Source organism: Catenovulum sp. 2E275 (assembly GCF_025515275.1).
Classification (GTDB): domain Bacteria; phylum Pseudomonadota; class Gammaproteobacteria; order Enterobacterales; family Alteromonadaceae; genus Catenovulum.
Map to the genome: position 1 here is coordinate 57672 of NZ_JAOPFU010000007.1, position 57671 is coordinate 115342.

The window sequence follows — 57671 nt, forward strand, 5'->3', positions numbered from 1 at the left end:
GTTTGGCATCTGCTGATTTTTGACTGGCAAGTTGCTTGGTTTGCTGCGCGATTTCACTCAAGTGATGCGCGGCAATATCACCAGTAAAGCTGGCTAAAATATCCTGCCAATAAATTAAGCTGCCTTTTAACCAGTCTGAAAACTGCTGAGCTAAGCTCACGTCGCCATCAATATCAACTTCACCAGCTTTAATGAGCGCTGTAATTTGTTCCGGTTGTTGTAACTTTTGCAGCCCAGCTAAACTGGTTTTAATCGTACAGTCGGCGGAGCCTTCCAGCGGTGAATACACATTTAATAACCCTTGCTCATTTATTTGCATCACTAAAACAAGCGAAAGATCAGTTAGCTCTATTGCAAATATTTTTCCTGTCAGTTTTTTAGGGGCTGAGCTGTTGTGACCACTGGTTTTTAACCAATAGTTAATACTGTGTTCGATCAGTCCACTCACTAGGCTGGCTGTTGGCATTAAAATTTGTATCCTTTGTGCAAAGCAACAATGCCGCCAGTCAGGTTTTGATAAGTCACTTCTTCAAACTCTGCATTTTCCATCATGCTTTTTAAAGTTTCTTGATCTGGATGCATACGAATAGATTCAGCTAAATACTGGTAACTGTCGGCATCATTAGTCACTAGCTTGCCCATAGTTGGCAGCAAGTTAAATGAATACCAGTCATAAATTTTAGATAAGCCTTCAGTGGTCGGTTTTGAAAACTCGAGCACCAATAAACGCCCGCCCGGTTTAAGTACACGATAAATTGAAGCAAGCGCTTTATCTTTGTCGGTGACGTTTCTAAGCCCAAAAGCAATCGTGACGATATCAAAACTATTATCTGCAAAAGGCAGTTCTTCTGCATTGGCTAATACATATTCAACATTGCCAACGATTCCCAAGTCACGTAGTTTATCTCGCCCAACTCTTAACATTGACTCGTTAATATCGGCTAAAACAACCTGCCCGTTTTCACCAACAATACGTGAAAATTTAGCGGTTAAGTCACCCGTTCCACCTGCTAAATCTAATACTTTATTGCCAGGGCGCGCACCTGCACAAGCAATGGTATGACGCTTCCAAATACGGTGAATGCCCATCGACATTAAATCATTCATAATGTCGTATTTGGCTGCTACGGAATGAAAAACTTCAGCGACCTTACCTACTTTTTCTTCTTTATTGACGGTTTGATAACCAAAATGGGTTGTATTTTCTGAATTGTCCGACATATCAGTACGCTCTGTTTGCAAATTAGGCTTAGTGTAACTGATTTAGCAGGCATTTTTGAATCTAGTTTTTGGTGATTGATCAAATAAACAAAATTTTCTGCTATTTGGCTGAAATTGTTGTCAATTGTAACCTGCTATAGAGCTTAAATTTAAGCTGAATTAAAGTACCCCAAAATCATAAGGGGTATCCATTGAAAAATTTAAATTTTAAAGCGGCATTAGCTGGCTTAGCACTTTCTTTATCTGTTATGCCTGCGGCTCAGGCAACCATTGTTTTAATTAAAACCAGTCAGGGCGATTTTGAAGTTAACCTATACGATAAAACCACACCAGAAACCGTCGCAAACTTTTTAAGTTATGTGGAGTCTGGTGAGTTTGAAACCAATATTATTCACCGCTCAGTAAGTGGGTTTATTATTCAGTCTGGCGGATACAAAATTCGGGAAGTTGAAGTAACGGAAGACGGCGAAACAACCACCGAATTACAAATAAAATCAGTTGAAACCAATGCACCAGTTATTAATGAACCCGTTTATTCTAATGTCCGCGGTACAATTGCAATGGCAAAATTAGGCGGTGACGAAAACAGCGCAACCAGTGGTTGGTTTATTAACCTTGCAGATAATTCATCTAATTTAGATAACCAAAATGGTGGATTTACTGTATTTGGAGAAGTCACAGGCTATGGCATGGAAACCGTAGATAGCATTGCTGATTTACCTATTTATAATTTAGGGTCACCATTTTCAGCAGCTCCACTGCAAGATTATACCGAGACAGATGCTGAAAACGAAGTATCAGTTACACTCGATAATTTTGTAAAAGTAGAAAGCATTACCGTAACCGATGTTAATGAAGACACAGCGGCAGATTTAAATCCACCACTTAGCACTTACGAGCCAAGTGAATCTTCTGGCGGTAGTTTCGGCTTTGGCTTGTTAGCAGTTTTATTAAGCTTATTTGGCCTGCGTAAGTTAAAGCGCTAAAGCACATAAAAAAACAAATCAAATTTTAATTCCCGTAAATTGTGCCGATTTGATATGATTCGGCACAATTATATAAACCTATTCTTGCACGGGAATTATTCATGCAAATCACTAAAGATTCAGTTGTTCAATTTAACTATACAATTTCAGACGAACAAGGCCAGCAATTAGAAAGCAATCAGGGCGAAACGCCTATTGCTTATTTACACGGCCACAACAATATGATGCCGGGTGTTGAAAAAGCATTAGAAGGCAAACAAGCCGGTGATTCATTCAGTGTCACTCTACCACCAGAAGAAACTTACGGCCTACGTAACGAAAGTGAAGAAGCGATTCAGCGTATTCCAGCTAAACATTTACAAGGGGCAAAAGTATGGAAACCGGGTATGGTTGCGATTGTAAATACCGAACGCGGCCAACGTCAGGTTACTGTAATTAAAAGTGGAAAATTCATGGTAACGGTAGATACCAATCCACCACTTGCAGGTAAAACTTTAACTTTTGAGCTAACAGTACAAGATGTGCGTCAGGCAACGGCTGATGAAATTTCACATGGCCATGCTCATGGTGTTGGTGGTCATCATCACTAAAAAGTAGTTAATAAAAAACTATCAGCCTGACTTTACCTCCATATATTACAAGCAGGCTGGACTTATTTGAACAACGCGTTAAACCATAAATATGCAGCTACAAAAAATAGATAAAATCACTTATCGAAGTCATTTAAACCGAGTCATTATTGCCTGTATAGCCAGTTTAACTATTGGTAGTTTAGGCATTGCGCAAGGGCTAATTGCGCTATTTCCAGATCCATCCGGCAGCCATTTTCACTGGAATTTAACTGGTGTAATTATTAGCTGTATTGTCATTGCCATTGTATTAAACAAAACTAAACATCACCCTTATATGCGCGAGGTGTATTATGTTTGGCAGCTCAAACATTCATTAAATTTAATCACCCGAAAATTAAAAAAAGTGCGTCAGGCTGCTGATGATAACAATATAAATGCAATGCAAATCCTGCACTATTATTATCAAGGGTGTCGCCAGTTGTGGCAGTTAGACGACAATACCATCACCATTGATGAACTCACCATCTGGCAAGCCAAGTTAGATACCAAAGCCAATGAGCTAAGCCTTGAACTAAACAAAACCGAATTTTCGGCTGATGATCTACATAACTTCTAAATTGAAAATTATTTAATCACTTTGCTTGACCTGTGAGTAACACCCAGCTTTATACTGTCATTATGTTGAACAATTGGAGACACTAATGACAGTTGCTGAGTTAGCCAAAAAATTCAAAGTTAACCCGGATACTATCCGTCACTATGTTAAATTTGGTTTGTTAAGCCCTGAGCGCGATCCAAATAATGGCTACAAGGTGTTTAATAACCAGCATGAACAGCGCCTAAAATTTATCTTGCGAGCTAAATCATTAGGTTTCTCTCTTGCCGACATTAAGCTGATTATTGAGCAGTCAATACACGGCCAATCGCCCTGCCCTCAAGTTCGTGAAATTATGGCAAAACGCTTAGTTGAAACTGAACAACAAATTGCTCAAATGCAGGCGACTTATCAGCAAATGAAAACTGCCATGCAAAGCTGGCAGGCACAACCTAATTGTAATCCGACAGGTGATCACATTTGTCATCTAATTGAAAACTTTGCAGGAGATTTTACCCATGAGTAGTTGCTGCGATCCAACCCCAAAAAAAGAAAAAACCAGCACAAGCTGCTGTGCAAGTGAACCCAAACCAACCACTAGCAGTTGTTGTGCACCAAAACCAACCGATCATCAACATCAGGATGCTTGCTGTCCACCAGAAAAAAAAGGCTCTATCGACTGGATGATGTACAGCTCAATTGCCTTTGTTAGTATCACCTATGCGTTATATTTAATTAATAACCAAGTGACTGAACTTAACTTGCCAAACTGGTTAAATACGATGGCCGATACCTCGTTTGAGATGTTTAATGCCATGTGGTGGGGGTTATTATTAGGTATTGTCTTGGTTGGCTGGTTAAACCGAATACCGCGCGAAGTGATCATTTCAGTATTAGGTAAAGGCCATACTAAACAAGGTATTGTTAGAGCTACTCTTGCTGGTGTGATGCTGGATTTATGTAATCACGGCATCCTAATGGTTGCGATGAAATTATACGAGCGCGGAGCCAGTTTAGGTCAGGTCATGGCATTTTTAATCGCTAGCCCTTGGAACTCATTTACCTTAACTTTAATTTTAATCGGTTTAGTCGGCTTAAAATTAACTTTGTCATTTATTGTATTTTCAATGGTGATAGCTTGGGTGAGCGGTATTATTTTTGACAAGCTAGAAATGAAAGGCATTGTGCCGACTAATCCAAATAAAACCGATTTACCGGACGATTACCATTTAAAAAGTGATGTAAAGCGTTTATTTAAGGAAGCAGACCATTCAGCTAAAGCCTACATCACTATGCTTAAAGATGGTTTAGTGGGCAGCAAAATGGTTATGCGCTGGATATTTTTTGGCGTGGTATTAGTTGCATTTTTACGAGCTTTTGTGCCAATGGATATTTTTGAAACTTGGTTTGGTGCAACTTCTGTCGGTTTATTATTAACCTTATTAGCCGCTACCATTATTGAAGTATGCTCAGAGGGTTCAACTCCAATTGCGGCCGATTTAGTCACCAGAGCAAATGCACCGGGCAATGCATTTACCTTTTTAATGGCTGGGGCATCAACTGACTATACAGAAATTATGGCGATAAAAGACACAATGAAAAGCTGGAAAATAGCGTTATTTTTACCACTTGTTACTGTGCCTCAAATTTTATTTATTGGCTGGCTATTAAATAATTTCGCTTAAAATTTTTAATGCGTTTATCTTAGCTATAACCAATACTAAAAAGGCGATTTATAAATCGCCTTTTATTTTTATGCCAAGCCAAGTTGCACATTAGTTCAATAAATAATTAAATGGGTCTATTAGCCACCTGCTAATTTAACTTTATAACCCTGCTTTTCAAGTTCAGCTTTAATCACGTCACGTTTATCGCCTTGAATTTCGATAATCCCGTCTTTCACTGAACCACCCGTTCCGCATTTCTTTTTTAATACCTGAGCAAGTTTTTTAAGCTCATCACCAACTAATGGTAAACCGGCAACTGTAATCACCCCTTTACCTTTTCGTCCTGCGGTTTCACGACGGATCCGAACAAAGCCATCACTAAAAGTTTGTGCTTCTTCCTGCTCTTTTTCCGGTTTAATCCGACCGCCATCTGTACTGTAAACTAATGACATAATTACCTCGTATAACCAATTTTTTTTGCTAAGTAAAATCGTGGTTTAAAATCCCAACTATAGCCGTTGCGCTAATATCTTTAACGGCATAAATGTCGAGCTAAAATTTGTTTTATCAAATGAGTTAAAAAGGAATCAACCAGAGGTTAGGTTAAAGAAATTTTTTACTCACTAAATTTACACAATCCAGCACATCATCTATGGTTTCAAATTGCTCAGCCTGCATCACTAAAGCCCGACCTAATGCCAGCGCCAAACGCTCTGATTTAGCCCTCACCGCAGTATCTTCAATATTCATAATATCAGCTACATGCGCCAAACCAATTGTCCGGCGAATTAACTCAGTTCCAGCAAAACCAATAGCATCAATAAAAATTTGCTGAATCATTTTGTGCTGAAATTCATCCAGTTTAAATGCAACATCGGTTGTTTCTTCATTTAATAAGCGGGTAAATTCAGTTTCAAATGTCTGCCATAACTGGCTAATTTGGGTACATAAATAAGCCTGAAATGCTTTAGCAGTTGGTAAATCATTTAAACCAATCTGGCCTGCATAGTTAAGCAATAAATTACCAATTGGCGAACCGACATCAAAGCCGATTGGCCCATAATAACCAAACTCAGCATCAATCACTTTGGTGCTGGTTGCAGTGACAAAAATACTGCCGCTGTGTACATCACCATGTAATAACGCTTCAGCATGATTCAAAAATTTATACTTTAATGCCGCCACTTTACTTTGCAACGCAAAGTCTTCACGTAATGCCAACACATCTTTTTCTATCAAAGCGTTAAAGCTATTTCGTTCATGTTCACGATATGGGTCTGTAAAAAATAAATCTTCGGTAATTAAACACAAATCAGGATTAATAAACTGAGCCACTTTAGCTTTTTTAACTTTAGGATCTAAATAAAAATCAGAGGTATAAAATAAAGTTTTAGCTAAATAACGCGCAATATGCTTGCCTGTATTTGGATGCTGTTTGCCGTCAATTAAAGCGGCTCGCCAAATTTGATGATCAGATAAATCTTCCATCGCCATTAAAGACAGCGGCTCATCAAACTTTAAAATTTTAACCGTATGCTCTGGGCAAATCTCACCATGAATTTGTAAAACCTGAGCTTCAATTCTGGCTCTGTCGGTACTTAATGGCCAGCTCTCACCAACACAGCGCGCATAAGGCAGCGCTTGTTTAAGAATAACGGATTGTTTGCTGTTTTGGTCTGTTACTTTAAAAACCAAATTTAAATTACCATCGCCAAATTCGGTTGCTGTTAAATCTGCATCTGCGGGAAAAAAATCAAGCTGATCGCTTGCATAAACTAATGCATCGGCTTCGTTAAAAATACGGTATTGCCCCATTGTTGGCTCCAGAGCTAAATAATATGAATACAAATAAGATGAAAAGGCAGGCTAAATTATATCAATAGCCTCTGTAAAATTGGTAATGATGTTGGCAAAATAGCGCCCTAAATTCAATTTATTTATCGGCTTATATGAAAAACCTAATTGCAACCAGTCTCAAATACCAAAATGCTGAACTTTATATTTTAGATCAACGCCACCTGCCACATCAAAGCCAATGGCATAAAGTAGAGAATGATGACCAACTGATTGCACATATCAAATCATTAGCCATTCGTGGTGCACCTTTAATTGGTATTGCCGCGGCGATTTGGATTGGACACTTAGCCGAGCAAGGTGCCAACCAGCAAACATTATTACACAGTTTAGAAAAACTAAGAGCGTCGCGCCCCACTGCGGTTAATTTAATGAATTATCTGGACAGGTTAAAAGCAGCAATAACAGCCGGCCATTTAGCCGAAAAAGTTAGCCAGATTAGTATTAATATTTTTGAAGAAGATATTCAACTGTGCCGAAAAATGGCACAACATGGTGCCGAGTTAGTTAAACCCAATGCCAAAATTTTAACGCACTGTAATACTGGTAGCTTAGCCACAGCCGGAGTCGGCACAGCTATTGGCGTTATCACAACTGCACATCAGCAAAATAAAAATATTCAAGTTTGGGTAGATGAAACCCGCCCACTACTTCAAGGTGGTCGTTTAACCGCATGGGAAATGGAGCAGGCAGGGGTCGCTTACAAAATTATTTGCGATAGCATGGCGGCCTGTTTAATGGCTCAAGGCGAGGTGGATATGATTTTGGTGGGCGCAGACAGAATCGCAGCCAATGGCGATTTTGCCAATAAAGTAGGTACATACTCGTTAGCTGTGTTAGCGCATTACCATAATGTGCCGTTTTATGTTGTTGCCCCCAGCACAACGGTTGATCCAGCTTGCCCAAATGGTCAATCAATTCCGATTGAACAAAGAGACCCAAACGAAATAAAAGGCATAAATGCAGCATTTGGCAGTGTAAGCTGGTCGCCAGAAAAAGCAGCCGTGTATAATCCGGCATTTGATGTCACCCCAGCAAAATTAGTCACCGGCTGGATTTTAGAAAGCGGTGTTTATAACCAAAATGATATTCAAACTGGCGTGCTTAAAACGTTATAAAAATTAATGAGCTTAAATAAAACCACAACATTTGGTGATGCAGTGATTAATTGGTATCACCAAAACGGCCGTAAAAACTTGCCTTGGCAGCAAAATAAGACGCTTTATACAACTTGGTTGAGCGAGGTTATGCTTCAGCAAACTCAAGTCACCACTGTCATCCCCTATTTTCAGCGCTTTACAGAAAAATTTCCGACGTTGGCTGATTTAGCCAACGCCCACGAAGATGATGTACTGCAACTCTGGACCGGCTTAGGTTATTACGCCAGAGCTCGAAATTTACTCAAAGCAGCAAAAACTATGATGGCTGAGTATGGCGAATTTCCACAAAACTTTGAGCAGGTTTTAGCTTTACCCGGCATTGGCCGCTCAACTGCTGGAGCTATTTTATCGCTCACCTTAGCCAAACCTTATCCAATTTTAGATGGCAATGTTAAACGGGTTTTATGCCGGTATTTTGCCGTTAAAAATTGGTCTGGTGAAAAAAAGACCCAAGATTTATTGTGGCAATATACCGAAGAAGTTAGCCCAGCATCCGGCATTGAATATTTTAATCAGGCGATGATGGATATTGGGGCAACAATTTGTACCCGCTCAAAACCTAAATGCGAGCAATGCCCTTTAATTAAAAGCTGTAAAGCTTATCAACTCGGGCTAACCTCACAATTGCCAGTATCTAAACCCAAAAAAGAAAAACCTGTAAAAAGCACTGTTATGCTGGCACTAAAATATAAACAACAAGTGCTGCTGGCAAAACGCCCATCAACAGGTATTTGGGGCGGTTTATTTACCCTGCCAGAATCAGAGCGTTTGTTAACCGGTGCTGAAATTGAGCAGTTATTTTCAGTAAAAGTGGATAAGTTAGCTAAATTAACGGATTTTAGGCACACATTTACCCATTATCATCTCGATATTACTCCGCTTGTGGCTAACATAAGCCATATTCAGGATTCGATTCGGGATACATCTGAGCGCTGGTTTGAGTTACAATCCGAAGCAGATTTTGGAATGTCAGTTCCAACCAAAAAAATATTAGCCGAATTAACGGAAAATTAAGAGGTCGCTATGTCACGTACAGTTTATTGTCAGTATTTTAAAAAAGATGCCGACGGATTAGATTTTCAGCTTTATCCGGGTGAAATCGGTAAACGCATTTTTGATAATATTTCCAAAGAAGCTTTTGCGCTTTGGCAGAAAAAACAAACCATGCTGATTAACGAGAAAAAAATGAGCATGATGAACCCAGACGACAGAGCTTTTTTAGAGAAAGCCATGATTGAGTTTTTATTTGAAGGCAAAGATGTAGAAATTGAAGGTTATACCCCGCCGGAAAAATAAGTTTATACGATTTTCAACCTATGAGAAAAAATAAAGTTAGGCTAAACTCAAAGCCTGACTTTGTTTTAGGAATCATGTCAAAGGGTATGAGTATATCAATTCCGGTTCATTTTATAGAACGATTAAACGAAGCTAAAAATTTAGATGATACTCTTAACTGTATCACAATTTGGTTACCACAATTATTACCAGCAGAACGTGCTAGTATTACCTTTTCAGCCAAAGATAAAGAACGCCTCAAAGTTTATTCATTTCAAGGGAACTCAGCAATTGCCAAGTCGCTTGATATTCCAGTTGCGACCACATTTGTAGGGAAAGTATTTGAAAGCCAACAGGCTGATATTGCAATTTGCACTGCAGATTCTAAATTTGACGATTGCAAAATGCTTTATGGTAATGGACTAACTACCTGTTTAGATGTCCCTTTAATAAAAGCAGGAGTTTGTTTCGGAACAATAAATATAGCGCACAGCAAAAGCGATATTTATACGCATAATCATTTGTGTTACTTGGTTAACCTAGCCAATTTGTTAGCACCTTTTTTATTTGTTTACCATGAACTCAACTCCCAAACGAAGTTAGCAACTACCGATGAACTAACAGGTATTGCAAATCGAAGAGCTTTTTTTAGTTTTGCAAATAAATTAATGCACGCTTGGTTAGAATCAAATAAAAAGTTTTTTATCCTAATGATAGACCTGGATTATTTTAAAGAAATAAATGACACATTAGGTCATCCTGTTGGGGATGAAGTATTAAAAGCTTTTAGCCAAAATATTATAGATATTATCCCTAAAGATGCTCTATTTTCTCGAGTTGGTGGAGAAGAATTTGCAATTGTTTACCCATGCCAGCAAGCAAGTGATGCTACAAACCTAGCTGATTTGATTAATAAAATAAGTCATCAAACAGCCAAGCCAATATTATCAGAAAATATTTGTCTAACCGTCAGTATTGGTATTACTCAAGTTTCACCTTCTGACTTAAAAATAGATCATACAGTGGCACGTGCAGACAAAGCACTATATATGGCTAAAGCCAATGGTAGAAATCAATACTCTGTCGTATAGGGCTGGAAATAATAAGGAAAACACGATAAATTAACTGTTTTTATATCCAGTTAATTTATCATGAAATTATATATCGCTGAAAAACCCAGTTTAGCCAGAGCTATTGCGGCGGTTTTACCTAAGCCACAAAAAAATCAGCAAGGTTATATTGAACTGGCTAATGGCGATTGTATTTCATGGTGTATTGGTCATTTACTGGAAAATGCTGAGCCTCAAGACTATCAACCAGAATTTAAACAATGGAAAGCAACTGATTTACCGATTATTCCGAGCCAATGGCGGTTAAAAGCCAAACCCAAAACAAAAAGCCAGCTCAGCGTATTATCTCAATTAATTAAACAAGCTGATCAATTAATTCATGCTGGCGATCCAGACCGTGAAGGTCAACTATTAGTAGATGAAGTATTTGCTCATTTTAAAGTTAATCAGCAAAAACTGGCGCAAACCCAAAGGCTGTTAATTAGCGATTTAAACCCTAGCGCGGTAAAAACAGCGCTCAATAAATTACAAAATAATAAACAGTTTGCAGCCCTTTCAACCTCGGCTTTAGCCAGAAGCCGCGCAGACTGGTTATTTGGGCTAAATTTAACCCGAGCTTACACCTTGCAAGCCAAGCAGGTCGGTTATCAAAATGTATTATCGGTTGGCCGTGTGCAAACCCCTGTGTTAGGTTTGGTGGTTAGACGCGATCAAGCCATAGATGAATTTGTTAGCAAGCCTTATTATCAGGTGTTTGCACATGTAAAAATTAATCAAACCACAGGCTTTAGCGCTAAGTGGCAACCAAGCGAAGCTTGCGCCGCTCATTTAGATGAAGAAGGCCGAGTTTTAAACAAAGCGTTAGCCGAGCATGTGGTCAAACAAATTGAAGGTCAGGATGCATTAATAAAAAAAGCAGAGCAAACGAATAAAAAGCAAGCTGCACCACTGCCTTATAATTTATCCGCGCTGCAAATTGATGCAGCCAAAATATTTTCTCTTAGCGCGCAGGATACGCTATCGGTGTGCCAGAGTTTATATGAAAAACATAAACTGATTACTTACCCAAGATCTGATTGCCGTTATTTGCCTAACGAGCATTTTTTTCAGGCCAAACAAGTGAGCGCAGCAATTGCCAACAATGCCAGTGAATTGGCAACAGCTTGCCAGCAGGCTAATTTATCGCAAAAAAGTAAAGCATGGAATGACAGTAAAGTAGATGCGCACCATGCCATTATTCCAACCGCTAAACAAAGCTCAGCCCAGTTAACCCATAACGAGCAAAAAATTTATCAGTTAATCTGTAAACAATATTTAGTGCAATTTTTTCCACCTTGGCAATATCAAGACAATAGTATTGAGTGTTTAATTAAAAATGGTTTATTTATCGCCAAGCATAGGCAAACCACAGATTTAGGCTGGAAAACATTAATTGGCAGCAAAATTGATAAACAAGCAGATAAAAATGAGCCAAGTGCCACTAATCAAAATAAATTACCAAAAGTAAAAGCCGGTGATATTTATTTATGCACCCACGGCGAATTAATTGAAAAAATGACTCAGCCACCACAAGCTTTTACCGATGCCAGTTTATTAGCCGCAATGACAGGTATTTCGCGCTATGTCAGCGATCCTCAGATTCGAAAAATTTTAAAAGAAACCGATGGATTAGGCACAGAAGCAACTCGCGCGGGCATAATAGAACTCCTGTTTAAACGCCAGTTTTTAACTCGCTCCGGCAAACAAATTAAAGCCACCGAAACCGGCAAAGCTTTAGTTTTAAGCCTGCCCGAACAATTAACCCTGCCGGATATGACAGCTCAATGGGAAGCATCGCTGGAAGCCATTTGCCAGCGACAGCTTAATTATCAAAGCTTTATTGAGCCTTTATTGGTTAACCTACAACAACTGGTTGAATTAGCGAAGCAAGCTCCTAATGAGGCATTAAAACAAGCAGCCAAAAACCAACCTGTAATAACAAAAAGAACGACTAAAAAATTCACGTCCAGATATAAAAAACGAACAAAATCGGCCAGCAACAAACCAAAATCATCCTAATAACTAGCGTAATTTTTGCCAACCCGATCACATCCACCCAAGCTAAAGTTTGAAGCTCTACACAGTTTTGTTGCTGCAGTGTTGTTTAATCGTAAATTCCCGTCTTAAATTTATTACGAACTTGATTCGAAACATTAGAAGTATTCGGGAGTATATATGAAACATTTAAAACCAACCTTATCAGCCGTTGCATTAGCATTAGGTCTCGCAGCTTGCGGTGGTAGTTCAGATGATTCTAATAACGAAGGTAGTGAACAAAGCGCCAAGTTTTCATTAGGTGTATCAGATGCAGCAGTTGAAGGTGCATCTGAGGTTAATATTTTTGTAAAACAAATTACCCTGCGTAATGACGCAGGTGAAGATACTGTAATTGAAACAACAGACGAAAATAATCAGCCGGAAAAAATTAACCTACTGGATTTTCAAGGAAGTGCAGCATATCAACTGGTAACGAATTTAGAAGTTGAAGCTGGTGATTATCAATGGATTCGTATGGATATAGTGAATGGCACGGAAGCCGACATCACTCAAACCAGTCATATTGTGTTTGAAGATGCTAGTGTAAGACCATTAGTCGTTAGTCGAAAAGGCAATGATGGTGTAGGTGAAATCCAGCTCAATGATTTTGAGTTGAATCAAGGCGAAAATAGCTTTGTTGTAGAATTTGACTTAAAACGTTCATTGGTTGATCCACAAAATAATCAGGATATTAAATTAAAACCAACAGGTGTTCGTTTAGAAAACTTAATTTCCTCTGGTCATATCTCTGGTTCAATCAGCGCAGAAGTGATAGGCGCATGTGAAGTCGATAATGCCTCTTTTGCCGGAACCGGTGGTGAATTTGGCCATGCTGTTTATTTATACGATGATGATGTAACCGCACAAACTGCACTGGATATTGATGATACAGATTCAGAGCTAACACCGCATGCAACAGCTAGCTTAGTAATGAACAGCGAAACTGGCGATTATGACTTTGAATTTGGTTTTGTTGGTGAGGGCGATTATTCATTAGGTTATACCTGTGTATCGCATTTAGATGATGCTGAAAATATGGATGAAGATTTCAGTTTATATGCATTTAAAGGCGAGCCAGTTAATGTTGAAGCCAATGTGACCAGCTCTACCAGCTTAGCATTGGGCGACATTATTGAAGTAGAGATTAATGTTGAAACTGAGGCTCAGGCTCAATAAATCTCCGTCAGTTTAAGCCGCTTTATAAATTTACGTAACTCCCCGTTATCGTCTCCTAAATAAAGCGCTGCGGCCAGTAATCACTGGCCGCTTTTTTATTTAACTTTTTAACTCTCCGCCTTATTTTTAATCCACTGCACTTTGTATAAGTCCTGACGTCTATCTTTAAAGTTAGTTACTGCGCCTTCGGCTCTGAGTTTTTTCAGCGCAGCTAAATCAACATCGGCAAATAACAGCATTTCGGTATTTGGGGTACTTTCAGATAAAACCGCATCGTGCGGAAATGCAAAATCAGATGGGGTAAATACCGCAGACTGCGCATATTGAACATCTAAACTGTCGACACTCGGTAAATTACCGACACTACCGGCAATTGCGACATAACATTCATTTTCAATCGCTCTAGCCTGAGCACAATGGCGCACCCGTAAGTACGCATTGCGGGTATCCACCCAAAATGGAATAAACAGAATTTCTAACCCTTGTTCATTTAAAATTCGAGCCAGTTCAGGAAACTCAGAATCGTAACAGATTAAAATACCGATTTTTCCGGCATCGGTTTCTAATACTTTTAATTCATCGCCACCTTCAATAACCCAAGCCCATTTTTCGTGTGGAGTAATGTGTAGTTTTCTTTGCTCGTCAATTGTCCCATCTCGACGACATAAATAACTGACGTTATATAAATGTCCATTTTCCAATAAAGGCATTGAACCTGTAATAATATTGATGTTGTAGCTAACTGCCATGCGCGACATTTGATTGCAAAATTCTTCAGTAAAACCAGCCAAATAACGAATCGCGGCGGCTCTGTCTTTATCTGGCGATAATCCCATTAGTGGCGCATTAAAAAACTCAGGGAATAAAGCAAAATCACTTTCATATTCAGATAACGCATCAACAAAATATTCAACTTGTTGTAAAAGCTCTTCAAAACTGGCGACTTCACGCATTTGCCACTGTACAACCCCAATTCTGGCTTGAGTTGCGCGGGTATCGACCACTGCAGCTTCCGGTTCATACATGATATTACTCCACTCCAACAAAGTGGCGTAACCTTCAGACTTTTCATCTTCCGGTAAATATTTGCGTAATAAACGTTTTACCTGAAAATCATTGGATAGCTGAAACGTTAAAATAGGATCGTAAATTTCTTTACGGCTTACCGCTTTAATGTATTCAGTCGGTTTTAATTCATCACTATATTTGTGATAAGCCGTAATTCGGCCACCGGCCAAAATGGCTTTTAAATTATATTGTCGGCATAGCTCTTTACGCGCGTCGTACAAGCGGCGACCTAACCTAAAACCACGATAATCCGGATGAATTAACATATCCAGACCATACACAGCGTCACCATTTGAGTTATTTAAAATTTCACTTTGTGGACCAATTAAATCGTCATAAGTATGTGGGTTACTAAACCTGTCGTAATCGACTAATACAGAAAGCGCAATACCAACTAATTTATCTTCGTCCATTAAGCCAAGCTGACCTTCCGGAAAATCTTCAATTAGCTGAATAATGGTATGTTCAGGCCAGGCTCCGCCAATATCGTTATAAACTCTGTCCATCAAGGTTTTGATTTGCCCATAATGTTCAGGCTCAAGATTAATTAAACTTAAATGGAGATCAGTAAGACTCATATAAGATCCTTTAATGCTTTTAGGGATAGATGATAAATTTTTGACTGTGGTTAAAGTTTGACAGAATCACACTTTATTTACACCGGGTTTCATTCTATTTAGCGCAATAATCCAGCAATTAATATAAAATATTTTAAAATAACAGATTAGATTTGAGGTCGTTATGTCAATTAATAATGTCACCAGCGGTTTAAATGCCAGTATTTTAACCAATACGTTTAATCAGCCTAATAATTTGCTTCAGCAAGTAACAAATCAATCATTAAATAATCAGGCCATCTCAAAAGAAGAATTGCTTGCCGGTGTTGCCAAACAACAAATTGGCCTCACCTCTAACCTATTATCTGGTTTAAACGATGGCAACCAAATAACCGATCAATTAGTGTCGTTTTCAGTTAATGCCAATAATTCGCTGGCAGCCAATAAACTGCCAGACGAATATGCAAATGTTGTGGGTTCATTAATAGATGTGACGATTTAGCGCAAACTAAAAGTAATAATCGACCGAAGCATACAACGCAGAAAAATCGCCTTCGCCAACATCACCATTGGCATCAATATACCCATTTTGAGTTAAATACTCTAAATAAAACCAGCCCGGCCCATAGTTATAACTCACCCCGGGCGAAAATGCAGATACCCCATCGGCATTATTCCCCTGTGTATCTGTTTTAGCCCAGCTTGCATTTAAGTACATAAACCATTTATCTTTTTTATAGCCAAGTTCAATTGCGGCACGATTGTTTTTAATTTCTTTTGCCAGCCCATTAGCTACATAATAATTTTCTGGCAATTCACGGTTAACCGTGAATAACTGAGCTTTGGTATAAAATTGATCAAACTGGCCAATGTAATAAATAGCAGCAGCGCTATGCTCGCCATCGACCGGATCAGGGCTTTGACCTACTGCAGTTTCCAACCCGGTTAAATCCTGCAATTTACCCGCTTGTAAAGACAAACCAATTTTATGCTGCTCAGTTAACTGATAATTAGCATCGGCAACAAAGGTTTGAATTTTACGATACGTATTAGAAGTACCCCAATGGCCATTATCATCAACCGTATCTGTGCTGGTTTCCCCCCAATCATCAGCATGATAATAAGCTAAGTTATATTCCAGCCCAGTTTGTTTACCCGAATATTTTAAACCCACGTCCATTTGGTCGCCGTAACCACCATGCAGCATATCTCCCGGCCAAAAATTAACGGTTTTCCAACCAAATGGCACCTGACTTTTGCCAATATAAACTGCGCTTTGCTCATCAAGCTGATATTTAATCCAGGCTTTATGCAAAGCAAAATTATCACCGCTGGAATTATTGGCCGGACTGGTAAATGAACCCGGTCCAATTCGCAACTCAGCAGATAATGACCAAGGGCGGTTTTCGGCTGTATCGTCAACATAAAGCACTAAAGCTTCATCGGCGACATCACCATAAGTATCTTTGTCTCTTTCATTATCATCGACATAACGGTAATTAAACCAAATACCGCCAGATAAACTGGGGGATGCGATTAAAGGAGGGCTTAATAATAAAGCAGTAGCAAAAAAAGTATTTGAATAAAGTTTAGCTGTGTTGAAGTGTTTCCCTTGAGATTGTCTCATAGCGGCCTCTTTCTCTTGTGGATTAATTGGCTTGTGCTTTCATATTATAGTGAGTTTTCAAAGAATTGTGGTAAAAACATACGGCATACATACTCCTCCTGATACTAATTTAATTCATTCATCTGTTTTTTTAATAAGTTTAATCGAAAAAATACTGTTTTTATTTAAAGTGACAATAACTATCATTTACATGGAGGTATTTATGATTAAAACAATTACTTTTGCTGTTATGCACTTTTCAGTTGCTTTTGGAGTAGCTTGGCTATTAACCGGAGATATGATTATTGGTGGCGCCATCGCCTTAATTGAACCTGCAGTTAATACCATTGCTTATTATTTTCATGAAAAAATTTGGGAGCGTTTTGAATAAATATTTAAAAGATAACGTAGTTCAAAGCTTACTTAATCGCTTTTCTACGCTAATTCATTTATACAACCAGAGATTTTGTCGAATAAAGTTCAGTTCTATTTATTGACTGGCTAACTTTAAGCGTCTAACAGGATGCACCAAGAAAACGCATTGCACCAAAATAACTCTTTAATTTTACATGTTAGTTGAATAAACCTCTTTCCTAACCCTCATCAATAAAAAAGAAAAAAACACAATAAATCATAGCATTATATTTTTTATGTTAGCAAAAATAAAAAGCTGGCCGAGTTTATGCTTACAGTAAAAGTGCAGGGGTTCAAATTAATTGAACCAGCATAGTGCTAAACAGGTGACTAGGGTTCCGGTTTGTTTATATGAGCGGTAAATAAACAAGTGTCTGGTCCGAGAGTTGCCAACCTAGCCACATAAAACTTAATCACATAGGTGTATTATCTTTTATGTTTGCGAAAGCAAAGGTTACACGGCGGGACAAAAGCCCGGGAGGTTCAATTTAATTAGGACCCCTGTGCCCTGAAAACCGTGTCAACTTGGAGAGCGCAACATGAAAAAGATAAAAATATTAACCCTAATTCTCGCTTTAATTAGCACCTCGAACGTTTTTGCAAAAGATAAATTTTCAATTTGTTGGTCAATTTATGTTGGCTGGATGCCTTGGGAGTATGGTGATAGCTCTGGCATCATCAAAAAATGGGCTGACAAATACAATATTGAAATAGATGTCGTTCAAATCAACGATTATATTGAATCAATCAACCAATACACGGCTGGCCAATTCGATGCATGTAGCATGACAAATATGGATGCATTAACCATTCCTGCCGCTAGCTTTGTTGACACCACAGCATTAATTGTAGGTGATTTCTCCAACGGTAATGATGGGGTCATTTTAAAAGACAAATCCAAATTAGCCGATATTAAAGGCCAAAAAATCAACTTGGTTGAGTTAAGCGTATCGCATTATTTATTAGCTCGCGGTTTAGAATCAGTTGGTTTATCTGAGCGTGATGTTGATGTAGTCAATACCGCAGATGCGGATTTAGTTGCAGCTTACTCAACTAAAGATGTGACTTCAGTGGTGACATGGAATCCACTTTTATCTGAAATTGAAAAACAACCAAGCGCCAATAAAGTATTTGATTCGTCAGATATTCCGGGTGAAATCATCGACTTAATGGTTGTTCATACAGATACGTTAAAAGCTAACCCTAATTTTGGTAAAGCATTAGTTGGTGCTTGGTACGAAATAATGCAAAAAATGAGCGACGATAAAGTATTAGATCACATGGCTAAAGCATCCGGTACTGACTTAGCCGGTTATAAAGCTCAGTTAGCCAGCACCAAAATGTTTTATACCGCAAAAGACGCTGTTAGCTTCACTAAAGATCCAAAACTTGCACAAACCATGAAATACGTTGCTGAGTTTTCATTTGACCACGGTTTATTAGGTGAAGGCGCGCCAGATGCAGGCTTTATTGGTATTCAAACCCCATTTACCACCATTGGTAATCCACAAAATATCAAACTTAGATTTGACCCTAGTTATATGCAAATGGCTGTTGAAGGCAAACTATAAATAAGCTTAGAAGTTAATTATGAAAAAGTTAATGAACATAGAGCCATCTCGTTCACTTAAAGGTTTTCTTGCCATTCTGCCATTTGTTGTGATTTTGATGCTGTACTGGACAGCATCAAATGACCGATTGGCTGAAAACCCTTACGACAAATTGCTACCGAGTTTTACCCAAATCTCAGATGCTGTTGATCGTATGGCTTTTACCGAAGATAAGCGCAGTGGTGAGTATTTATTTTGGGTAGATACAGGCGCAAGTTTATACCGAATTTGCATCGGCATTGGCATTAGCGCCGCAGTCGGTTTGCTATTTGGTATGTTATCGGGCTTGTTACCTATCTTCCGCTCAGGGTTTTCACCACTGATTACCATAGTGTCGCTGATACCACCGATGGCCATTTTACCAATTTTATTTATCAGTTTTGGCTTAGGCGAATTAGCTAAAGTAATGCTGATAATTATTGGTACAGCGCCGGTGATTATTCGTGATATTCAGTCGCATGTGCGCCAGTTACCATCCGAGATTTTAATTAAAGCGCAAACCTTGGGTGCATCAACTTGGTTAGTTGCGATTCGTGTTGTGCTACCACAAATTATGCCGCGTTTAATTGCCGCTGTTAGATTGTCATTAGGGACAGCATGGCTGTTTTTAATTGCCGCAGAAGCGATTGCCGCACAAGAAGGGTTAGGTTATCGCATCTTTTTAGTACGTCGTTATATGTCAATGGATGTGATTTTACCTTATGTACTTTGGATTACGGCACTAGCATTTGCAATGGATTTTAGCCTGCGCAAAATGTCTGAGTTGTGTTTCCCTTGGTATCACCATCAGGAGGCAGGCAAATGAGTTTGTTAAAAATTGATAATGTCTGGAAATCCTACGGTGAGGTGCAAATTCTTGAGCGCTTAAATTTAAACGTTGAAGAAGGTGAGTTTGTTTCAATGGTGGGTGCTTCAGGTTGTGGCAAAACCACCTTATTAAAAATGATTTTAGGTAGTGAAGAAGCCACTAAAGGTCAAATTTTATTAAACGACAAACCAATTGCCCCCGAGCCAAACGAAGAGCGCGGCATTGTATTTCAAAAATATTCCGTATTTCCGCATTTAAGCGTTTTACAAAACGTGATGATTGCAGATGAGTTTTCCGCATCTAGCTTTTTAGGCCGTACCTTTGGCAAACAAAAAAAGCAGATAAAACAAAAGGCACTCGAATTTATTCAGGCGGTTGGTTTAGGCCATGCGACTGATAAATACCCACATCAGTTATCCGGCGGTATGCAGCAGCGTCTGGCAATTGCTCAGGCGCTGATGAAATCACCCAAAATTTTATTATTGGATGAACCGTTTGGCGCGCTCGATCCGGGCATTCGTAAAGATATGCACCAGCTTATCCGCAAAGTCTGGAAAGAGAACAAACTGACTATTTTTATGGTAACGCATGATATTCAAGAAGGTTTTGAATTGGGCTCTCGTCTTTGGGTATTTGACAAAGTGCGACACGATCCGCAGGCACCTACAGCGTACGGCGCACAAATCACTTACGACCTAAAGTTGAATGATTCCAAAAAACAGCTTGAAGGTCAGGCAATTGCCGAAAAATTTTCACAAAAGGTAGTAAATTCATGATTTTATACAAAGACACATTGCCATCTGGCAAACACTGGTCAATGAAAATGCGACGCGGCACTAGCCTGCGTTTAATTGACAAAACCGGTGGCGCTAATGTTGGTGTTTTATTTTATAACCCGGAAAGCTTATTAGAGCGTTACAACGCACCGGACACCTTAAAATGTCAGCACACCTTTAAACTCACTAAAGGTCACTGTTTATATTCAGACATGGGACGCATTTTTTGTGCGATCACCGACGATAGCTTTGGCTGGCACGATACGGTTTGTGGTAACAGCAATGCGGCTATGGTTGCAAAAAAATGGGGCAAACGTGATTACCAGAACCACAGAAATAACTGGAAACAAAACGGTAACGATGCGTTTTTAGTTGAGGCCACCAAATACGGTTTAAACAAGCAAGACTTAGCCGCTAATTTAAATTTATTCAGCAAAGTAGAGCCAAATGACGAAGGCGGTTTAACTTATGCAGCTGAGCAATCTAAAGCCGGTGATTTTATCGAGCTAAGATTTGAAATGGACACCTTAGTGTTATTTCACACCTGCCCTCATCCACTAAATGATGCAGCCGAGTATCCGGAGTTTGAGGTTGAGTATCAAATTGTTAAATCTGAGCCAGTTGCAGATGACGATTTATGCAAAAACTCATGCGCCGAAAATCAGCGTGGTTACGAAAACAACCGTTTATATCATTTAGGTCTTTAAGGAATTAATTGCATGATTATCGAAAGTTCATTACAAGCCGAAAAAGCATTTAATCGTGATGTGGTTGATGCCGGTGATTATTATTTAAAAGTTATCAAAAAAGGCCAGACCGTTCGCATTTTAGATTTAGAAGGCAATCAGGCTGCTGACACTTTATTTTATAACGCCAATGACCCAAGTGAGCGTTACAGCGCAACCGACACCATTCGTGAGCAAGGCAATTTATATTTAACCGCTGGCAGCGTATTAATGTCGAACGAATGTAACCCAATGCTGAAAATTGTTGCCGACACTTGTGGCAGACACGATACCGTAGGCGGCGCTTGTGCAACCGAAAGTAATACTGTGCGCTATGCGCTTGAAAAAAAATGCATGCACGCTTGTCGCGATAGCTGGTTATTAGCCATTGCTGAAAACGAAGAGTTGGGCCTGAGCAAAAAAGATATTACCCACAACATTAACTTTTTTATGAATGTACCGGTAACTGCTGACGGCAAATTGAGCTTTGCAGATGGTATTAGTGGTGCAGGCAAATATGTTGAGTTAGAAGCGTTAATGGATATTGTGATTTTAATCTCTAACTGTCCGCAGCTAAATAACCCATGTAATGCTTATAACCCAACCCCAATTGAAGTATTAATTTGGGAATAAGTTTAACTTCATTATTGAACTTAAAATGAAGTAAGAGTTAAGGAATTAGCCGTAAGGCATAGTAACTGGGACGACCCGGGAACTAAAGTTTGATGCGGGACGACCCGCAAAGACGAGTAAAATATTATGTTTAATACAGTCCTAATCGCAAACCGTGGCGCAATCGCCTGTCGTATTATTCGCACTTTAAAACAACTTGGCATTAAAAGTATTGCCGTTTATTCAGAAGCAGATAAAGAATCTTTGCATGTTGCACAAGCCGATGAAGCATATAGCTTAGGTGAAGGTGCAGCAGCGACAACCTACTTGAATCAGGACAAAATAATTGAAATTGCCAAACAAACCGGCGCGCAGGCGATCCATCCGGGTTATGGCTTTTTAAGTGAAAACGCGACCTTTTCTGACAAACTAAAACAACAAAATATCAGTTTTATTGGTCCGCGCGCTCAGCAAATGATTGATTTTGGGTTAAAACATCAGGCACGTGAAATTGCCGAAAAAGCGAATGTACCTTTAGTACCAGGCAGTGGTTTGATTGCTGATTTAGCAGAACTGGTTGAATATGCAGAACAAGTTGGCTTTCCGGTGATGCTAAAAAGCACAGCCGGTGGCGGCGGTATTGGTATGCAAAGATGTGACTCAGTTAGTGAGCTTGAAAAAGCCTTTATTAACGTAAAACATTTAGGCGCACAAAACTTTGCCAACGACGGTGTATTTGTCGAAAAATTTGTTGAAAAAGCCCGCCATATCGAAGTGCAGGTTATTGGTAACGGTTTTGGTCAGGTTGTAACTTTAGGTGAGCGCGACTGTTCTAGCCAACGTCGTAACCAAAAAGTGATTGAAGAAACACCAGCACCTAACTTACCATCCGCTACACGCAGCGCTATGTTAGCGACAGCTAAAAACTTAATGGCTTCAATTGATTATTTAAATGCCGGTACGGTTGAGTTTATTTACGATCACGATCAAGACAAATTCTATTTCCTAGAAGTTAACACCCGCTTACAGGTTGAGCACGGTGTAACCGAGATGTGTTATCAGGTTGATTTAGTTGAGTGGATGTTAAAAGTGGCTTATAGCGAAAGCATTCAAAATCAGCCATTAGATTTATCTGAATTAGATGCAATTAAACCTGTTGGTCACGCAATTCAGGCGCGTATTTATGCTGAAAACCCAGCGAAAAACTTCCAGCCTTCAGCCGGTTTACTTACTCAGGTTGAATGGCCGTCAGCTGACGCCCGAGTGGATCACTGGGTTGAAGCAGGTTTAACGGTGTCGCCATTTTTTGATCCCATGATTGCTAAAGTGATTGTGCATTCAGATAACCGTGATGCTGCAATCGCCAAATTAGATAAAGCGTTAACCGACTCTAAAGTTTATGGTGTTATTACTAACATTGATTATGTTCAGCAAATTTTAGCTGACGACAGCTTTAAGCAAGGCAAAATTTTTACCCGCAGCTTAAATGATTTTCAGGCTAAATTTGCTGGTTTTGAAGTATTAAAAGCCGGAACTATGACAACCATTCAGGATTACCCTGCACGTACCGGTTACTGGGATATTGGTGTACCACCATCAGGTCCATTCGACTTTTATTCATTCCGTTTAGCTAACCGTTTGTTAAACAACCCTGAAGATGCCGCCGGTTTAGAAATTACCCTACAAGGCCCAAGCTTAAAGTTCTATCAGGATTGTCAGGTAGTCATCACGGGTGCGGAAATTGAAATTAGCTTAGATGACGAGCCACAGCAAAATCACCAAGTTATTACTGTTAAAGCCGGTCAAACCTTAAAAACAGGTAAAGTGACGGCTGCTGGTGCGCGTGCTTATTTAGCGGTAAGCGGTGGTATTCAATGTCCGGATTATTTAGGCAGCAAAAGCACCTTTACGTTAGGTCAGTTTGGTGGTCATTGTGGCCGTGCATTGCGTATGGGTGACTTTTTATCGATTCCTAAAGAAACCAGCTTGCAGCCGGTTAAGCAAATCCCGCAGGATGTAATTGCGCCGGTAACCAACAACTGGACATTACGCGTAGTATATGGTCCACATGGTGCGCCAGACTTTTTCACTGAAGACGATATTAAAACCATTCAGTCGCATACTTGGAAAATTCACTACAACTCAAGCCGTACCGGTATTCGTTTAATTGGTCCAAAACCAGAGTGGGCACGTGAAACCGGTGGCGAAGCAGGCTTGCATCCGTCAAACATTCACGATAATGCTTATGCATTCGGTACAGTCGATTTTACCGGTGATATGCCAGTGATTTTAGGCCCGGATGGCCCAAGTTTAGGTGGTTTTGTTTGTCCGTTTACCGTGATTGGTGCGGATTTATGGAAGTTAGGCCAATTAAAAGCCGGTGATAACTTAAATTTTGAAGTGGTTGATTTAGCCACAGCAAAACAAATTGAAGTAGCGCAAAATGCCCAAATCGACAACTTGGCTAAACAAGCTTGTGATTATGTGCCAGCAGCTATCACCACGCCAATTTTAGATACACTAGAAACCGATGATGGTGAGCCGGGCTTAGTCTTCCGCGCTGCGGGTGATAAGTTCTTATTGGTTGAATATGGCGAATTAGTTTTAGATTTAACATTACGTGCCCGTGTACAGGCATTGTTAGAAGGTTTACAAGCTAAAAATATTAATGGTGTTTTAGAGTTAACCCCGGGTATTCGCTCATTACAGGTGCATTACGAAAACCTGATTGTTGACGTAAACGAGTTAATTAAAACCATTAAAGAAATTGATTTAGGTTTAGGCGATACCAGGCAGTTAAGTTTTGAATCGCGTATTGTGCACCTGCCATTAAGCTGGAACGACAAAGCCTGTCAGGAAGCAATTGATAAATACGTACAATCGGTACGTAAAGATGCGCCTTGGTGTCCATCTAACCTTGAGTTTATTAAACGTATTAATGGTTTAGACAGCATTGAACAGGTTAAAGATATTGTATTTAACGCTAATTATTTAGTATTAGGTTTAGGCGATGTGTATTTAGGTGCTCCAGTAGCTACCCCGCTGGATAAATGCCACCGTTTAGTGACCACTAAATATAACCCTGCACGTACTTGGACAGCCGAAAACTCAGTGGGTATCGGCGGTGCTTATATGTGTATTTATGGTATGGAAGGTCCGGGTGGTTATCAGTTTGTTGGCCGTACCGTACAAATGTGGAACCGCTACCGCAGCAATGCTGTATTTAATCAACCTTGGTTATTACGCTTTTTTGATCAGGTTAAATATTATCCGGTCAGCCATGAAGAATTAATGCAAATCCGTGAAGATTTCCCGTTAGGCAAATGGCAGCCAAAAATTGAAACTGCCACGGTTTCTATGCCTGAGCTAATTCAACAATGGAAAGAGAACGAAACTGAAATTGAACAGTTTACCAAACAACGTGAGCAAGCTTTTGCTGCTGAAATGGCAGAATGGAAGCGCACGGGTCAGTTAAACTATTCATTTGAAGCTGATGCAGAGCAAAAAAGTGAAGAAATTCAACTTGCGGATAACCAGTATTTAATGGAAGCAACCGCAGCCGGTAGCGTTTGGAAAGTGACCAGCGAAGCCGGACAACAAGTTGGCTCAGGCGAATCTATGATTGTGCTTGAATCAATGAAAATGGAAATTGATATTGCGGCAACTGAGCCAGCTAAAATTGTCAAAATTTTAGTTAAAGAAGGTCAGCAAGTTCACGCTGGTCAGGCATTAATGGTATTGGAGGGTTAATTAATGAATCAAACCAATTTAACCATTAGTGAATTACAGGCGGCGTATTCATCTGGCACATTAATGCCGCAAACGTTAATCCCTGAGTTGCTTGGCTATGCTAAGCAACAAGAGGCGGTGTGGATTTATTTGTTAAACGATGCCGAAATAAAACCGTATTTAGATGGGTTAAAAGATAAATCACCACAAACTCATCCGTTATATGGTGTGCCGTTTGCAATAAAAGACAATATTGATTTAGCGGGTGTGCCGACCACGGCCGCCTGCACGGAATTTAGCTATACCCCTGAAAAATCAGCTTTTGTGGTACAAAAGTTAATTGAAGCAGGGGCGATTCCAATTGGTAAAACCAATTTAGATCAGTTTGCCACCGGCTTAGTTGGCACACGCTCACCTTATGGCGAAACTCCTAATGCATTTAATCCGGATTATATTTCGGGTGGTTCAAGCTCAGGTTCAGCGGTAGCACTGGCATTAGGTGCGGTTAGCTTTTCATTAGGCACAGACACAGCCGGTTCTGGCCGAGTGCCAGCTTGTTTTAATAATTTAGTTGGCGTAAAACCCAGCAAAGGTTTGTTATCAACCTCTGGTGTTGTACCAGCTTGTCGCAGTTTAGATTGTGTGAGCATTTTTGCGCTAACCGCAACTGATGCCAATACAGTTTTGCAAATTGCCGCTCAATATGACGGTGAAGACTGTTATTCGCGTGAAAACCCACTAGCAAACCAAAAACCAGTTTTGACAAAAGCCCAATTCAGTTTTGCTGTTCCTTTAGCTGAGCAATTAGCCTTTTTTGGTGACGATGCTTATCAGGCTGAATTTAATAAAGCTGTTGCTCAACTTGAAGCTTTAGGCGGCGAGAAAAAAGTGCTGGATTTCTCCCCTATGTTACAGGCGGCTAAATTATTATACGAAGGCCCTTGGGTCGCTGAGCGTTATTTGGCGACGCAAGAGATTATCGAAAATAATCCACAAGCGATGTTGGATGTTACGCGCACTATTATTGGGTCGGGTAATAAACCGCTAGCAACCGATTGCTTTTCAGCCTTATATAAATTACAGGCATTGAAAAAACAGGCTGATTTAGTAGTTGAGCAGGTCGATTTTTTAGTTGCGCCAACCGCGGGCAGACATTATACCCGTAAAGAAATTAACGAAAATCCAATCGGTTATAACTCAAACTTGGGTTATTACACCAACTTTATGAACTTATTGGATTTTTCAGCTATTGCAGTACCAACCGGATTTACGGATAACAAAATGCCATTTGGGATTACGTTATTTAGCTTTGCAATGCAGGATCAACGTTTATTGGCTTATGCTGATAAAATTATGCAGCAAAATCAGTTTACCTTAGGTGCAACCAACTGGCCGTTAAACGCAGAGCAAACTAATACAAACGATAACGCTGGTTTTATTGATTTAGCGGTATGTGGCGCCCATTTATCTGGCATGGCGCTGAACTGGCAATTAATTGAACGCAACGCGTTATTAATTGAAAAAACCAGCACAGCCAAAGCTTATCAAATGTATTCAGTACCGGGGCAAGTAGAACGTCCGGCGCTGATCCGCTCAAGCGGTGAATGCCAAAGCTTTGAAGTAGAAGTATGGCGTATGCCAACTGAGCATTTTGCCTCGTTTGTAAAAGGCATTGCCGAGCCGTTAGGCATAGGTAAAGTTGAACTTGCAAACGGCCAATTTGTGAGTGGTTTTATTGCCGAAAGCACAGCTCAAAGTGGTAAAAACATCAGTGAATTTGGTAGCTGGCGCAAATATATAGCGAGTAAATAAATTATTTGGTGGCTTATTCCGTAAGCCACCATTCTTCCTATCAATCTCCCCACCCACTTTCCCATCTAAAAAACGTATAATTTATTCACATTCATCTGCTATGATTTCGGATAAATATCTGCGCTATCTATATCGACTCTATCTGCACACATAAAGGGATTTAAATGAATAAATATATTGGGTTAGGTTTTATTTTATTTTCGGCTGGCTTACAGGCTGCGCCTTTGGTGGGGCAAAATTCGACTTCGGTTGCCAATGATCAAACCTATTACACCGCAGAAACCGAACATACTAAGCTTATTTTTACCGAGCAAAACAAAACATTTGCGCAGCAAGCTGCGGCGTTAGAACCACATATTCATCAGTATTATCAAAAAACCTTTGGATTTGCGTTGGATGATAGGTTAAATGTGGGTTTAATGTCGTCTTATAACCAAATTGCCAATGGCTTTTCGACCCAGTTTCCACTTAACCGTCAAATTAACTATTTAGGCGGTGCACAAAGAGTTGATTATTTTTCATCAACTTCATGGTTAGATACCCTATTAATCCACGAAACCGCACATAATTACCAAACCAATGCTAAAGATAATCCGGTTTCCCGTTCGTTATTTAGTGTGCTCAAAAACGGCAGTTTATTCACTCCGGTTTTTCCGGCGATCACGCCTAATATTTTTGAATCCAGCTTTCTGCTTGAGGGCAATGCCGTTTTAAATGAGTCCGGTCACGGTAATGGCGGCCGCTTGTATAATGGGCGCTATCGGGCAATGACTCATGTTCATGCCAAAGCAAATTATTTAACACCTGAGCGTTTATACAATGCCACGCTTAATTTTCCTTATGGCGAAGGTTTTTATATTTTTGGTTCGCAATATCAATATTATCTTGCCGAACAATATGGGCTAGACAAAGTTAATCAATATTTTAAAAACCGCTCTCGTTATTGGTTTTGGCCATTTATGGTGAACCGTCCCATGCAAAATACATTGGGTATTAATTTTAATAACAGCTTTGCTGACTGGGTTTATGCAAGCCAGCAACAGGCAGAAAAAATGACGCTTGCCAGTGGTGAAAAACTGGCAAGCTCAAAATATTTCAGCCAAATGAATCGTCAGGAAGAGCAGATTTTATTTTTAACTAACCCAACCGCAGTACGCGCGCCAAAGCTGAACCAATACCAGATTAATAACGGAGCATTAACCCAACAAACCAGCAGTTTAGATCTGGGCAAAGTATTTAAACTGGATGATGAAAACTATGCAATTTCTGCTAGAAGAACCTCGGTATGGCGAACTTATCAGGGCTTGTATGACGATGACGGGCTAATAAAAGATGATACTCAGGGTAAAATTATTCAAGGATTTTTAACTGATGGCCGTGCGGTTTATTTTGACAGTGCTAAATCATTTGATCAGCCTCAGCTTTATATCGGAGATAGCTTTTATGCTCAGGTTAACTCTTCGGTTATCGTTGACAATGATTCGCTGTATTATTTTATTCAGCAAGGCGATACTCGGGTTTTATATAAAAACCGGCAAGTTTTAACTCGTTTTAAAGGCTATTACGGGATTGTTGCGGATGTTGATAAACAAGGCCGAGTTTATTTTATTGCCAACAGCGAATTTGGCAGCAGTTTATATCGGATAAATAACGGCCAGGTTGAACGGGTATTGGCAGCGGATAATATTGTTGATGCCAAACTTGCAGGCGATAAAATTTTGGCGACCTCTGTGACTGCCGATGAATATATTTATACGTTAGAATCATTATCCCCCAACACTCAATCGCCTTATGTTGTTAACTTATTGTGGGATAACTCAGCCGAACAATCGGAACAGCCTCAAACCCACCACGCTAAAATTGAGTTGGCCAAAACCACAGATAAAACATTAACAACTGAGCATAAATACGGTGTATTTAATAACTTGGAATATAGCGCAGGCCATTTTGCTTTATCCACAGTCACCAAAGAAAGTGATAATGACGAAGATGAAGTTGAAACCACTTATAGTATTAGCGCACAAATTTCTGATCCGCTGGACCGGACTCAAATTGCATTTTGGGCGATGCGCGACAGTGATTTAAGCGATTTGATCGGGGTTGGATTTAGCAATAATCAATCTTTTGTATTAGCCGGTATTAATGCTTTTTATGTCGCAAATGATGGCTTTGAAGATGAATCACAACAGGATACTAGAGAGTTCGGGGTTGCGGCTCAGTTACGTTTTCCATTTCTGCAAACTGGCTTTTGGCAAGCTGAGCTGGATGCCAATTATTATCAAGATTATCAGTTAGCCGAACGCGAACCTGTCTCTTTAGCCTTAAAATTAAACCGGCTTGAACATTATGGCCATAGCTGGCTATACAACAAAGCATTCATGTTATCTGCTTATTCTGTTGACGATAGAGGCAGTCAGATAACCGGTGCTGAGCTCTTGTTATCAACCGATTTACCTTATGAGTTTTATCTTCAGGCACAAGCTAAATATGCTGAGACAGATTTAACCATTATTGATCCACTGTTACGTAAAGGTGTTGAATTAAAAGATAATATAGATTTTATCAATAATGATCCCAGCAGTTTTACCATGCCATCTTTAATTGATGATGTGTATGCTAAATCTGTCAGCTTTGCAGAAATATCAGCCTCAAAAGTATTTAATTTATCTGCTTATTCGTTTAAATCGCCTATTTCATTACGCCGTGAAAAACTCACGTTAGCAATGCGCCAGTTTGATATAAAACAGGCAAATAACTTAACTGATATTAAAATTAATCAGGCTGTTTTAGGGGTTGATTTTGATTTGTTACTAATGAATAAAATGAATGTTATTTTTGGTGTGCAATACATTTATAGTGACGATGATACTGTGACAGAGCAAAATCAATTTCAGGCAGGATTTAATATTCCGCTTTAATTTGCTCGTTATTTGAGAGAATTGGTTTGAGTGGTTGCCCGAACCAACTTAGCTTAACGTTCTAGTAAATAGTCGCGCCAATAAATAGGTTAGGCTGATAACATAGAATTTAATAATTTGGAGTTAGTATGAAACTGTCTTTATTTAGTAGTTTAATTGTCGCAACGATTAGTTTAACCAACTTACAAGCCTGTGCTCAGCCGCAACAAGCAATAGCTTTGGATACCAGCGCAAATAAATACCAGCTTGAATTAGTCAGCGAGGGCATTCAAATTCCTTGGGGAATGGTATGGCTGAACGAACGTGAATTACTGGTCACAGACAGAAGCGGAGAATTAAGAATGATCCGCGACGGCAAGCTAGTTGAACAAGTTATCCAAGGCACACCTAAAGTACATGCCCAAGGCCAAGGTGGTTTATTAGATATAGAGCTTGACCCTAACTTTGCCGAAAATGGCTGGATCTATATTTCATATTCAGGTTACGAAGGCGAAGATGAAGGCTATAACACCTCAATTATGCGTGCTCGTTTAAAAGACATGAAGTTGATTGATCAACAGTTATTATTTAATGGCGAGCCAAATACTACAACTACACACCATTTCGGTTCTCGTATTGAGTTTGATAAAGATGGCTATTTATATTTTTCAATTGGGGATCGTGGTAACCGAGACTTACATCCGCAAAGCCTTGAATACGATGCGGGTAAAATTCACCGAATAAATGCAGATGGTTCAATCCCAGAATCAAACCCGTTTTATAACCAAGCCGGTGCTCGTAAAAGTATTTATTCATACGGCCACCGCAATCCTCAGGGCATGGCAATGCACCCAAAATCGGGCGCGATTTGGAGTCATGAGCATGGCCCACGCGGTGGGGATGAAATTAATATTATCAAATCAGGTGCAAATTATGGCTGGCCAGAGATCACCTATGGCATTAATTATATCGGCACAAAAATAACAGATGAAACCAGTCGTAAAGGAATGGAGCAACCTGACTGGTATTGGGTACCATCTATTGCACCTTCAGGTATGGAATTTGTGACCAGTGATAAATACCCTCAATGGCAAGGCCACCTTGTAGTCGGTTCAATGAAATTTGCTCACTTAGTGTTAGTTAAACTTGATGGCAGCAAAGTAACAGGCCACAGTAAGTTATTTGAAGGTGCAGGCCGAGTACGCAGTATCACAACTCACCCCAATGGTGATTTATATCTTGGTATTGATGGTATGGGCATTTACCGCATAGTGCCAAAAGCATAACGAGCAAAACCGTTTTACACTACAAGTTACCGGTTTAATATCGCTTATGATCTGGTCTTGAAATTAACCAATCAAGCCGGTTTGAATAATTGTTCAAACCGGCTTTAATGCAAATAATCCAAACCTTCGAGTATCGTTTCCATTTGATTTTGAATGGTTAATTATCAAGTTCGCCATTTATGGTATTCGAAGCGACAGGCGTAAAACGGGCTAAAGTCCGAACTACAATGTAATCTCAACTGCTCAGAACGGTATAGCAAGGACTCTAAGTGCTTGCACCATCGTACTGCTGGCATTCGAGAGCTCTTGCATCCACGCCATCCAAACAATTTAAATTAACCGCCGCAATAGGTGTACCATCCGGCATTGCGCCATAGGCAAAGCTTTGTACGCCACAGGTTTTACAAAATAGATGCTGAATCTGCTTTTTATTAAACAAATACTCAGCTAAGTTATCAGCGCCGGATAACAGCTTTAATTTATCCCGACCGGTGAAACTTAATACAAATCCCATTTTTTTACAGCGCGAACAATTGCAAATAACCGGATTAGTTAGATCCAGTTCAACTTCAAATTTAACTGCTTCACATTGGCAACTGCCAGTGTAATGTTGTTGATTATCAGCCATCTTTATATCCTTTTATCAGTTACAGCCAATGTTGGCTATTGGTATTAAAACTGGCGTGGGCTATACCCGTGCAGCCTCAAGATGCATGGAGATATTTATGATTTATTTAAATTTAATTTCCAAGGTACACCAAATTTATCGGTTAATACCGCAAAACGCTGCGCCCAAAACGTTTCAGCCAGCGGCATTAAAATCATTTGCGCATCTAGCTCTAAAGCCTGATATACAGCCTCTATTTGTGCTTCGCTATCAAAATTAATACAAATAGATATACCTTGTGGCACTTCGTATTGCGTATCGGCATCTACACCTAATAAATAGTTTTCGCCAATTTGTAACTCGGCATGCATAATTTTATCTTGCCAGTTTTGTGGCATCGCACAGCCTTGATCATCATCATTTAACTCTGGGGTATCGCCCCATGTTTGGCTAAAATTAATTGTGCCGTCAAATACATCAGCATAAAACTCAAATGCCTGTTTGCAGTTACCATTAAAATTTATGTAGTGTTTGAATTTCATTGAGTTTTCCTTTTAACCGTCTATTTATAGCTAAATCAATATAAATTGAGATAATCAGCTGGAGATAAAAGCCATTTAGGCAAGGCAAGTTGGTACAGGCCTAGTGGTTCTAAGTCAAACCAACTTAACGCAGAATAAATGGCTTTTAGCCCAGCCTTTCAGGAGCCTCACAGACAGCCCACTTCTGTGTTGTATCATTTTGAAAGGTGCCTACATTCCTACAATGATCCGCCTTGAATTGAACTGTCTATGATGGCTCTGATACTCGCAATTTATATTGATTTAGCTATAACTAAAAATACATTTTTGTTTGGATGTGAATATAGAGTAGTCGTTTATATGAAGACAATTCGATTATTCAGAAAATTTTTTAAACTTTAATGGCAGCTTTAATAATGATGCGTTAAATCCAGCGCCTAACCGTTTGCTGATAATGCTTATAGGTTTGCCCAAATTTAGCCTGCATCATTTTTTCTTCCGGCTGAATTTGAAAGCGATTCATATAGACAATAAAAATCGGAATGGCGATAAATGCATACCAGTTACTTAAGTAAAAAAACCAACTAACCAGTAATAATAAAAAACCTAAATACATAGGATTACGGCTAATCTGGTAAATTCCATCGGTGACTAAATGGGCTGACTTATTTGGGTTGCGGGGATCAAGTGTGGTCTTTGCCTGCCTAAAGCTAAATACACCAGCACCAATTATTAGCACTGCAAGCAATAAAAACCCAGCCGCCAGCCAGATTTCGCCAATTAAATAAAAAGACTGAGCCGGAAATAACCAAGCCAAATATTTCATTAAGCCCATTAATAATAGAACTTGTAAAATCGGGTATATTTTAAGCTCAAGCTTACTCAACATTTTTCATCCTTAAATGATGCCAGTGCAAATGCAAACATTCTTTTAGTTTAGCCATATCCAAAGGTTTGGCTAAATGCGCGTTAAAACCGACCTCAATTGCTCTGGCTTTATCTTCCGGCATCACATCCGCAGTCAAGGCAATGACAGGTAGAGTATCGTACTCCGGCATTTGTCTGATTTTTGCTGTCGCCTGATAACCATCCATCACCGGCATTTGGCAATCCATTAATACCACATCATATTTATGCTGTTTAATTGCATTCAGCGCTAATTGACCATTTTCAACAATGCAGGTTTCACAACCGAATGAATTTAGCATTTCTTGAATGACTATTTGATTAATTTCGTTGTCTTCAGCTACTAATACTTTACAGCCTTGTAAACTAATCGATTCTTTATCGACTATAGCTTGGGGCGCTTGATTGGTAATTGCTAATGTAATAAATAACCTAAATTCTGATCCTTTACCTAACTCACTGCTCAGTTCTATATTGCCATTCATCAGCTGAGCTAACTCTTTTGAAATAGGTAACCCTAAACCAGTGCCCCCAAATCGACGAGATGTGGAAGAATCGGCTTGAATAAAAGGGCTAAAAATATTGATTTGATCTTTAGGTGATATACCTATTCCGGTATCTTTTATTTTTATAACCACTTTAGCTTGTTCTGGGTTAAGCTGAAAAGACTCAGCGGTTAATCTCACCTCACCTTCAAGGGTAAATTTCATTGCGTTACCGCATAAATTTATCAAAATTTGCTCAACCCGAACCGGATCGCCCAAATACCAGACTGAGTTAGGTAAATTATCAATAACCTGCCAGTTTAAGCCTTTTTGCATTGCGCCAGATTCAAACATAATTTGAATTCGTTGTAGTATTTGGTGCATATCAAATTGAATATGATCCAAGGTTAGCTTTTCAGACTCTATTTTAGATATATCCAAAATATCATTCACAATTCCTAACAACGTAGTTGAAGATTGCTCTATTTTGGCAATATAGCTTTCAATATCTTGTTGTGACTGCGTATTTTTTGCCAATTGAGAAAAACCAATTACCGCATTTAAGGGAGTTCTAATCTCATGGCTCATATTCGCTAAAAAGCGGCTTTTGGCTAAGTTAGCTTCGTCAGACTGACGTTTTGCTTTAATTAAAGATATTGTGCGGTCTTCCACCATTTTGTTTAATAACAGTTGACGGCTGTTCATTATCAAAACAAATAATATGATAAAGGCAACAATAAATAATTGAGAGAATAGTAAAACAAACGCGGTTTGGCTTTGAAAGTGATTTATAAATTCAGGGTTTTCAACAATATATAAATCCCATATTTGACCTAGTTGTTCATAGCTTTGAATAATAACTTGCTTATGGTCACTTAAAGTTAGCTTATCATTATTTGTATTACTGGAAATAAGTTTATTACTACCTCGCTCAACTAATTCATAATAAAACATACTGCTTTGTTTTGGCGTTATTGCATAATTAAGCAACTCTTCTACCAAAAATATACCAGTAGCAAAACCGACTAACTTTTTCTGATAAATAGAAATATCAGATTCACCATGTATAACTTGATACACAGGTGCAAACACCAAATAAGCAGGCTCAGGTTTGGTAGATTGTACTAACTGTATTATCTGAGTTGCTTTAAGCACTGAAGTCGCCGCGGCTTTTTTAAATGCCATTCGTCTGTCTAATCGAGAAAATCCGTTAAAACCAAGAGCTTCTTTATTACTTTCAAGTGGAACTATATATTTTACAATGACTAGAGGATCATTCTCGTTTAGTGGCTTTCCTGATAAGCGAATATCGTATTTGTATTCTTTAGACAGAGCTTCAAAAAAAGAAAGTTCCATTTTTTGCGGGACAATTTCAATCCAAGAGAATGCTTTAACAGTATGCTCTTCCGTAAATAAATCCTGAGCAAAATGTTCAAATTCACTGCGATTTAATTCCGGAGTAGTTTGTATACGGCTAGCGAGTCGCTGAATTTGGGTCAAGCTTTTATTTATTTGGCGGTGCAAGCTGTTTGAAACAACATCCAACTCGCGCTCTAAAATAGATTTAGCACTTTTAATATTGTTGTGAGAAAACAATGTGGTAACAATAATAACAATAAAAAAGAGTAAAACTGGGGTAATAATTAATAAATAATCACGCTTCAAATCTTGTTTTTCACGTTTTATATTTAAAATACTTAATAAAAAAGGTGTAGCTAATAATACCCCTAATGAGTCGCCTACCCACCACAGCAATACATTTTCCCAGTGATTATTTAAGCTATAATGTGGGTTAAATAAGCTAAGTGAATAAACCCCTATATTGGAAGAAATTAAATTAACAGCAATACCAACTATAAATACAAAAATAAAAGCGTATTTATCTGATTTAAGTTCTAAGATATTTTTTGTATACCGGCGTAAAATAAAACTGCCGACAATTGCCTGAAAAGTAGAGCCAGCACCAATTAAAGTAACTTGATAAATTTGTTCAGCCGTTAAGTCAGCTAAGCTGATATCAGTCTGTATATTCAAGTTAAAGCAAATAGAGGCCAAAAAAACAGCGGGAAAAAAGCGCCACCACCATATATAGCAGCCAACTAAAGCGAGCCCAGCCGGCAACCAAATAGGGACCACTTGAGCTTGAGATGAAATTCCGGATAACCACTCACCGCTAAAGTAATAGCCAAATGCGAGCAATATATACACAGAAATATTTGAATGATAGTTTTTAAAAATAGGCACTTAACAGTGTTCCTGTTTTAAGATCGCGCAGTTATTAATACAGCTTAGTTTATCCATCTATAACAGAGAAAGTTATATCAGTTTTTTAGAACAAGTTAATAGATTTTTCTGGTTTTATTTATCAGCAACTTACCTGCAAAATAATCATCACAGTGTGACAAATTAAGAGGAAACAATTATGACTAAAATTAAAAGCTGGGTAAAAGTAATTAAAAACAAACCAACTCAAACCATTAAAGACTGCAATTACGCTAATAATTATTATGGCGATCAAATTTGCCGTCAAAAATAGGTTTTAGTTTCATTCAACTATAAATTGAAAAGCACAGCTCGCTTTTACGAGCTGTGCTTTTTTGTATTGGTTAACATTTAACCATATAAATACAACTGGTTATCGCTTAATTAACAATCAATAGAATTTCCCGATTAGCCTAATCTGTTTTATCCGCTCTCTATTTTTGCAACCCAAACCTATACTTTTCTTCGACAACAACAATCCGTTCAACGAAGGAAGGAGCATCCCATGTTCAAAAAAGCAATACCTGTATTAACTGCTGTTGCAGTAGCAGTGTCGAGCGCCTCTGCGTTTGCAGAGAGTAACGTTAAATCAAATCAGTTCTGGTGGCCTGAGCAATTAGATTTAAGCCAATTGCGAACGCATGGCGCTGAGTCTGATCCGTTTGGTGAAGACTTTGATTACGCTAAAGCGTTTGAAAGTCTGGATTTAAAAGCTGTAAAAGAAGACATTAGAAAAGTATTAACCGAATCTCAAGACTGGTGGCCAGCTGATTATGGTCACTATGGTCCATTTTTTATCCGTATGGCATGGCACGCTGCCGGTACTTACCGTGTAGTTGATGGCCGTGGTGGTGCTGGCGGTGGTCAACAAAGATTTGACCCATTAAACAGTTGGCCAGATAACGCTAACCTTGATAAAGCACGCCGTTTATTATGGCCAGTTAAACAAAAATATGGTCGTAATATTTCATGGGCTGATTTAATGGCATTAACTGGTAACGTTGCACTTGAAGACATGGGCTTTAAAACCTTTGGTTATGCCGGTGGCCGTGAAGATGATTGGGAACCAGATTATGTTTATTGGGGCCCTGAGAAAAAATGGTTAACTGATGAACGCCGCGACAAAAAAGGCAAATTAAAAGGTCCTTTAGCCGCGGTTGAAATGGGCTTAATTTATGTAAACCCAGAAGGCCCTCACGGTAAACCAGATCCACTAGCGGCAGCTGAAGATATTCGTATGTCATTTGGCCGTATGGCAATGAATGATGAAGAAATTGTTGCATTAATTGCAGGTGGTCACACCTTTGGTAAAGCGCACGGTGCTAAAAAACCAGCAGATTGTGTTGATAAAGAACCAGCGGCAGCAGCGGTTGAAGAGCAAGGTTTAGGCTGGAAAAACAAGTGTGGTAAAGGCCACTCTGAAGATACGACAACCAGTGGTTTAGAAGGTGCGTGGACAGTTACTCCTACTCAGTGGACTTCTAACTATTTAGATAATTTATTTGGCTTTAACTGGGTACAAACACGCAGCCCTGCGGGTGCAATCCAATGGATTCCAGATAATAAAGCAGCTGCTAATTTAGTACCGGATGCACACATTAAAGGTAAGCGTCACGCACCTATTATGTTTACAACCGATATCGCACTTAAAGAAGATCCAGTATTTAGAAAAATTGCTGAAAGCTTCCGTGCTGATCCTAAAAAATATGAGTTAGCATTTGCAAAAGCTTGGTTTAAGTTAAACCACAGAGATTTAGGTCCTCGCGCTCGTTATTTAGGTGCTGAAGTACCAGAAGAAGTTTTAGTATGGCAAGATTACATCCCAGAAGTTAACCACAAGTTAGTTTCTGAAGGTGATGTTAAAAAGCTTAAAGCTGAAATTTTAGATACAGGATTAACAGTATCTGAGTTAGTACGTGTTGCTTGGGCTTCGGCAGCTAGCTACCGTGACACAGACATGCGCGGCGGTGCAAACGGTGCACGTTTAGCATTAGCACCACAAAAAGATTGGGCAGTTAACAATCCGGCAGAAGTCGCTAAAGTGCTTAAAAAGTTAGAGAAAGTACAAGCTGACTTTAACAAAAAAGCGTCAGGCGGCAAAAAAATCTCATTGGCTGATACCATTGTGTTAGCGGGTGCGGCGGCAATTGAAAAAGCAGCAAAAGATGCAGGCTACTCAATTACTGTACCGTTTAAACCAGGTCGTATGGACGCCTCTCAGGAAATGACAGATGTAGAATCATTTAGCTATCTTGAGCCTAAAGCTGATGCTTTCCGTAACTACTATAGTGAAGAAAGTTTTTATGCTCCGGCAGAAGCCTTGGTTGAACGAGCTGATTTATTAGGCTTAACTGTACCTGAAATGACCGCATTATTAGGTGGTATGCGTTCACTTAATGCTAACTTTGAGCAATCAAGCCACGGTGTATTAACTAAGCGCCCGGGCACATTAAATAATGACTTTTTCACCAACTTATTAGATATGTCTACTAAGTGGAGCAAATCGTCAACCGAAGGTGTGTACGAAGGCCGTGACCGTCAGTCTGGTGAATTAAAATGGACTGCAACTACAGTTGATTTAATTTTTGGTTCAAACTCTGAGTTACGTGCAATTGCTGAAGTGTATGCGTCTGATGATGCCAGAAGCAAATTTGTAAATGACTTTGTGAATGCTTGGGCTAAAGTAATGACTAACGACAGATTCGACTTAAAATAAGTTAACCATTTTAGCGGGGATTTAAGCCAAGTTCTGGACAGTTGTAACATTGATTTTTTCACCCCTGAAATAACTATGCTACAAACCAGAGTTTATATTGATAAATTAATATAGGGTTTATTTGGGAAGGTAAACCCTGAGTTTAAATCCCTGCTTTTTAAGATACTTTTTTAGTTAAATTTGCTTAGTTAAATCAAGCTAGAAAACACAAGATTAAAAGCAAGCTGCTATCAGCTTGCTTTTTTGTTTTATTGCTATCGCTAAATCAATTTGCTAATTTGCTGGCAATTAATTATTAATACCCGCCGCTCTCATCATTTATGGAAATTACAGCACAAACCCCATCACAAGTAGATGCACTTTATCAGCAATATTTAACGCTAACGCCAGCCGAGCAAAGCTTATTAAAAATTTTAGCCGTGGTTTATAAGCCGATTGGTATTAGTAAGTTGCAATCTTTATTAACACTGGCAGAAAACGCAGGGTTGGAAAAATTTGGCAATAAAGCCGATTTTATTTCGGCAGAAAAAAGAAAAGAACTAATAAAACAAGATTTTATTAGCCAAAATCGAGATGGGATTAAGCTTAATTTGCTGCTCGCCAATAAATTAACCCAAGATTGCATTAAGCAAAATAGCTTTAATTTAATCCTAAGTTTAGCAGAGCAAATTGTACCTGTGACTTCCGGCTATAGTTGGCAGTTTCAGGCTGACAATGAGCAAAGACTATTACGCGATTTTTATTATTTGCACGAGCTTAAAAACTTTGAGCAAATGTTTGATTTTAATAAAAATCCACAAATAATAAATCGCCATAAAAACCAAATTTTAATCGAGCTGTTATTTATTCCGTTTAATTTAACTCAATTTTTAAAGCTCTCAAATATACTTCAATATCAGGCGTTTGCCGCTTGGTTTAAAAACCGCCAAATGCAGGGAAAATCTAACCAATATCCACTTGAGTTATTAGAAACCGTTTACCGCCATAATCCAAATAATATTCAGCTCATGCATTTATTGTCTGAACAATATTTATTAATGGCTAAATTTGATGATTATCAACGAGTAAAAGCAAAAGTGGATGGCAGTTGTTATGGTTTGCAACTTGAAGCCAGCTACTTATTTTTACAGGGTGAAATTGCTTTGTCTGTGCAATATTTTGAGCAGGCAATTGCGATTAAAAACCGTTATGTACGGCGTAAAAAACAATACTTAGGTGATATCTTTGGCTATTTTTATAAGTTGGCATTGTGTATTAAAGGCAGTCAGCAAAATATTGCCAGCCTAAATACCGCACTGGATCAAATTAATTTTGAACAAAGTGATCGTTCAAGTCCGCAGGATTTTTACCAGTTAACGCTGGCAATGACTTGGGGCATTCATAGCTTATCGTCTGGCACAGAATATGATTTTGAAGCAGATAGATTTGAGATGATTAAAGCGCCACTTGAGTTAAGTTATCAACTGATTAATTTAAATGCCGCTTTGCATCAGCTTTGGTGTAACGATAAGCTCAGCCCGAATATACAGCAGACTTTAACTGAAAGCTTGGCATTTTTTAAACAAACTCAGCTCGACTTATTTGTGCTGATTTGCCAACAAATGTTAGCCATGCCAGAAATTAATTTTCATCAAACATTGCTGCATTTGCCCAGTCAAGTTAGCCGTAAAGCAGAGTGGGATTTAGCGCTAGATAAATTACTCGCCCTGCAAAATGATTCATCAGCCAAACCACAACATAAAACATCAGATAAACCCACCCGACTCATTTGGGAGATTGAGCAGGTTTATTCCGGTATTCATTTAAAACCGAAAGAACAAAAACAATCCGGTAACGGCTGGACTAAAGGTCGAGCGATTGCGCTTAAACGCCTGCATGACAACCCGCAAATATTTGATTATTTATCTGAACAAGATTTAGCGATTTGCCAGCATATAAACGCTTATCAGTCGTGGGGATATTACAGCAAAACTGAATATGCTTTAGAAACCGCTAGCGCATTAAAAGCGGCTGTTGGTGCACCTAATTTATATCTGGCCGGACAACTAGATGCGCCGATAGATTTAATTGAAAAAGAGCCAGAGCTATTAGTTAATCAACAAGGTGAGCAGCTTTGTTTAAGCATTGCAAATTTGCCCGATTATACTGACGAGAATGATCTGCCTTATGCATTTAACGAAACCAGCCCGGGGGTTTATACATTTACCCAGTTTAATAAAAGCCACATCCAAGTTGCTGAAATTATTGGTGAAGAAGGCTTGTTAATTCCGGTTTCGGCTAAACAAAAAGCACTTAAAAGTATTTCAGCAATAGCGCCTCTGCTCAACATTCAGTCTGATATAAATGAGCTTGATACCGGATTAGAAACCATCAAAGCCGATCAGCATTTAGTCATTAATATTCAGCCTTTAGCGGACGGGCTAGAATTTAATTGTGTGGTCATGCCATTTGGCGAACAAGGGCCAGCAATTAAACCCGCGATTGGCAATGTAAACTTAACCACAGAAATCAACGGCAAACGCATCGCAACGGTTAGAGATTTAGCCGCCGAACAGGATTTATTAGACCAGCTTGATCGACATTGCCCTCAATTTTTAGCTATGTCGGATACTGTTTTACGCCAAGACGATAATCAAAGTGCGTTAGAAACACTGGAGCAATTAGAGCAAGTCATCAATCAGCAGCCAATACCGTTTTTATTAAAGTTACGCTGGCCTAAAGGCAAAAAAATCAAACTCTCATCTCAGCTAAAAAGTGAGCATTTACAACTGGCTGTTAATAAAAAAAGTGAATGGTTTGATATGTCAGGCGAGCTAAAAGTAAATAATGAAGAAGTCATAGAGCTAAAAAAATTATTAGCTTTGGTTAGCTCAAGCAATGGCCGTTTTATTCAGTTAGACAGTGATAAAATTTTAAATTTATCGCAGGATTTACGTGCTCGTTTGGAGCAATTAAGCCAGATTACGGAGCAAGGCCAATTTCATCCACTCGCCAGCTTGCAAGTTGAAGAAGCCATTCAAGGGATGCGGCTAAAAACAATTCACGCATGGGATGAGCAAACCCAAAAAATGGCTGAATCCAATCAAATTGAGCCTAAAATTCCCTCCACTTTGCAGGCTGATTTAAGAGAATATCAACAGCAGGGTTTTGACTGGATGTCACGACTGGCTCATTGGGGCGCAGGCGCTTGTTTGGCGGATGATATGGGCTTAGGTAAAACTTTGCAGGCATTGGCATTATTAGTTTCGCGCGCGCCCAATGGCGCAGCACTGATTATTGCGCCAACTTCGGTTTGTTTTAACTGGATGCAAGAGGCAACCAAATTTGCGCCAACTTTAAATTTTAAGCTTTTTGCGGATTCAGCAACCGGCGAGCAACGCACTGAACTGATTAATAATCTTAACCCGTTTGACTGTATTGTCATTAGCTATGGATTGCTCCAGCGCGAGGCCGATTTATTAAGCCAAATTCGCTGGCATACTATAGTAGCCGATGAGGCGCAGGCACTTAAAAATCCACTGGCAAAACGAACTAAAGCGGCATTTAAACTCAAAGCCAATTTTAAATTAGTCACCACAGGCACACCGATTGAAAACGACTTAACTGAACTTTGGAGTTTATTTAAGTTTGTTAACCCAGGCTTATTGGGTAATTTAAAAGAATTTGGCAAACGTTTTGCGCTACCTATTGCGAATGCAAAAGAAGATAAACTGGCAGCACGCAAAGCCCAAAATGGTCTGCGCCAATTAATCAAACCTTTTATTTTAAGGCGCATGAAAAATCAGGTTTTAACCGAGCTTCCGGCCAGAACCGAAATTAATATTCCAATTGAATTAAGTGAAAAAGAGCAAGCGTTTTACGAAGCCTTGCGCTTAAATGCAATTGACAATATTAGCGCCGCCAGCCAAGACAGCAGCAATGGCGAGCAAAGAATAAAAATGTTGGCCGAGTTAACTAAATTAAGACAAGCCTGCTGCAACCCTGCCTTAATTATGGCTGAAACCGATTTACCCAGTGCAAAATTACAAGCGCTGGATATTTTGTTGGATGAGCTAAAACAAAATAATCATAAGGCATTAATATTTAGCCAATTTGTGAGCCACCTGCAATTAATTAAACAGCATTTGGATAAAAAAGGCATAAGTTATCAATATTTAGATGGTTCAACCCCACAAAAAGCGCGGCAAAAGAGTGTTAATGATTTTCAGGCTGGGAGCGGCGATGTATTTTTAATTAGCTTAAAAGCCGGTGGCTTTGGGCTTAATTTAACTGCGGCTGACTATGTAATTCACATGGATCCTTGGTGGAATCCGGCGGTTGAAGATCAAGCATCCGACAGAGCACACCGTATGGGTCAGCAAAGACCTGTGACAATTTATCGCTTAATAGCGCAAAATACGATTGAAGAAAAAATCCTTTCACTACATCAGCAAAAACGGGATTTAGCCGATAAATTATTAGCCGGTAGCGATACTGCGCAAAAACTTTCAGTAGACGATATGCTGATTTTATTAAAAGATACGTTTTAATCGTTGTTGAGATTTGACGTAGTTTATGCGGTTTTATTAAAAGATGGTTTACGCTGCTCCGCAGCTAAACCATCCTACTCCACTTAGAGCATATAAAAATAGTCGGGCAACTTAACAGCAAAAAGGTTAAGCAAAGTTTATTTCAAAACAATGCTTAACTTCATCCCCATAGGTTTAATTACTTTATTTATCGTTTGGATTGATGGGTTACCGCTATCGGTTTCGATATTTTGTAAACTCCGGCGGCTAATTTTAATTAACTCAGCATATTTGGCTTGAGTTTATTTAAAATATCATCACGTAAAACTTCCCGCTCACTCGGGGTTAAGTTTTTTCTGGCTTTTATCATACGCAATTTATCCATTTTTCAAATTTAGTTTGCCAGTGATCAAAGTGATTTTTAGGGTGAGTTAAAATTGATTGAGGGCAGTTATATTCAGCTAATAACTCGGGTAAATTTTTAAATTTGTCTAAGGTATTTAAATACAAAATCTGTAAGTTTTGAATATTAAGATCGATTTGCTGTTTATCACAATATTCGGCCAGTTTATTGATAATTTTTACCCACTGATATTCCCCCCAATTCATATTGAGTACCCCAAGTTATCGTTCTTCTGATATCTTCGGGATCGACCCGCATCGGGGCAAAATCATAAATCGGCGATAATTTAATTTCGTTTTTGGTTTTAATTAATGATGAATTACGTGCATGATTATCTGAGTTTCCAAACATAACATTGAGCAAATCCCGCTCAAACCACTGACAAACAAAAAGCGCAGGATCAAACTGAACTTCGGTTTCAGCACTCACTTGCTGAATATGAGCCACCACTTTAGCTATCACGTCAAAATGATTAAAGTTTTGTCCTGAGCGACCTTTAATAACAGCATAAAATGCTTTCGAGATCATAACGAACTTCTTGCCCGTTTTGATAATTAAATCAAACCTAGACAACCACAAAGAAGGAATATTAACACCTTCCTCTATTTTCATATTAGCCACATCGATAGTATCAAAACAAACAGGGTAGTTAATACTGCATGCCATTTGAGCACAATCGTTCAGGAAACTGATTTGATGTGGAGTTAAGTAGCTAAGCTTATTGGTTGTATTCATTATTGAGCCATCATCAAATTCTACCTGCCCAATAATAGTTTGCCAGTGACCTTCAATATACATTTCAACATCAAGTGTACGCATCATGATTTACTCAACTTTGAAACACCAGTTAAGCGTAATATATTGCGCATAAATACAGTGTGACAAAAATAAAGCGCATTAAAATGCGCTTTTTATGTAAGCGTTATGCATTTAATTATTAGCACGGATAAAACGTGGACACTTGCTGTACATAAAAATACAAAACAATAAAAAACCACCAACAAAATACAATTGAAAACCATTATCATTTGTAATAGCATTAATAACGTATTACTTATTAAACACTCAATTCTAAAAATGATTCTCAAGGATACAATAATGAAAAAAGCTTTTGCTTTAACGAGCCTTTGCGCGGCTATGTTGGCAAGTAATAGTGCTATTGCTGAAGAAAAAATAGAGACGATTGTTGTTACTGCTACTGGTTATGAGCAGCTAGAAACTACAGCTCCAGCGTCAATTAGTGTAATTACCACAGATGAAATTGTACAAGTACCAATTCGAGATTTAGGTGACGTATTAAAAGGTTTAGCCGGGGTCAGCGTAAATAACTACGCAGGTGGCCGTAACGATATTATGTTACGTGGTTTAAATGAGGACTATATTTTATTTTTAGTGGATGGCAAACGGGTATCGTCTAGCAATGGTTTATGGCGTGGCGGTAACTTTGATTATACCTCTATACCACTTGAATCAATCGACCATGTTGAAGTTGTGCGTGGCCCAATGTCGGCTTTATATGGTTCTGATGCTGTTGGTGGTGTTATCAATATTATTACCCGTAATCCGGGTAAAGAGTGGCAAACCACAGTTAATGCTGAATACTCTAAAATGACAGATGGGGATGGTGGTAACAGATACCGTGCCAATTTATATACCAGCGGCCAGTTATCAGAGAACTTAGGTTTAGTTGCCAGCCTTGAAAAAGCCGATCAGGATATTTGGGTAAACGAAGAAGTAACCCCAGGTTACGATACCACTGAAGCGCGCGAAACATTAAAGTTTAATACCACTTTACGTTGGGCTATTAATCAAAATCAAAGCTTAGATATTGATTTTGCTTACGATAAAGATGATGTGCCGCCAACTAATTATGGTGGTGCTGTTCGTGAGCAGTCAATTGACCGAATTACTTTAGGCTTAACCCACAGTGCAGAATGGAGCTGGGGCGGCACAAAAATTTTAGCGAATCGTTCATCTGCTGATTTATACGATTACAATACCCGCTATCGTCTACAGCCGCCTTTAGGTCGTGATATTGAAGAAATATTTACCACTTTCCGAGCTTCTGCATTTACTAATTTAGGTGCTCATAGTTTAACAATTGGTACTGAGTATCTGAATACAGAGATTAAAGATCCGGTGCAATATCCGGTAAAAGGTGGTGATGATCAAAGCCTGACCTCTTTATTCGCGCAGGATGAAATTAGCTTATCCGACAAATTAACCGCAACTTTAGGTGTACGTGTCGAAAACAGCGATGATTACGGCACCCACTCAAGCCCTCGCGCTTATTTAGTTTATGAAGCAACTCAAGATGTTGTCATTAAAGGTGGTGTAGGTACCGCATTTAGAGCACCAAGTTTATATCAAGCCTCTCCGTCTTTTTTAACCGTGAGTTGTGGTGGTGCTTGTGATATTACCGGTAACCCTGATTTAAAAGAAGAAACCAGTGTTAATACCGAGGTTAGTGTATTAGTGAATAAAGCTGGTTGGAACTTATCTTTAACGGCCTTTAATAACAAAGTTGAAGATATGATCACAACAGCTGTTGTTGATGGTAACCGCCAGTGGTTAAACGTAAATGAAGTTGATATTAAAGGCTTAGAAGCCGGTTTTGGTTTTAAATTTGGCGTTTTATCAACCGATATTAATTACACTTATTTAAAAACCGAAGATAACAATGGTAATGAACTCAGTTATCGTCCTGAGCACAGTGCTAATGTTAAATTATCTGCAGCATTAACTGACACGGTTTCGTTATTTACCAATGTTAACTATCGTGGTGAGCATCAGGGTAACGCAAGTCAGGATTTAGATGGCTATGCAACGGTCAGTTTAGGTGCTAACTATCAAGTGTCTGAAGCCTTTAAATTACGCGCGGGTTTGACCAATGCAACGGATACTCAGCCAATTATTGATGATCCGGCTACAACCGACAGTGAAGGCAATACCATCGCGGGTAGCGATATGGTAATGCGTGGTCGTTCGTACTTTGTTGGTGCTACTTATAAGTTTTAAAAACAGTCGTAAACAACCTGTACACTTCATCAAGTTTTGAGCGGTTGAGTTCACCTTGTAGCTTGGGTTTTAGCCCATTTTACGCCTGTTGCGTTGAACGCCATAACAGGCGAACTACAGATAATTAACCATCAAAACTAAATAGCTCGCTGCACCAGATTTATTCCGGTGCAGCTTTTTATTAACTTAGTATTCTTAAACTCATTTGGATTACCACTCCATGCTTTGGCATTGCTTTTATTTTGCGCTACTGCTGCTTAGTTGTTGCCTGTTTTATGGCTCGCATAAAAATCAACTCTGGTTTAAACAGCCTTTACCTCAAACGCCTTGGCGGCTAGTTGGCCTGTTATTTCAAATTATCGCCTTAACTGGTGAGCTTATGTTTTATTCGGCCAGTTCAGCTATTTTTGGCTGGCTTGCGTTAAATATGCTGATTTTATCTGTTTTACCTTTTATCAATTTATTTTGGGGGCAAAGCAAAAATGCAAAATAATAAAATTCAGCCTGACTGGTGGAGTAAATCTCTGGCTGGCAGCATTTTAGGGTTAACTTTGGCATTTGCGTTATCTGGCTGTTTTGCATGGTTTGGCCCCGGCGGCATCACGGCAGACAGTAAAGTGCAATTTAATATGTGGATTATCTCACCTATCTGGATGCTGGTTTTAAGCTTCTGCTTTTTATTCCGCAGTGGCAAACAAGCTTGGCTGGTTTTGGGGTGTGCCAACCTTATTTTTTATTCAATTTTATATTTGTTCAGATAAACCCGATGCAGGTAAATAAATGAAAGTTCGCAGTGATATCTTAAGAGTTTATCAATCTGTTCATATCTGGACAGGTATCATCAGTGGCATGGTGTTATTTATTGGTTTTTATGCCGGTTCATTAACCATGTTTAAAGAAACCATAAATCAATGGATAACGCCTCCAAGTCATAATTTGCCAGTGGCATCCGCGTTAGATTATAACCAGCTTATTGCCAAAGCGACCGAGCAACACGACAAAGCCCGGCAAGGTTTTACCCTTTATTTTGAGCAAGTCCAAAAGCCACCTATGCAATGGTATGAGCAAGGTACAGACAGAGGCTTAAATCTGGATGGCATTGTTCAGCAGGCCAGTTTAACTGACCATAATGAGCTCATCACCCAACAAGTAAAACCCAGTGCCTTGGCAGATTTGGTAGACGAATTACATCGTACCGCCGGTATTCCCGGCACGCTCGGCCACGAAGGATTAGGCGAATATATTTTAGGGATTGCATCGGTATTATATTTTTTAGCACTGGTTTCTGGCGTTATCTTTTTATTGCCAACTTTAGTTAAATCTTTATTTAGTTTTCGGCAAAATAAAACCGCCAGCCGGTTTTGGTTAGATTCACATAATGCGGTGGGTATTTTAAGTTTACCGTTTCATATTGTGATTAGCCTGACCGTCATTGTTTTTGCATTTCATGATCAGTTTTATCATGGGCTTGAAGAAATAGTATATGGTGAGCAGCCGATGTTTAGCCGACCTGCGCCAGCCAAAATAGAATACTCATACACCAATTTACCTCAGGTTGAAGACATTCAGGCAATTGCCAAAACCATCGCGCCAGATTATCAGTTTAGTGAAATGGCGTATTTAAATTTAAATACGCCCAGAGCAACAGTGCGTTTAGGTGCTTATAACCCAAATGAGTTAATGCGGGGGCCGGTTACCGATTATATTTTTATTCAGCCATATACCGGCACTATTCTTTCCAGCACTTTAAATCCGGCAGATGAAGGCATTTGGGTAAGGTTAGTCGCCAGCTTTTTTGCATTGCATTTTGGCAGCTATGGCGGAGAACTTGGGCGCTGGGTTTATTTTTTCCTTGGCATTATGGGCGCGTTTTTATTTTATTCCGGCAACTTATTATGGCTTGAAAAACGGCGCAATAAAAAAACTCAACAACAAACAAAAAATGTCCGTTGGCTAGCTAACGCAACGGTTGGAATTTGCCTTGGCTCAATGCTCGCTGTGGCAGTTACTTTTGTTAGCGCAAAGTGGATTAGTTTATTTGCCAGCCAAATTAACTTTGCTTATATGTGGGTTTATTATCTGGTATTTTTTGCAGCCGTTATTGGCGCATTTATTTATGGCGCGGCCAAAAGCGCAGTTTGGATTTTAAACTTATTAGCGCTGGCGTGTCTGGCATTACCAATTATCTCTTTATTAGGGATTATTTTTCCGCAGTCTGGCATTTGGCCATCAATTCATTTAACAACGATAGGCTTAGAGTTGGTTGCTTTATCGCTGGCTGGCTTGTTTGCTTTTTTAGCCCGAAAAACCAAACAACGCTACCAGAGCGGTGAACAAAATAGTATTTGGTTTAATACTCAGGCGGCAGGCTAATCAGATAAATATGGCAACTCAATCTAACTTGCCAAGCCTGTCGCAGGCGGTTGAAATTTATTACGATGAACTCAAGCAATTTGTGATGAAGCGCACTGGCTCAAGCACAATTGCTGAGGATGTTGTGCAGGAAACTTGGATCCGCGCCAATAACAATCAAATTATCACCCCAGATAATCCAAAAGCTTATTTGTTTTCTATGGCAAATAACCTTGCAATTGATCATTTACGTAAAATTAAACCGACAACAACCACACCTTTAGAAAATCAAATTGAGTTGAATTGTGATGCGCCACAACCGCTTGAAAGTGCAATTTCAACACAAGAATTAAATATTTTGTTAGATGCGGTACAAGCGTTACCGGATAAATGTAAACAAGCATTTTTGTTATATCGCGGGCAAGATTTAACCATGCGTGAAGTAGCTCAAAATATGGGTATTTCAGAAAAAACAGTTGAGAAACACATAGCCAAAGCTATGCTGCATTGTCGGCAAAAATTAAGACAGGCAGGACGAAATGTATAAATTGGTTGGGGGATATTCCGTTTATTATGCGTCTATCAATAATGGATGCACGATTAAAAGCTAAGCGGAACTAAATAGAATGAGCAAACAAACAGAAAACCAGAGCGAGCCGTCAGAACTTGAGCTCGAACAAGCCAGTATTTGGTATTGCAAACTTGAAGATGCTACCCGCTCTCAGCAAGCTAGTTTTAATCAAGCAGAATTTGAAAACTGGCTAACCCAAAAGCCGCAGCACCAAGCGGCGTTTACTGAAATTTGTCAGTTATGGGGCGCGCTGGAGCAACCGGTTAACCAGTTGCTGCGCAAACACGAGCCGGTAAAACTTAATTCAACTCATAAAAAAGCGAGCAGGGTTAATCAAATAACAGCCATGGCTGCTTGTATTTTAATTGCACTCACCCTCTCTTTTGCTTGGCTTCAAGATTGGCCAACCCGATGGCAAAGCGATTATTTTGTGCAAATTGGTGAAAAGCGCCAAATAACAACCGCTGACGGTAGTGAAATTACACTTAATTCAAATAGTGCTTTAGCTGTGCAATTTACCTCTAGTGTCCGTCAGGTTGAGCTTTTAAAAGGGGAAGCTTGGTTTAATGTGCAAAAAAATCCAAACAAGCCATTTATTGTAAAAACGAGCTTTGGCGATATTCAGGTAACTGGCACTCAGTTTAATGTAAAAGTTGAAGACAAACAGGCTTTGGTCAGTTTGACCGAAGGCAGTGTCGAGCTAAAACAGCCTCAACAAAGTGGATTAGTAAAAACATTATCACCCGGGCAGCAAGCAGCGATATCAAAACAAGCGATTAGTGAGGTTACCGCATTTGATCAAACCCAAGTTTCTGCGTGGTTAAGAAATCAGTTTGTTTTTTACAATACCCCGCTTAATCAGGTGATTTCGCATTTAAACCAATACCGGCAAGGTCAAATTATTATTGTTAACCCCAATTTGCAGCAATTAAAAGTCAGTGGTGTGTTTTCGACTAAACAAACTGATAAAGCATTAAATATGATTTGCAATACATTAGCACTGCAACAAACCCGACTCACAGATTATTTAGTGATTATTCAATAAATTTTATTTTTCAGGTGGGGGAAGCGAGTTGTTAATTACGTCTAGTTGTAAATAGTAATTAAACTCATTTAAATTAACAACAGGACTCCCAATGCAATTTAAAACAATTCCCGCACCTTATACAATGCTGGCTACTGCGGTTTTATTATCAGTAGGCCAATTACCGGCCGCTTATGCTCAAAACTCAGTTCAGGTACAAACCCAAAACTATCAATTTGATATTAAAGCGAAACCTTTACCACAGGCGATTGCCGATTTTTCAGCAGTTACCGGTGTACAAGTATTTTATACCGAGCAAACGGTTTATCAGCATCAGGCAGTTGCAGTGCAAGGCCAGTTAACTGCGGCTCAGGCACTTAAACAATTATTGGCAGGGAGTGATTTGGTTGCCAAATTTGATGGTTCTAACTCGGTGACAATTGAAAAAAAGTCAGCAGAAGACATGCAAAGTCTACCAGTGACCCGAGTTGAAGCTGAATTAGAAGCCGACAGCCAGCGAACATTAAATTATAGCCGAGCAGATATTGAAGCCAACCAGCCGCAAGATGTAAAACAGTTATTCCAGCAAGATGCCGCAGTTTCAGTTGGTGGCTCAATGCCAGTTAATCAGAAAATTTACGTACGCGGGATAGAAGAAACCGCTATGGCGGTAAATATTGATGGCGCGCGGCAAAATAATAAAGTATTTCATCATAACGCAACTAACCTGATTGATCCGGCGTTATTAAAAACGGTTAGAGCATCGGCTGGGGTTGCGGCTGCGGATGATGGTCCGGGCGCGATTGGCGGTAGTTTATTATTTGAGACAGTCGATGTAGCTGATTTATTAGATCCAAATAAAAACTTTGGTGGGTTTATTAATGCCAGATATGCCAGTAACGGCAGCCAATTAGGTACTTCAGGTGCGCTTTATGGTCAAAATCAGGGATTTGAATTATTAGGTTTTGTCAATAAAGTCCAAGGCGATGATTATAAAGATGGAGAAGGCAATACAGTAAAATATACGGAGCCGGGGTTTTTCAGTGGTTTATTAAAAACAGCTTATCAAAGTAACGATACGGGCAGGTTTGAATTATCGCATGAAACCGTTCAAGACGATTCAGTTAGACCATACCGAGCGAACTTTATTGCGTTAACCGCTGGTCGACCAACACCCGAATCCCGCAATTATGATTTAGCCAGAACCAGTACCACATTTAATTATAACCACTTGCAATCTAAAGGGATCTGGAATCCTGCGGTTACCCTGTCAGACAGTGAAACCGAGTTAAAAACCACAGAAAATCCACTCAGTGATCCCACCACTGAAATTGTATACACAGGCATTACCGGCAGTAAATCTGGTAAGTTTAGCAATCAAATGTTTTTTGACTTGGCCGAGGTCACTGCTGGTTTAGATTTTTATTCTGACGCCGCTATTTTTAAATTTTCAGGCGATCCAGACTTAGAAGAAAAAGCTAAAAATACCGGTTTATTTGTCCAAGTTCGCCAGCCTTTAGGACACAACCTAGATATGTCTTATGGTGTACGTTATGACAAGCAAACATTTACCGGCGTTGATGGCAGTAAACATAAAGATTCAGGATTAAGCGCTAATTTATTTGCTGATTATCAAGTTAACCGCCACCTCAGCTTAAATGCTGGCTATGGCAAAATTTGGGGCGGGATTGAACTGGCTGAAAATTTTATTTTAAATCCTGACTGGAATTACACCGAGCTAAAAGCGGTTGAGTCAAATAACTACAGTTTAGGTTTAAAAGCAGAATACGAGCAATGGTTATTACAAGCCAATACCTATAAAACAAAAATTGATAATGCCAGAGTACCGTCATGGGGTGGCGGCGCAGCTTTAGTCTCTGATTTTGAGGTTGATGGTTATGACTTAGCGGTTGGTTACAGCACTCAAATTAGCCAGCTAATTGTAAAATATGCCAATATAGATTCTGAAATTAACGGAGAGACAGCAACGTCTTATAATGGTAACTATTTTACCGCACCATTAGGTGAAATAATTACATTAAGTGGCAACTGGCAGCTTGCAGAATTATCACTTTCGTTAGGGTTTGATGCTGAATTTACGCTGGAAAATGATGCAGTTGAAACCAGCGGAGCCAAACAAAAATCTTATACCGTGGTTAATACTTACGCTGATTATCGGTTTAATCAGAGTTTAAATTTTAGGTTATCAGTTGATAATTTAACTGACGAAGCTTATGCCGACCGAGCCTCTTACGGGCAAGAGTTTACAACCGTAGTGCCGTTTTTAGAGCCGGGTCGCTCGGTTAACTTAAATGTTCGTTATCAGTTTTAATTTAATAACGTCACTCTAACTCATGAGCTTATAACCAATAAAACCTGTATTTGAATATGAAAAATGCAGGTTTTTTAGCCATATTTACAACATAACATGGAAATGAAAATCATTATCAATTATATTTATACAACAAGATCGTTAGTTTTTTAATTTAAGCTTATAAGAGGCTGTATGAGTCAATGTAAATCTAGTCGTGAAGTCAGCTTGCAAAACTCTTTGCCTAAAAAGCTATGGTTTAAAGCTCGTTATTTAATTCCACTACTCCTGATTTTTATTTTTTTAACAACAACGGAAAAAGAGTTAGCGCTTAATGTATTAAGTGATGCTTTTTTTCAGGTTGGTGTATTTGTTTTAGCGACCCTTTGTATTTATCACTTTGCTGCTTCTGCTCTTAATAAACTTGATTTACCCGTAATAAAAAAAGTGAGTGAATTTAAAATTATTTTTGCAGCTTTATTAGGAATGTTACCGGGTTGCGGGGGCGCAATCATAGTTATTACCCAATTTATAAAAGGTCAGTATAGTTTTGGAGCTGTAGTTGCTGTTCTTACAGCAACTATGGGCGATGCAGCATTTTTATTAATGGCTACTATGCCTGCTGATAGTATTAGTGTGATGCTGATCAGCCTCACCGTTGGTTGCCTAAGTGGTTATATTACAGATGGAATATTTGGTAAAAACTTTCTTCGGCCTAATACAGATAACATAGCGGTTAAGAAAAGTTGTCCAATCTCTACCAGTAAGTTAGCTGTAGCCTTATGGAAATTGATGTTGGTTCCTGCAATTATTATTTCTGGATTAATGGCATTCCAGCAAGACCCGAATGAATGGCTTAACTTACCAAGAGGCAGTGTTGAATTATTTGGAGGTGTGTTTGCCATACTAGCAATATTAATGTGGGCTATTGAAAGCTCTTCAGCTGACAATCAATTTCAAGATCTGGTTGCTGAGCATGAAAAAAGCTCGACTAGCACCTGGTTTGCTCAAGCCGTTCAGGATACTAACTTTGTATTAAGTTGGGCAGTAATGGCATTTTTAGTATTTGAGTTAATTAATTATTGGGCAGATCTGGATTTAACCGAATGGTTTGGTCAGTGGAGTATGTTCGCACCTTTAATTGGGGTATTGATTGGGTTAATTCCTGGTTGTGGTCCACAAATTGTCGTAACTAGTTTATACATTAATGGCGCTGTTCCTTTCTCTGCGCAGTTGGGTAATGCGATTTCTAATGATGGCGATGCTTTATTCCCAGCTATCGCACTTGCTCCTAAAGTAGCATTATATGCAACTCTCTGTTCTACTGTGCCAGCTTTAATAGTGGCATATAGTTATTATTGGTTATTTGAATAAGCTGAGCGATAGCATTATTTACAGCTCAGTTTTTTGAGCTAATTTATAAAATTTTAATTAACCCATCTTACCCAAGTTTAAAAAAGCTCAAGTTAAAATATATAAGTTCTATATTACAACTGAGGCTAATTCAATTAGAATAGTCGCATTCATTTTTACCAGTAATAAATGTATGTCAGTTGAATTAATCGTTTTTGATTTGGATTTTACCCTGTGGGATTGTGATGGGGTCTGGTGTGATTGTACTTGCCCACCATACAAAAAGCATGGCAATCTAATTCTTGACTCTCAAAAGCGTTCAATCACTTTATATTCTGATGTAATAGCTATTTTGCAGTATTGCCAAAAACAGCAAATAAAAATGGCACTGGCATCTCGTACTGGTGAGCCCAGCTGGGCTAAACAATTAATTGAGCTTTTTGATATTCAGAGTTTTTTTATTCAACAAGAAATATACCCTGGTAGTAAAGTAAATCATTTTCAAATGCTCAAACAAAATTTAAATATTGATTATGGACAAATGGTCTTTTTTGATGATGAAATGCGTAATATTAAAGAAGTCGGTGATTTAGGAGTCAAGGCTGTTTTTGTAGAAACAGGGTTAAACTGGGACATGTTTACATCTGCCATTCAACTTTAATCACTTTTTATGTTACCTAGATTTAACAAGGCCAATATTTTTACGATGAAGTTTCTGACAAATGCCTTCAATAAAAACGTTAACCTACTGACTTTTATTTTTACAACCCTAACCACTATTTATATTATCTTTGCCGGACACAGTATTAGATTTGAACAAGGCCTTAATCTTGTTCTGCATTTAATGGCTGAATTAGTATCTGTATTTGTCTTTATTTCGGTTGTTCTGTTAGTTTTCTTTCGGTTTACCCATCAAGCCTCTAAACAGGGGAATATCATTGTTTTAGGGTTTACTTTAGTTGGGGTCGCTGATTTTATTCATGCACTGGCTTACCCCGGCATGCCTGATTTTTTTACCCCTAGCTCAACAGAAAAAGCGATCTTTTTTTGGTTTATTGCTAGAACAGCTGAGTTAATTACCTTTATTTTACTGGCTAGCAAAATCAGGCTACCAGGTAGAAAGCTTATCTGGCTTTCGTTAAGTTTAGCTATCGCTGGAGTCGTTTTTATTATAGGTACTTTTTATCTAGCATTTTTTCCAGTTACTTTTATCGATGGTAAAGGAGTTACTACATTTAAGTCGACTTATGAGCTATTGTTAGGCATAGGTTTTTTAGTACTAGCGATTTTCTTTTTTAAAAAATATATCCAGTATCCCAGAGCACAATCTTTATACTTTTCAATATCATCTTATTGTATGGCTCTTTGTTCATTTGCCATCGTCTATTATTTAACCCCTTCAGATTTAGGTATGGTTTGGGCCCATTTACTTAAAATTATTTCTGCCGCAATTATCTATCGTTCTGTATTTGTAGAAGAGCTCGAACATCCTTATTTGGTTGCTAATAATGCAAAAGAGCTCGCACAACAGAAACAACTAGAGCTAGACACGATTTTAAATAATATGCCACTCAGCGTAATTCGTTTAACACCTGAGTTTAAAATTAACTATGTAAATGATTATGCAACTCAGATCACCCCTGCACTAAAAAGCTTACCTCCCAATGCTCCGCTTAAAATGGCTTATCCGCAGTCTAGTATTGATGAGTTAACGCCCTACTTAAAAAGTGCTTTAAAAGGCAATAAAGAAACAATTAACTTTAGTTATGAATTAGCTTCTGGTAAAAAAGTGCACCGCTTTACTAAAGTTATTCCCGAAAATACTTCCAAAAACCTAATTAGTAGTATTTTATGTTTAACCGAAGACATTACTGAAAAAGTAAATTCAGAACGGGACAAAAAAGTTGCGATAAATGATATGGTTGAGTTGCGCCATGCTTTAGATCAACACGCGATTGTTGCCATTACTGATGAAAAGGGAATTATTCTTTCTGCTAATGATAAGTTTTGTGAGATATCTAAATATTCGCGGGATGAATTGATAGGTCACACTCATAAAATTATTAACTCTAATTACCACCCTAAATCCTTTTTTAAGGATATGTGGCAAACTATAAAAAGTGGAAAAGTTTGGCATGGTGAAATATGCAATAAAGCCAAAGATGGTTCATTTTATTGGGTAAGCTCTACCATAGTTCCGTTACTTAGTGCATCTGGTTTGCCCGAAAGGTACATAGCCATACGAGCTGATATTACAGATAGAAAATTAGCTGAGCAAAAAGCATACAACTTGGCAATGTACGATGATTTGACAAAACTACCAAATCGTAACCATTTTATTAAAATGTTGGCCAATTTAGATGTCGATAAAATCAATAAATATAAGGCGTATCATGCTTTATTATTTATTGATTTAGATAATTTTAAAGTAATCAACGATACTATGGGCCACCCTGGTGGAGATGCCCTGTTAACAGAAACCGCACTTAGACTAGAGTCTATTATGCAGCCCTCCTACCACCTTGCCCGCTTAGGAGGCGATGAGTTTATTATTTTATTAACGTCTCTGGATGATAATAAAGAACAATGTACTTTGGCAGCACAACAATATGCAGAAGATATACGCCAGTTAATATCAGAGCCATACTTTATACAAGGTCACGAAATTAGCATAACACCGAGTATAGGTATTACTATTTTCTCCCATAAAAACATAGATTTATCAGAGTTAATGAAACAAGCTGATATAGCTATGTACCAATCAAAAGATAATGGCCGTAATCGGGTTAGTTTTTTTGATGCTAACTTACAAGCTAATATTGAAAAACGAAATAGTTTAAATAATGCTTTAAGCAAAGCGCTGCTGAATCAAGAGTTTACGTTAAATTATCAAGCAATTTATGAGCAATCTGGCCGGTTAGTCGGTTTTGAAGCATTATTGCGTTGGACAAGTGAAACATTAGGTTTTATTTCTCCTGCTGAGTTTATCCCTCTGCTTGAAGAAAACAACATGATCATTGAAGTTGGCAAATGGGTATTGGAGACAGCCTGTTGTAAACTGAGTGAATGGAAAGGGAAAACG

47 protein-coding genes and 1 riboswitch (2 of these 48 cut by a window edge) are annotated in these 57671 nt (G+C 38.9%); of the genes, 34 read left to right on the top strand and 13 right to left on the bottom strand.

Translation table 11 applies throughout. The features are described 5' to 3' along the window. Together N7931_RS06005 and ubiE are read right to left on the bottom strand one after the other, a co-directional pair. Positions 1-466, bottom strand: the 5' portion of a protein-coding gene (locus N7931_RS06005; protein ID WP_262792650.1) for an SCP2 domain-containing protein. Its footprint begins 158 nt before the window's first position; only the first 466 of its 624 coding nucleotides appear in the window; the start codon lies at positions 464-466; the stop codon falls past the left edge of the window. Continuing rightward, complete coding sequence (gene ubiE, locus N7931_RS06010; RefSeq protein ID WP_262792652.1) at positions 466-1221, bottom strand: bifunctional demethylmenaquinone methyltransferase/2-methoxy-6-polyprenyl-1,4-benzoquinol methylase UbiE; 756 nt, start codon at positions 1219-1221, stop codon at positions 466-468. The genes N7931_RS06005 and ubiE overlap by 1 nt, the downstream gene beginning before the upstream one ends. A gap of 191 nt (positions 1222-1412) precedes the next feature. On the opposite strand from ubiE, the gene N7931_RS06015 reads away from it, so the two are divergent. The 5 genes from N7931_RS06015 to N7931_RS06035 all read left to right on the top strand — a co-directional run bounded on the left by N7931_RS06015 (position 1413) and on the right by N7931_RS06035 (position 5059). Continuing rightward, a complete protein-coding gene (locus tag N7931_RS06015) occupies positions 1413-2207 on the top strand; it encodes a peptidylprolyl isomerase (protein WP_262792654.1) in 795 nt (264 codons plus the stop codon). A 101-nt stretch (positions 2208-2308) separates the two neighbouring features. Then, the gene (locus N7931_RS06020) at positions 2309-2797 is read left to right on the top strand and encodes a peptidylprolyl isomerase (protein ID WP_262792655.1); all 489 of its coding nucleotides are present in this window, start codon (positions 2309-2311) and stop codon (positions 2795-2797) included. A 91-nt stretch (positions 2798-2888) separates the two neighbouring features. Then, complete coding sequence (locus N7931_RS06025) at positions 2889-3395, top strand: DUF3087 domain-containing protein (RefSeq protein ID WP_262792657.1); 507 nt, start codon at positions 2889-2891, stop codon at positions 3393-3395. 85 nt (positions 3396-3480) lie between these two features. Then, positions 3481-3900: a MerR family transcriptional regulator gene (locus tag N7931_RS06030; protein WP_262792659.1), complete on the top strand. Its 420-nt coding sequence runs from the start codon at positions 3481-3483 to the stop codon at positions 3898-3900. After that, entirely contained in the window at positions 3893-5059 is a 1167-nt protein-coding gene (locus N7931_RS06035; protein ID WP_262792660.1) for a permease, read from the top strand. The genes N7931_RS06030 and N7931_RS06035 overlap by 8 nt, the downstream gene beginning before the upstream one ends. A gap of 119 nt (positions 5060-5178) precedes the next feature. Here the strand turns inward: N7931_RS06035 and yciH are convergent, their stop codons facing one another. Both yciH and mtnK read right to left on the bottom strand, forming a co-directional pair. Then, positions 5179-5493 (bottom strand): stress response translation initiation inhibitor YciH, encoded by a 315-nt coding sequence (yciH, locus tag N7931_RS06040; RefSeq protein ID WP_262792661.1) that lies wholly within the window; start codon positions 5491-5493, stop codon positions 5179-5181. A gap of 151 nt (positions 5494-5644) precedes the next feature. Beyond that, positions 5645-6856 (bottom strand): S-methyl-5-thioribose kinase, encoded by a 1212-nt coding sequence (gene mtnK, locus N7931_RS06045; protein ID WP_262792662.1) that lies wholly within the window; start codon positions 6854-6856, stop codon positions 5645-5647. A 134-nt stretch (positions 6857-6990) separates the two neighbouring features. Here mtnK and mtnA point away from each other — a divergent pair, with 134 nt between their 5' ends. From mtnA to N7931_RS06075, 6 genes are all read left to right on the top strand, one after another. Beyond that, the gene (gene mtnA, locus N7931_RS06050; RefSeq protein WP_262792663.1) at positions 6991-8013 is read left to right on the top strand and encodes an S-methyl-5-thioribose-1-phosphate isomerase; all 1023 of its coding nucleotides are present in this window, start codon (positions 6991-6993) and stop codon (positions 8011-8013) included. A gap of 6 nt (positions 8014-8019) precedes the next feature. After that, positions 8020-9069 (top strand): A/G-specific adenine glycosylase, encoded by a 1050-nt coding sequence (gene mutY / locus N7931_RS06055; RefSeq protein ID WP_262792664.1) that lies wholly within the window; start codon positions 8020-8022, stop codon positions 9067-9069. A 9-nt stretch (positions 9070-9078) separates the two neighbouring features. Continuing rightward, the gene (locus N7931_RS06060) at positions 9079-9351 is read left to right on the top strand and encodes an oxidative damage protection protein (protein WP_262792666.1); all 273 of its coding nucleotides are present in this window, start codon (positions 9079-9081) and stop codon (positions 9349-9351) included. A gap of 20 nt (positions 9352-9371) precedes the next feature. Then, positions 9372-10421: a sensor domain-containing diguanylate cyclase gene (locus tag N7931_RS06065; RefSeq protein ID WP_262792667.1), complete on the top strand. Its 1050-nt coding sequence runs from the start codon at positions 9372-9374 to the stop codon at positions 10419-10421. A 60-nt stretch (positions 10422-10481) separates the two neighbouring features. Further along, positions 10482-12458 carry a DNA topoisomerase III gene (locus tag N7931_RS06070; protein ID WP_262792668.1) on the top strand — a complete coding sequence of 659 codons (1977 nt, stop codon included), beginning with the start codon at positions 10482-10484 and terminating at the stop codon, positions 12456-12458. A gap of 156 nt (positions 12459-12614) precedes the next feature. Continuing rightward, the gene (locus N7931_RS06075) at positions 12615-13652 is read left to right on the top strand and encodes a DUF4382 domain-containing protein (protein WP_262792669.1); all 1038 of its coding nucleotides are present in this window, start codon (positions 12615-12617) and stop codon (positions 13650-13652) included. Positions 13653-13759: 107 nt separating this feature from the next. Here N7931_RS06075 and N7931_RS06080 read toward each other — a convergent pair whose 3' ends face one another. After that, positions 13760-15298 (bottom strand): carbon-nitrogen hydrolase family protein, encoded by a 1539-nt coding sequence (locus N7931_RS06080; protein WP_262792670.1) that lies wholly within the window; start codon positions 15296-15298, stop codon positions 13760-13762. Between the two features lie 163 nt (positions 15299-15461). Between N7931_RS06080 and N7931_RS06085 the strand changes: the two genes are divergently transcribed. After that, positions 15462-15779: a hypothetical protein gene (locus N7931_RS06085; protein WP_262792671.1), complete on the top strand. Its 318-nt coding sequence runs from the start codon at positions 15462-15464 to the stop codon at positions 15777-15779. Positions 15780-15785: 6 nt separating this feature from the next. On the opposite strand, the gene N7931_RS06090 is transcribed toward N7931_RS06085, so the two are convergent. Then, positions 15786-16904: a hypothetical protein gene (locus N7931_RS06090; protein ID WP_262792672.1), complete on the bottom strand. Its 1119-nt coding sequence runs from the start codon at positions 16902-16904 to the stop codon at positions 15786-15788. A 202-nt stretch (positions 16905-17106) separates the two neighbouring features. On the opposite strand from N7931_RS06090, the gene N7931_RS06095 reads away from it, so the two are divergent. The 10 genes from N7931_RS06095 (at position 17107) to N7931_RS06140 (ending at position 31552) form a co-directional block, all read left to right on the top strand. Then, positions 17107-17274 carry a DUF2061 domain-containing protein gene (locus N7931_RS06095; protein ID WP_262792673.1) on the top strand — a complete coding sequence of 56 codons (168 nt, stop codon included), beginning with the start codon at positions 17107-17109 and terminating at the stop codon, positions 17272-17274. A 342-nt stretch (positions 17275-17616) separates the two neighbouring features. After that, a riboswitch (guanidine-I (ykkC/yxkD leader) is annotated at positions 17617-17780 on the top strand. Positions 17781-17836: 56 nt separating this feature from the next. Continuing rightward, the gene (locus N7931_RS06100) at positions 17837-18868 is read left to right on the top strand and encodes a putative urea ABC transporter substrate-binding protein (RefSeq protein ID WP_262792674.1); all 1032 of its coding nucleotides are present in this window, start codon (positions 17837-17839) and stop codon (positions 18866-18868) included. A 19-nt stretch (positions 18869-18887) separates the two neighbouring features. Continuing rightward, positions 18888-19712, top strand: coding sequence for an ABC transporter permease (locus N7931_RS06105; protein ID WP_262792675.1), 825 nt, complete (start codon positions 18888-18890; stop codon positions 19710-19712). Further along, positions 19709-20491 (top strand): ABC transporter ATP-binding protein, encoded by a 783-nt coding sequence (locus N7931_RS06110; protein ID WP_262792676.1) that lies wholly within the window; start codon positions 19709-19711, stop codon positions 20489-20491. The genes N7931_RS06105 and N7931_RS06110 overlap by 4 nt, the downstream gene beginning before the upstream one ends. Next, positions 20488-21198: an urea amidolyase associated protein UAAP1 gene (locus N7931_RS06115; protein ID WP_262792677.1), complete on the top strand. Its 711-nt coding sequence runs from the start codon at positions 20488-20490 to the stop codon at positions 21196-21198. The genes N7931_RS06110 and N7931_RS06115 overlap by 4 nt, the downstream gene beginning before the upstream one ends. Before the next feature lie 12 nt (positions 21199-21210). After that, the gene (locus tag N7931_RS06120; protein ID WP_262792679.1) at positions 21211-21849 is read left to right on the top strand and encodes an urea amidolyase associated protein UAAP2; all 639 of its coding nucleotides are present in this window, start codon (positions 21211-21213) and stop codon (positions 21847-21849) included. Positions 21850-21975: 126 nt separating this feature from the next. Continuing rightward, on the top strand, positions 21976-25578 hold the full coding sequence (gene uca, locus N7931_RS06125; protein WP_262792680.1) for an urea carboxylase: 3603 nt from the start codon (positions 21976-21978) through the stop codon (positions 25576-25578). Between the two features lie 3 nt (positions 25579-25581). Continuing rightward, positions 25582-27369: an allophanate hydrolase gene (gene atzF, locus N7931_RS06130; RefSeq protein ID WP_262792681.1), complete on the top strand. Its 1788-nt coding sequence runs from the start codon at positions 25582-25584 to the stop codon at positions 27367-27369. 164 nt (positions 27370-27533) lie between these two features. Continuing rightward, a complete protein-coding gene (locus N7931_RS06135) occupies positions 27534-30287 on the top strand; it encodes a hypothetical protein (RefSeq protein ID WP_262792682.1) in 2754 nt (917 codons plus the stop codon). Between the two features lie 128 nt (positions 30288-30415). Beyond that, positions 30416-31552: a PQQ-dependent sugar dehydrogenase gene (locus N7931_RS06140; protein WP_262792683.1), complete on the top strand. Its 1137-nt coding sequence runs from the start codon at positions 30416-30418 to the stop codon at positions 31550-31552. 265 nt (positions 31553-31817) lie between these two features. On the opposite strand, the gene N7931_RS06145 is transcribed toward N7931_RS06140, so the two are convergent. The 4 genes from N7931_RS06145 to N7931_RS06160 form a co-directional block, all read right to left on the bottom strand. Continuing rightward, positions 31818-32180, bottom strand: a complete 363-nt coding sequence (locus N7931_RS06145; RefSeq protein WP_262792684.1) for a GFA family protein — start codon at positions 32178-32180, stop codon at positions 31818-31820. A gap of 95 nt (positions 32181-32275) precedes the next feature. Further along, on the bottom strand, positions 32276-32701 hold the full coding sequence (locus tag N7931_RS06150; protein ID WP_262792685.1) for a VOC family protein: 426 nt from the start codon (positions 32699-32701) through the stop codon (positions 32276-32278). 403 nt (positions 32702-33104) lie between these two features. Next, positions 33105-33569 (bottom strand): methyltransferase family protein, encoded by a 465-nt coding sequence (locus tag N7931_RS06155; RefSeq protein WP_262792687.1) that lies wholly within the window; start codon positions 33567-33569, stop codon positions 33105-33107. After that, positions 33559-36315, bottom strand: a complete 2757-nt coding sequence (locus tag N7931_RS06160; RefSeq protein WP_262792688.1) for an ATP-binding protein — start codon at positions 36313-36315, stop codon at positions 33559-33561. The genes N7931_RS06155 and N7931_RS06160 overlap by 11 nt, the downstream gene beginning before the upstream one ends. Positions 36316-36838: 523 nt before the next feature. Here N7931_RS06160 and katG point away from each other — a divergent pair. Beyond that, complete coding sequence (gene katG, locus N7931_RS06165) at positions 36839-39049, top strand: catalase/peroxidase HPI (RefSeq protein WP_262792690.1); 2211 nt, start codon at positions 36839-36841, stop codon at positions 39047-39049. Between the two features lie 320 nt (positions 39050-39369). After that, positions 39370-43578 (top strand): DEAD/DEAH box helicase, encoded by a 4209-nt coding sequence (locus N7931_RS06170; protein ID WP_262792691.1) that lies wholly within the window; start codon positions 39370-39372, stop codon positions 43576-43578. A 137-nt stretch (positions 43579-43715) separates the two neighbouring features. On the opposite strand, the gene N7931_RS19605 is transcribed toward N7931_RS06170, so the two are convergent. The 3 genes from N7931_RS19605 to N7931_RS06180 form a co-directional block, all read right to left on the bottom strand. Then, on the bottom strand, positions 43716-43835 hold the full coding sequence (locus N7931_RS19605) for a hypothetical protein (RefSeq protein WP_410369336.1): 120 nt from the start codon (positions 43833-43835) through the stop codon (positions 43716-43718). An 88-nt stretch (positions 43836-43923) separates the two neighbouring features. Then, a complete protein-coding gene (locus N7931_RS06175) occupies positions 43924-44166 on the bottom strand; it encodes a hypothetical protein (RefSeq protein WP_262792693.1) in 243 nt (80 codons plus the stop codon). Then, the gene (locus N7931_RS06180; RefSeq protein WP_262792695.1) at positions 44126-44782 is read right to left on the bottom strand and encodes a HipA domain-containing protein; all 657 of its coding nucleotides are present in this window, start codon (positions 44780-44782) and stop codon (positions 44126-44128) included. Before N7931_RS06180 ends, N7931_RS06175 begins: the two co-directional genes overlap by 41 nt. Positions 44783-45058: 276 nt before the next feature. On the opposite strand from N7931_RS06180, the gene N7931_RS06185 reads away from it, so the two are divergent. The 10 genes from N7931_RS06185 to N7931_RS06230 form a co-directional block, all read left to right on the top strand. After that, entirely contained in the window at positions 45059-46978 is a 1920-nt protein-coding gene (locus N7931_RS06185; RefSeq protein WP_262792697.1) for a TonB-dependent receptor domain-containing protein, read from the top strand. Between the two features lie 220 nt (positions 46979-47198). Continuing rightward, positions 47199-47471, top strand: coding sequence for a hypothetical protein (locus N7931_RS06190; protein WP_262792698.1), 273 nt, complete (start codon positions 47199-47201; stop codon positions 47469-47471). Further along, positions 47461-47739, top strand: a complete 279-nt coding sequence (locus tag N7931_RS06195; RefSeq protein ID WP_262792699.1) for a hypothetical protein — start codon at positions 47461-47463, stop codon at positions 47737-47739. The genes N7931_RS06190 and N7931_RS06195 overlap by 11 nt, the downstream gene beginning before the upstream one ends. A 19-nt stretch (positions 47740-47758) precedes the next feature. Beyond that, positions 47759-49351: a PepSY-associated TM helix domain-containing protein gene (locus tag N7931_RS06200; protein WP_262792701.1), complete on the top strand. Its 1593-nt coding sequence runs from the start codon at positions 47759-47761 to the stop codon at positions 49349-49351. Between the two features lie 10 nt (positions 49352-49361). Next, a complete protein-coding gene (locus N7931_RS06205) occupies positions 49362-49877 on the top strand; it encodes an RNA polymerase sigma factor (protein ID WP_262792703.1) in 516 nt (171 codons plus the stop codon). Between the two features lie 79 nt (positions 49878-49956). Continuing rightward, positions 49957-50946 carry a FecR family protein gene (locus tag N7931_RS06210; protein ID WP_262792705.1) on the top strand — a complete coding sequence of 330 codons (990 nt, stop codon included), beginning with the start codon at positions 49957-49959 and terminating at the stop codon, positions 50944-50946. A gap of 91 nt (positions 50947-51037) precedes the next feature. Next, positions 51038-53257: a TonB-dependent receptor gene (locus tag N7931_RS06215; protein WP_262792707.1), complete on the top strand. Its 2220-nt coding sequence runs from the start codon at positions 51038-51040 to the stop codon at positions 53255-53257. Between the two features lie 174 nt (positions 53258-53431). After that, complete coding sequence (locus N7931_RS06220) at positions 53432-54610, top strand: putative manganese transporter (protein ID WP_262792708.1); 1179 nt, start codon at positions 53432-53434, stop codon at positions 54608-54610. Between the two features lie 172 nt (positions 54611-54782). Beyond that, positions 54783-55250 carry a magnesium-dependent phosphatase-1 gene (locus tag N7931_RS06225; protein ID WP_262792709.1) on the top strand — a complete coding sequence of 156 codons (468 nt, stop codon included), beginning with the start codon at positions 54783-54785 and terminating at the stop codon, positions 55248-55250. Positions 55251-55295: 45 nt separating this feature from the next. Continuing rightward, positions 55296-57671 carry the 5' portion of an EAL domain-containing protein gene (locus N7931_RS06230; RefSeq protein WP_262792710.1) on the top strand. It continues 534 nt past the right edge of the window, so only the first 2376 of its 2910 coding nucleotides appear in the window; its start codon is at positions 55296-55298; its stop codon lies off the right edge, out of view.

Coding starts and splice junctions, on each gene's coding strand:
- ubiE (WP_262792652.1), bottom strand. CDS start 1,221: ATGTCGGACAATTCAGAAAATACAACCCATTTTGGTTATCAAACCGTC.
- N7931_RS06020 (WP_262792655.1), top strand. CDS start 2,309: ATGCAAATCACTAAAGATTCAGTTGTTCAATTTAACTATACAATTTCA.
- N7931_RS06025 (WP_262792657.1), top strand. CDS start 2,889: ATGCAGCTACAAAAAATAGATAAAATCACTTATCGAAGTCATTTAAAC.
- N7931_RS06030 (WP_262792659.1), top strand. CDS start 3,481: ATGACAGTTGCTGAGTTAGCCAAAAAATTCAAAGTTAACCCGGATACT.
- N7931_RS06035 (WP_262792660.1), top strand. CDS start 3,893: ATGAGTAGTTGCTGCGATCCAACCCCAAAAAAAGAAAAAACCAGCACA.
- yciH (WP_262792661.1), bottom strand. CDS start 5,493: ATGTCATTAGTTTACAGTACAGATGGCGGTCGGATTAAACCGGAAAAA.
- mtnK (WP_262792662.1), bottom strand. CDS start 6,856: ATGGGGCAATACCGTATTTTTAACGAAGCCGATGCATTAGTTTATGCA.
- mtnA (WP_262792663.1), top strand. CDS start 6,991: ATGAAAAACCTAATTGCAACCAGTCTCAAATACCAAAATGCTGAACTT.
- mutY (WP_262792664.1), top strand. CDS start 8,020: ATGAGCTTAAATAAAACCACAACATTTGGTGATGCAGTGATTAATTGG.
- N7931_RS06060 (WP_262792666.1), top strand. CDS start 9,079: ATGTCACGTACAGTTTATTGTCAGTATTTTAAAAAAGATGCCGACGGA.
- N7931_RS06065 (WP_262792667.1), top strand. CDS start 9,372: ATGAGAAAAAATAAAGTTAGGCTAAACTCAAAGCCTGACTTTGTTTTA.
- N7931_RS06070 (WP_262792668.1), top strand. CDS start 10,482: ATGAAATTATATATCGCTGAAAAACCCAGTTTAGCCAGAGCTATTGCG.
- N7931_RS06075 (WP_262792669.1), top strand. CDS start 12,615: ATGAAACATTTAAAACCAACCTTATCAGCCGTTGCATTAGCATTAGGT.
- N7931_RS06080 (WP_262792670.1), bottom strand. CDS start 15,298: ATGAGTCTTACTGATCTCCATTTAAGTTTAATTAATCTTGAGCCTGAA.
- N7931_RS06085 (WP_262792671.1), top strand. CDS start 15,462: ATGTCAATTAATAATGTCACCAGCGGTTTAAATGCCAGTATTTTAACC.
- N7931_RS06090 (WP_262792672.1), bottom strand. CDS start 16,904: ATGAGACAATCTCAAGGGAAACACTTCAACACAGCTAAACTTTATTCA.
- N7931_RS06095 (WP_262792673.1), top strand. CDS start 17,107: ATGATTAAAACAATTACTTTTGCTGTTATGCACTTTTCAGTTGCTTTT.
- N7931_RS06100 (WP_262792674.1), top strand. CDS start 17,837: ATGAAAAAGATAAAAATATTAACCCTAATTCTCGCTTTAATTAGCACC.
- N7931_RS06105 (WP_262792675.1), top strand. CDS start 18,888: ATGAAAAAGTTAATGAACATAGAGCCATCTCGTTCACTTAAAGGTTTT.
- N7931_RS06110 (WP_262792676.1), top strand. CDS start 19,709: ATGAGTTTGTTAAAAATTGATAATGTCTGGAAATCCTACGGTGAGGTG.
- N7931_RS06115 (WP_262792677.1), top strand. CDS start 20,488: ATGATTTTATACAAAGACACATTGCCATCTGGCAAACACTGGTCAATG.
- N7931_RS06120 (WP_262792679.1), top strand. CDS start 21,211: ATGATTATCGAAAGTTCATTACAAGCCGAAAAAGCATTTAATCGTGAT.
- uca (WP_262792680.1), top strand. CDS start 21,976: ATGTTTAATACAGTCCTAATCGCAAACCGTGGCGCAATCGCCTGTCGT.
- atzF (WP_262792681.1), top strand. CDS start 25,582: ATGAATCAAACCAATTTAACCATTAGTGAATTACAGGCGGCGTATTCA.
- N7931_RS06135 (WP_262792682.1), top strand. CDS start 27,534: ATGAATAAATATATTGGGTTAGGTTTTATTTTATTTTCGGCTGGCTTA.
- N7931_RS06140 (WP_262792683.1), top strand. CDS start 30,416: ATGAAACTGTCTTTATTTAGTAGTTTAATTGTCGCAACGATTAGTTTA.
- N7931_RS06145 (WP_262792684.1), bottom strand. CDS start 32,180: ATGGCTGATAATCAACAACATTACACTGGCAGTTGCCAATGTGAAGCA.
- N7931_RS06150 (WP_262792685.1), bottom strand. CDS start 32,701: ATGAAATTCAAACACTACATAAATTTTAATGGTAACTGCAAACAGGCA.
- N7931_RS06155 (WP_262792687.1), bottom strand. CDS start 33,569: ATGTTGAGTAAGCTTGAGCTTAAAATATACCCGATTTTACAAGTTCTA.
- katG (WP_262792690.1), top strand. CDS start 36,839: ATGTTCAAAAAAGCAATACCTGTATTAACTGCTGTTGCAGTAGCAGTG.
- N7931_RS06170 (WP_262792691.1), top strand. CDS start 39,370: ATGGAAATTACAGCACAAACCCCATCACAAGTAGATGCACTTTATCAG.
- N7931_RS06175 (WP_262792693.1), bottom strand. CDS start 44,166: ATGAATTGGGGGGAATATCAGTGGGTAAAAATTATCAATAAACTGGCC.
- N7931_RS06180 (WP_262792695.1), bottom strand. CDS start 44,782: ATGATGCGTACACTTGATGTTGAAATGTATATTGAAGGTCACTGGCAA.
- N7931_RS06185 (WP_262792697.1), top strand. CDS start 45,059: ATGAAAAAAGCTTTTGCTTTAACGAGCCTTTGCGCGGCTATGTTGGCA.
- N7931_RS06190 (WP_262792698.1), top strand. CDS start 47,199: ATGCTTTGGCATTGCTTTTATTTTGCGCTACTGCTGCTTAGTTGTTGC.
- N7931_RS06195 (WP_262792699.1), top strand. CDS start 47,461: ATGCAAAATAATAAAATTCAGCCTGACTGGTGGAGTAAATCTCTGGCT.
- N7931_RS06200 (WP_262792701.1), top strand. CDS start 47,759: ATGAAAGTTCGCAGTGATATCTTAAGAGTTTATCAATCTGTTCATATC.
- N7931_RS06205 (WP_262792703.1), top strand. CDS start 49,362: ATGGCAACTCAATCTAACTTGCCAAGCCTGTCGCAGGCGGTTGAAATT.
- N7931_RS06210 (WP_262792705.1), top strand. CDS start 49,957: ATGAGCAAACAAACAGAAAACCAGAGCGAGCCGTCAGAACTTGAGCTC.
- N7931_RS06215 (WP_262792707.1), top strand. CDS start 51,038: ATGCAATTTAAAACAATTCCCGCACCTTATACAATGCTGGCTACTGCG.
- N7931_RS06220 (WP_262792708.1), top strand. CDS start 53,432: ATGAGTCAATGTAAATCTAGTCGTGAAGTCAGCTTGCAAAACTCTTTG.
- N7931_RS06225 (WP_262792709.1), top strand. CDS start 54,783: ATGTCAGTTGAATTAATCGTTTTTGATTTGGATTTTACCCTGTGGGAT.